This is a genomic window from Acinetobacter sp. YH12100 (assembly GCF_013419135.1).
In the GTDB taxonomy this organism is placed as follows: Bacteria; Pseudomonadota; Gammaproteobacteria; order Pseudomonadales; family Moraxellaceae; genus Acinetobacter; species Acinetobacter pseudolwoffii.
The window spans coordinates 115,343-173,013 of the sequence record NZ_VPAQ01000004.1 but is presented as its reverse complement, the minus strand read 5'-3'; the positions used below and the strand labels follow the sequence as shown (position 1 = coordinate 173,013).

The window sequence follows — 57,671 nt, the reverse complement described above, 5'->3', positions numbered from 1 at the left end:
GCAGGATTTCACCAAAGGAAAACGCTACATTAGCATCGCGGATGCCAATACCCATCAAGTGCTGAGAAAAATTGATTTCAGACCTGCACTCGATGCATTTGGTCGCAAGGATTTATCCAATTCAGTTCGCCCAATGGTATTTAGCAAGGATGAAACGAAACTTTATGCCCAGGTTTCATTTTTTAATGGTCTGATTGAGTACGATCTGAATCAGAACAAGATTAGCCGGATCGGACAGCTCCCTGATAGTGATAGTATCCCGAAAGACCGGACAAAATGGGTCAATGATTCGCGTCATCATGGTTTGTCAATCAGTGCTGATGGTGAAAAGCTCTGTGTTGCAGGAACCATGGATGATTATGCCACGATTGTAAATCGTAAGACGCTGACTGCCGGCAAACTGATTCCTGCCGGTAAACCCTATTGGGCAACTCGTAGTCCAGATGGTAAAAGCTGTGTGATTTCCGAAAGTGAAACCGATGTGGTGACCGTGATTGATTTTTCCACAGGGGATAAAGTGCTCAGTGTGCCAGTTGGGAATCATCCACAACGCGTCCGGATCGGCTATGTACCAATAGACTGGTCAACGCCGTAGTCGAGCAACGATACAGGCGGCGTTTTGATAAGAGCTGTCTTTATTGGGTTGAGGAGATCAAGATGAAAGATAAGACCGTTCTTTTATATCTCATCATCGGATTACTCTTGTTCGGCATTTTGGTGGCTATTGCTTACCAGATACGACAAGACATCTATCGGACTGATTTTGCCAATCAAGTCCAAGCCCATCGTGATCAGGTTGCCCGACTTGAAAAATCATCCAGCTATATGTCTCTGAGTTTTAAGAGCAATAGCCAAAATACACAGGCTGAACCAAATAATGTAGCTACAAAGCAAAGCCTATTGTTAAAGCAACAACAACAGTTATATCTAGACTTTGCTCAAATCATCAGTGCTTTAGGTCAGGGGCAACAACCAGATCCTAGACAGGTCAGTTTGCTGGTTAGTCTACAGCAGACGCTGGTAGAAGCTAAACTGGTGACTCGAGACGAGGCGAAAGCACAAATAGAGTTTCTGCTGAAAGTTCTGCCAGAAATGGATCATGAATTGCATCGGGCTTTGCGAACCTTAGAACAAACCCGAAGTTGACGAATTCAAGCCACGAATATCTTTTATTATTTTAGATGTGAAAATTGCTTTCATAAAAAAGCCCAAATGAGAATTCAGGCATTTAGATATAAGTATTGAAGACAGCGTACTTTTATAAACAATTTGCAGGCTTGGGTACGCCGGCCAAACGGCTTAAATGCCGCGCGACCAGACCCGTATTAAACTTTTCCTGAAGCATGGCATTGTTGATGTCAGCACTAACCGTTTTCATTAGGAATTTAATTAAGGGACGTGTGGCCGGTGAATGGCCAAACTGCTGATAGAACTGACGCACTGCTTGCAGAATTTCAAAATGCCACGGGGTTAAGTTCAGTTCCAGGTTATTGGCCAGGACTTGCGCGACTTCTTCATTCCAAATGGTGTAATCGATCAGATGACCATCTTGATCCAGTTCTAAATTCATATTTAACTCATTGATTATTTCATTGAAATACAGCGATTAAACCCGAGGCAAAGATCTGCAAAATCGGCAAAATCGAGAAGCTTGACCTGATCCGACAAAGGCTGTGTCAAAAGCTCTGCATCATTTTCCAGCATGTAAATTTGCGGCAAATTTTGTAGAAATGAATGCTCCAGCTGTAATACGGCTTCACCCATCAGTACGACTTGATCACCGAGGGTATAAATTTGAGCGAGTTGTTCCAGAGTCTGCGCCGTTGCCGCATAGTTCGATTGGATCAGATAAAGTGTGTGATTTGACATTTTATATATCCTTTATTCCTTACCAATACAGCACATGATCAAAGCCTTGAATAAACGCTGGGCTTAGCTCAATAAATTCAATCTCTTGTTCGCTCTGAGCCACAAAGGGCGAGTTCTGGTTTTTCTGTTCAATCAGAATTGGAGTCAGGTCATAAAACTCAAAACTGTCGACCATATTCGATGCCAGTTTAAAGGCATGTTGTAACTGATCAAATTGCAGTTCTGAGCGTAGAAGACTAAGGCCTGCACCTTGTAGCAGAACTTTCACTTCCGCACCAAATGTCGCCAAAACCATGGTCGCAGACAGGCTTTCATGCACTTGCAGGCTGGTCAGATTGGCTTGGGTTAATATAACAAGTACAGATTTCACACAAGATTCCTTGGAAAAGCAACACATTCTAAAAAATGGAACATCTAGAATTGAATCAGACGTTGTGAGGATTGAACAGCATCGGCAAGTTCACCTAAACCGACCAATTCAAAGGCATCCGCCAGATTATGCTGCTGAATATTGTGACGTTGAGCATTGTCCTGATCTGTAATCCCTCGCGCCAGTGCTGCACTTACACAGACCGGTAGGCGAATATTGAGTGCTTGCCAGGCATGTGTAAGATGACGTTGATCGTCGGGCACCCATTGCAGTGCATTTGCGACCGACACGCCGTCCTGATAAAAGAATACGCGGAATTCTTGGTTTTTGTTGTGTAATGCCTGCGCCAAACCAAGGGCATGCCAGGCATAAATAGAAGTTGGTGCGGAGGTAACAAGAATTAAGGTGCTCATCGAAATTCACTACAGGCTTGATCAATAGCAACAGCTTGATCTGGGCTTCATCAGAAAGTAGGTAGTATACAATGATTTTAGTGACGGGTGGATTAGGCTTTTTAGGCTCACATATTGCTTTAAGTCTGTTAGCACAAGGATTAGAGGTCATTGTGGTCGATAATTTGGCCAATGCCAACTTGCAGACGCTTGAGCGACTTGAATATATTTCCGGGATGTATGTGCCTTTTATCAAAATTGATATTCGCAATACGCCTGCATTAAACAAAGTATTTGAACAGCATTCGATTCAGGCTGTAGTACATGCTGCCAGTTTTAAGTCGCTAGAAGAATCAGTATTAAAACCCCTTGAATATTATAATGATAATGTCAGCTGTATTATGAGCTTAATGCGCGCCATGCAACGTACCGGCGTACGGCATCTGGTGCATTTATCCAGTCTGGCAGTCTATGGACAATCCGGTACGGATCTCAATGAAGATCTACCTTTTAACTATACTTATCCCAATCCCTATATTAAATCGCAACAGATGGTTGAGGAAATTATTCGGGATACTGTCAAAACAGATAACGAGTGGCGCATTGCTATCTTAAGACTATCTAATATTAGCGGCGCCTTCGAGCATGGTGTCCTAGGCGAGGCGGTGCCACCTTTACCGAAAAATATTGTGCCTTTGGCAATGCAGGTCGCTGCGCAGCAGCGCGAATATCTGGAATTACGCCGTCAGGCTTATACTGCGGATGGAACAGTAGAGCGGAGTTTTCTGCATGTGGCAGACAGTTGTGATGCGGTGATTAAATCCTTGCAGTGGCTATGGCAACAACAGGAATTAAAATGTGAAGCCTTCAATATTGCTGGAACGCTCATTTCGATACAGGATTTGTTGGATCAACTGGCAGAAGTGACCCAATCTGCAATTAGAACAGTCGATGCCTTGCCTTATCCTCATGCAGAGCTTGACCAGCTAGGCGCGAATATTGAAAAGGCACAGCAGATTTTGCATTGGCAACCGCAACGTTCACTGAAAAAGATGCTTGAGGATGAATGGCTATTTTATCAAAATATACTGAGAGGACAGTAAATGAGATAAGTAAAAAATATTTGATAATAATTATCATTTACATATTTAATATAATCGATTACTTTTAATCAATCTAGCAAAGTATCGTGATAGATGCTTTTAAAATCAGCGATATGTAAAAAATTGAGGTTGAACATGCAAACACGTATTGAACATGACACCATGGGCGAAGTGGCTGTACCGAGTGAGGCTTTATGGGGCGCTCAGACCCAGCGTAGCTTGCAAAACTTCAAGATCGGCAATGAACGCTTGCCACGGGCAATGATTGGTGCAATGGGACTGGTAAAAAAAGCTGCAGCCTTGACCAATGCTAAACTGGATCAGATTCCTCAAGAGCTGTCGGGCTATATTGTGGATGCAGCAGATGAGGTGATTAGCGGGCAGTGGGATAGCCAGTTTCCACTGGTGGTCTGGCAAACCGGTTCAGGCACGCAAAGTAATATGAACTGTAATGAGGTGATAGCCAATATTGCCAATCAAAAATTGGGCAATCATTTAGGTGCGCAAAAACCGGTTCATCCAAATGATCATGTCAACCGTGCCCAATCGACCAATGACTCTTTCCCGACTGCGATTCATGTCGCAGCGAGTTTGCAGATTAATCAACTTCTTATTCCAGCGCTTACCCGTCTACGTGATACCTTGCATGCAAAATCTTTAGCCTTTGCCGATATTGTCAAAATTGGCCGGACGCATTTACAGGATGCGACACCTTTAACCCTAGGTCAGGAATTTAGTGGTTATGTATCCCAACTTGATCATGGCTTGATTCGCTTACAGCAAGCTTTACTGGGTTTGTATGAATTGCCATTGGGCGGGACGGCTGTTGGTACAGGTCTAAATGCCCATCCTGATTATGCAGTTCAGGCCGCAGAAACACTGGAGAAGCTGACAGGTCTACCATTTGTCACTGCTCCGAATAAATTTGAAGCTTTGGCCGGCCGTGATGCTGCGGTATTTGCTTCAGGCGCATTAAAAACCCTTGCAGTCAGCCTAAATAAAATTGCCAACGATATTCGTTGGTTAGCCAGTGGGCCTCGTTGTGGATTTGGTGAACTGCGTATTCCTGAAAATGAGCCAGGTTCAAGCATTATGCCGGGTAAGGTCAATCCGACGCAAAGTGAAGCCATGACCATGGTGGTGGCGCAAGTGCTTGGAAATGACACCACGATTAATGTGGCAGGTGCATCGGGTAACTTTGAGCTGAATGTGTTTATGCCTGTGATTGCCTATAACTTACTGCAATCCATCCAGCTCTTGGGTGATGCCTGTAATAGTTTCAATGATCACTGCGCCGTAGGTATTGAGCCGAACCGTGACAAGATTGATCATTTCTTGCATGACTCATTAATGCTGGTCACTGCATTAAACCCGGTGATTGGTTACGAGAATGCAGCCAAGGTTGCCAAAACTGCCTATAAAGAAGCTAAAACCTTAAAGCAGGTGGCTGTTGAACTTGGTTTAGTCACAGCTGAACAGTTTGATGAGGTGGTGCGTCCTGAACAGATGGTCTCACCGAATACAAAATAAAGCGTTTAAGGCTTTTATTTTCAATCTTTCAGCCTGTTTTATCATGGAATCGTCAGCAGTGGTTTTTATCTCAGGCAGAGTTGCGTACAATAGAACTCGATGAGATTAACCACTGATGATTGTTTTATGCTTGATATTTATTTAACAGATGTTCAAAGAAAGGTGCAATTCAAGGATTATCCAGGTGAGCATCCTGTTAAATTTATTCTGAATTTTAAAAAGATTTTTCCAAGTGTCATGGAACTTCTTTTGCCGGTGCTTCCAGATGATGAAAATCTGGAAGAAATGTCTTGGGAGTCGACCAGCGGTGACTTTGAGACTTTCCAAATGTTGTTAACCGGTTGGGGCATTATTGAACTGCGTTTAAAGGCGATTAGCCAGTTTAAAGATAAAGCATTTGCGGATCGTTTGGTTAAACAAGCCCAGCAAAAGCGTAAGGACTATCAAAAGCAGCAGTCAAAACTAAGTACAGTTGAACTGGACTATCTGTTTATGCACGAAATGCATGCACTGATCGATGCAGAACTGGTTGAACTAGGTGAGAAATTCTATTTACCGACACTACGTGAGCTGTGGAAAAGTAAAGTATCAGCTCAAGTTTTGAATGCAAAATTTTAATTTAAGTTTATAGTTTTCATTGCTAAAAATTAGTCCTCCATTCTTGGGGGATTAATTTTATCTGTAGCCTAAGCTTTCCTTCATGATCGGAGATGCTTGGAAATAGCCTAAGCTATATTATTAGATTCTCTTTAACAGGGATCTTCAAAAAATAAACCTTATAAAAATAATGATTCCTAGAATTTCGCCCGAGAATAGAGCAAGATAGCCCACTATTTATCCTAAAGTATTTTCATTGGGCAGTAATTTTAACCTTTGTTTAAAAAATAGGTGAAAAGAATCAGTTTTAGCTAAAAAATATATAAAAATATCAAGCAAATAGCCTAGTAATTCTGTCTATTATTTTTTAAGGTATATAAGCTTTATTTTTAGATAAGCTAAAAGTTTAATTGATTAGCTATGCTTCACAAAAATAACTAAAGGTTCCAATTTTCCCGAAGATATATCCCAGGATTTTTAAAAATGTCGAATCAGTTTTTAGATTTAATTACTAAACGCCGTACTATTTATGCCATTGGCAAGAATATTGAACAATCTCCTGAACGTTTAACTGATTTAATTCAAACTGCAATTAAACAAAGTCCATCTGCTTTTAATTCTCAGTCTTCACGCGCCGTCATTTTATTCAACACAGAACATGAAAAGTTTTGGGGCATCGTTGCAGATAAATTAAAAAGTTATGCAAAAGATGAAGCAAGTGCAGCAAAAACCACTGCTAAAATGGCCAGCTTTGCTGCTGGTGTAGGTACGGTATTATTCTTTGAAGATCAAACAGTGGTACAAGCGTTGCAGGAGCAATTCCCGTCTTATGCGGATAACTTCCCTGTCTGGGCAGAGCATTCTACTGCGATTGCGCAATTTGCCACATGGACAGCATTACATACTGAAGGCCTAGGTGCATCTTTACAGCATTATAATCCGATCGTAGATGAGCAGGTGCATGCTGAGTGGAACATTCCAGCCAACTGGAAGCTTCGCGCACAGCTGGTCTTTGGTTCAATCGAAGGCGAAACACATGCCAAAGATTATCTTGCGGACGAAGAGCGTTTTAAAATTTTCAAATAAGCCTGAAATTCATATCTGCGCTTAAACAATTTTAAGCGCAGATATTTTAACATCTCGACGAAATCCTCATCAGCATTGCTAAAATTCAGTTAAAATAGCGTGCTAATGCAAATAAATGAGTAATATCGAATGTCGAAAAACACGCAAAATCTATCACCTTTACAAGAACTGATCGCAGAGCAAAAGTTACTTTGTGAAGAAGTAGGCTCAGCTTATGTTGAAGTCACGGGTGATGATGTTGTTGCTGTGGCCGTACATACCTTAAAGCAGGATCCGATAGTTGGTATTCGTAAAAAGCCTGAGACAGCGGAAAATATCAGCTGGTATATTTATGGCGGAGAACCTTCAAGTGAAGATGCTTTTGAAACGATGACCGTACGTGAATTACAGGACATCGCACCAGAAGTATTACCATATCTTGCTCTGGAAACAGGTTTTCGTTTCATGATTGATGCCGATGATTATGAAGATGTCTGGAAAGAAGAAATCTAAATGCTAAAAAAATCATCTTTCATTTGTGCAGGATTGTTATTCTTACTGAATAGCATGGTCTTTGCAGAACCACTTTCACAAAGTGCGTATGACCAGTTTATTTTAGAACAGACTAAAATCGTCAATGAAACCAAGCACATTTTAGATGAAGATGATCCAAAGGCCGATGCCAAAACCCAACGTCAGGCTTTCTGTAATCGACTGAAAGCCTATCAGGACATTCAAAAAGTTTCTGAAGAAAATAACAGTCTGGATATGGCGCCCATGATGGCTATGGTCGCCAAAAGTTTTCTTGATCGACAGGATCAGAGCCTGAGTAAATCAGGAATGACCACCACCGTATTCTGTAAAAATAGGGATGTTGAATAGGGCGAGTGGTACTTCTTCTAAGCACAGCTTTTCATCACGCATTAATGAAAATAAAGAGAATATTATTATTTTAATCTTGGCTGGATTTTGACCAAAAATATCATCTTAAATAAGATGCATCTATCTGTAGGGTTTTTTGTAAAGTTAAACTAAAGCATAGACATGATTGTTACTCATTATCCTGGGGATATATCTGGGAAATAAGAAAATTGATAACTATAATTTAATAATTAAACTTTAATATTTTTCTAAGCCTTGTCGAGAGATCTTTTAATACTGCATGCTTGATCTAGTCACACATAAGCATTATAGAAATGACTTCATAACGAATAGCATGAATTTTGTCCTCCTATATAAATGAATGGTATTCCAAGCAGGGTAGTGAAGTTATATCTTATATTTATGCTACAAAACTAATCCTGTTGTATTTATAAAATAGCCTAAGTATTTTATATATTTTAACGGTAAATATCCCTGTTAATTTATTACATACTCTAAAACGAAAAAAGGAGTGTATTTACAAATTTCTGTTCTGCAAAAGTAGTGTGATGGGGATCTATTTGTTCTAGTATCATTATCATTCTGAAATTAAAAATAAAATATGGGTGCGATTTCTCTTAATCCCAAGGCTATTTTAAAAATGTATTAGATCGTCTTTTATATTGATGGGGCATTTTTCTTTAATTCAAATTAATAATTAAGCTTTGAACACTTTTAATCTGATGATGAATTTAGCCTAAGAAAAATTGATCAACCTACTACAAATAGCCTAAGCAAATTTTTATTTTAAAAATTTGGCAATTGATTAATTTTCAATATCAACCCACTATTAACATTTAAATCAAGAAATCACGGAATTCTCAAATGATCCTTAACTATCAATTACACCATCATGAAACTTCAACAGTATCTCCAATGATCTTTATTCATGGTTTATTTGGTAGTTTGAGTAATTTAGGAGTATTGGCTCGACATTTTTCTGAACAGAGAACCGTGATCCAAATTGATGTGCGTAATCATGGTCTTTCTGGTCATAGCTCTGATATTAACTATCAGCTCATGGCAGAAGACGTGTTGGAAACTTTATCCAGTTTAAATGTTCATAAGTTTGTCGTTGTTGGACATTCCATGGGTGGGAAAATTGCTATGAAACTGGCAGATTTAGCTCGTGAACAGACTGAAAAACTCATCGTGCTTGATATTACACCGATCCAATATCATGAAAATCATCATGCTGAAATTTTTCAAGCCTTATTTGCAGTACAGCAAGCAAATGTTGCATCACGACTGGAAGCAGCAAAAATTATGCATAAATATATTCATGAAGAAATGGTGATTCAATTTTTATTAAAATCCTTTAATAAAGGGCAGTGGCTGTTTAATGTTCAGTCTTTGTTTGATCATTATCCAGATATTATGGCTTGGGAAAAGGTCGAAAAAATTAATCGGCCAGCCTTATTTCTGCGTGGTGGTGATTCTTTTTATATCTCAAAACCAGAACATTTTGCAGCAATTAATGAACAGTTTTCTCAGGCAAAAATTGAAGTTATTGAAAATACCGGTCATTGGCTACATGGTGAAAAACCAGATGAAGTCATTAAATACATGCAAGCCTTTCTTAATTAAGTAATATTTAAGGCTGTAATGTATGTACCTGTAATTGACCTTCATGGATCAGTTGATGTGCCATCTCAGCAGTTTTCTTTAAACCGGGCATACGATATTCAGTATGTCCGAAATCTTTAATGGATTTCCAGCGGCCGCCCCAGGTCAAACCTACCGATTCAGCGACCTGACCATATAACTCATAACCGCGCATGGCCCAGGGATCACGTTCTGTAATGACTACTTTGCCATGCCGTTTAAAGGCAATATCTGCAGCCAATCCAAATTGATGATAACTCTGAAAGCCTTTGGCCTTGGTAATATTACTATCGGTTGCCAACAAATTTTGCCGTTCCGGACTCCGATAACCTTCAAGTAAAACCAGCTCATAATCATGCTGTTCTTTCATGATTTTAAATACCATCAGTAAACGTTGTTTAAATCGTGGATTCATCTTATGCCATTTACGGTCTGCTGTACTGATATCTGAATGCGTATGCATTGCTGGTCTATAAATATCTTTAAGATTTGAATTAAAGCTTTGTGCTGAAATAGCCGGATGATCTGGAAAATGCTCTTGTTGAAGGGCTTCTATAATGAGGTGGTCAGCAACTTCAGGCGGAGCCGTCAACATTTGCCCATCCAAAAGAGCATAAATTTGTGGATCAACTTTCCTTAAATATTCAGATTCAAATTTTCTGGCAGTTAAGGGCTGGGTAAAAGCGAGTAGCAAAATACTGCCAAATAATATTAATCCGGTAATCAAAATCCACCACTGCTGCACATACCAATGAGAATGCAGATGTTCAGGCGAGGCCGCCCGATAAAATTTACGTGAAAAATGTATTGCTTGAGTCAATTGCTGTTTGCTTTGCGGAATAAATCTGAGAAAAACACCCTGTATCCTTCGTCTAAATTCATAGGACAGCAGGGCGAACATTACCAAGCTCATTAGGGTGAAGCTACTCAATATGATAAAAATCATAAGTGAAATACTTGATCTAGTTCAGATTCCAACCCAGTCTTTTCTTAAGCGATATAAATTGTACAACGGCGCAATTCTTTGCAAAGATTGCATTCAATTTTTCTGAAGTAAATACTTTTAAGTTTTTATTTTTATGAGCTTTCATGGTATTGATCTGAAAAATTTAATTAGGGTAAATGAATCGTAATATAAGCTTGCTCAGCAGGAGCGCTAATCAGATTCTGATATTGAGTAAAAATAGTTATTTGTTCTGTCGATAAAACATATTTAAAAGCGACAAAGCTGAATACTGCAAATAAAAACAGGAAAATTAGAATCCAGAAAAATGGTAATTCTCGATGAATTATATGTCTGATTTGATCGGGAAGCGCGGAAAAAGGAGAAAAGGTCGTTTTCTTGACTTTGAGATAATCAATCTGATCTCCGACTCGAGCCACCAAACTATTCAAATGTTCAATCGATTCAATCCGGTATTTTCCCTGAAAGCCTAATAATAGACAGTAATGATAAACCTCTAATACTGCCAGTCGATCCTTGTCTTTATGACGGATGTTTTCCAGATATTCAAAGAACTGATAGCCAGCCAGTTGTGAACCAAACAGACTTAATTGCAACGGGCTCAACATCCAGGAATTCTGCAAATCAAAAAAGCGCTCATCCTGTTGTGTGACAATCGTTTCGTCCAGTAAAGCACAATAGGCATATTTGGCATCTTGAATATCTTCAGCTAAAAATTGTACCTTACGTGCCTGGCTTTCAAATCGGCTGAGCATCTGCAAAACTTTCTCACGGAATAATTCTATATCAGCAGGTATGTATTTATTTTTTATAAGAAAAATGATATAAAAACCATCATGCAGTAAATCTAGCAAACTTGCCCCGTATGAGATATTGGTTTCGATAGATTGTCTTGCTATATCGCCGATTCCGTTCTGATCCTCTTCAAACAGTGAAGAAGGATTATTTGTGATTGTATTCATTTGAATATTCATCCATTCATAACCGCAATGAGTTCAATCGCAATATCCTGAAACCCATTCGGGATATAAACACAAATTGCTTCTGAATCCAGCATACGCTGATACAGTTCATTATTTGGTTCGATCTCAAAATAATGAACACCGGATCGCACCGGAATTGCCGTAGGAACCTGCATAAGATGCTGCAATGGCACAGCAGGCAAAGCTGCAATTACGCGTTGTTCAACATCGATGGTACTGCCGACCTTAAAACGGACCGGAACATGCGCAATCAGATTATGCGCTGGCATTACGCTACTCGATACAGCCAGATATAACCTGGTATTTCGGCTGATTTTGTCTGTTTCTAGACTCCCAATCCAATAGGATGGACGTGTTTCTTTTAAACTGATACTGATATAGCGATTCGAGATAATCGTATCGAGTAAATCTCTGAGAATAATATCCAGCTGATTAAAGCTGTCGTAAAGTTGATGGTGTTGATACTGTGGCAGTTGATCAATCTCATAAGCAGTCGAGAAGGTGAGTAAAGATCCAGTAAGTCGTAGCAGTTCCGCATATAGTCGCTCCGGATGAATTTGCGGATACTGCAAAATATGGTTCAAGCTTGCATGGGCTGTATTTAAGGCATTTACCAGCCAGAAAGAGACAATATCTCCCGAGCGAAATTCAATCAATTTCTGTTCATTTTCACGGTTATTGGATTGAATCGTCTTAATTTTGGCTCGAATGATATTTAAGCTTCGCTTTAAATTGTCTAGCAGATACTCACATGCCTGGATATGTAGAATGGGAGGAATAAACTTATGATTGAGAATAAAATTTCCTGAACTTTGTCTCTTGATTTGAGCAACCGGGATATATAAATAGCCATCCAGATGCTGTTGAGGTATTTGTCCGAGTTCAAATAGCTTAAATTCAGCACGACGGCGTAACAGGGTGATTTCTGCAGTCGTTGCATCGGTAAATAAGTCGTGGGTTGAAATTAACTGCGAGTGATAGCGGCCAGCCTGAGTACTTTCGGCATGACTTACATTTTGTTTATTCGGTTGTAGCATCGGTAAAGCCAAATAAACCTGCATCTCTCCATGCAGGTTTAAAGCATCCAGTTGCACGGGTTCCGGTAATAAATCCTGTGCTGGTGCCTGATAAATTTCACCATCCTGCCAAATCATTTCAATTTTACTTAATGCCAGTATGTGCATATTGAACTGTGCTTCATCAAATTGGATGGACTGAATTCCATGAGCAAAAGGAAATGTCGCACGAATCATATGACTCAAACGTTGCTCATGATAAGCATCTTGTAATTGAAAATGTTGCGGTCTTAAAAATAGACCTTCGCCCCAAAGTACTTTTTCTGCTCTGAACATTTTAATATTTACCATTCATTCTTTGATTCATTATTGGTATGTACACCCAGTAATTCATGGACATGCTCTACAGGATTCTCATTTTTAATGACTTGAGCCAGCCATTCATGTAAGGGCAGCTGACTCCATTTAATTGTTTTTTGTAGCATATAGCTCACTGGGCTATGTGGTTCATTGATCTGAAAATACTGAGCAATCTCTTGTAATAACTGCATTGCCTGTTGACGATTGGCCAAATGGTTTTGGGCGTGGGGCTGAAATTTTTGCAGATTTGAATTTACATGTGAGATATTCATCACAACTGCTTCCGAAGTATGAGGTTGTGGTGAGTTCACCTGATCTAATATTATTTTGGAAGGTTGCGCAAATGTTTCGATTTTATAGATTCGCTTGATACTGGTGAATATTGCTTCGAGCTGAGAGTCTGTGGCTGCAAAACTTGGTGCATCCAGACCCAACAGTTGATCCAAAGTGGTTTTAAGTTTCTGCCACTCTGTCTGAATCTCCAAAAGATATTGATTATTTCGGCTCAGTATAGATTTGTCAGTATTTAGCAATAGTTGCTCAAAATATTCCAAGTCCTGAACAGGATCATTTTCAGAAGAATAATCCTGTTGTTTTAGTTGCATATTGCGCTGATGTAAAAGTGCTTCATATGTACTTAAACTATAAAAAGGTGCGGAGCTGACCAAAGGAATCTGTTTCATTAGTATGGGGAATTGTGCAATCAAACCTTGCAACAAACCCAAACGCTGATCAAGATTATCCTCTTCAATAACAGGATGTATCTCTAACCAGTAGCGCCCCAGACTTTTTTGGCTTAGTTCTAGTCCTCGAGCAATACCTTCAAAACCATATAGATGACTCCATGCCTGAATGAGCCAAGTATATAAACGAATATCCTTGGTTTTTTCGCACAATAATTCAATTATTTTGTCATTCACAAATTGCCAATCTGCTTGTTTGGGTTCAGCGATCCAGTCACCTTGATCCAATAGGGGATCATCCCAAGTTTTGGCTTTTTTAATCGCATGAAAATCATTTGAAAATGAACAATCCACGCCACAGGACTGTTCAATAGAAATTTCTTGCAATAAATATTCAAATTTCAGTGTCATTTCTATACCCATTCTTATATTTATTTGTTTTTATTATTTATTTAATCCGATTATGCAACATCAGCTTTATTGCTTTTAGAACGAGATTTTTTAACTGTTTTAATTTTTGGATCTACACTGTAAAGGATTTCATCTTGCTGGACATCAATATGAATTAATTTAGGCAGCTTTTCTTCACTCATGGCCATGAGTATTTCTGTAGCCAAAGCAGGCAATATGGAAGCATTTAAAATATGATCAATATTACGTGCACCGCTATCAACTTCAGTACAGCGGCTGAGTAGTAGTTCAAGCACGTCTTCATTATAAGTAACTTGCATGGCATATTGCTGCTGGATGCGTTGGATAATCTTTGCCAGTTTATGCTGAATAATCTGGATTAACAGTTCATCGTGCAAAGGATAATAAGGCACGATCTGCATACGTCCTAGAAAGGCCGGTTTAAATTGCTGATATAAGCTTGGTTTTAATTGATCTATCAAAGTATTGGCATCCGGCCAGTTTTCCCTAGGTTGATTTAAACAAGCCTGCATCATGGCACTGGAACCCACATTCGACGTCAGCAGAATCGTAGTGTTTTTAAAATCGATTAGTCGGCCTTCGCCATCTTCCAGCATTCCTTTGTCAAAGACCTGATAAAATAACTCCTGCACATCAGTATGCGCTTTTTCGATTTCATCCAGTAAAACTACGCTATATGGATTACGGCGCACAGCTTCCGTCAATACGCCTCCTTGACCGTAGCCGACATAACCTGGAGGCGCACCCTTTAAGGAAGATACAGTATGAGCTTCCTGATATTCCGACATATTCACCGTAATCAGATGTGACTCACCACCATATAATTCCTGCGCCAAGGCGAGGGCAGTTTCAGTTTTCCCTACACCACTTGGGCCAACTAACAAAAACACAGCTTGCGGTTTGTTCGGATCATCCAGTTGAGCTTTAGACGTTTTAATGCCTTGTACCAGCTGTTGTAATGCATCATCCTGGCCCATGACACGTTGTGATAATTTATCTTGGAGCGTTAATACTTGCTGGATCTCATTATTCATCATTTTTCCTACCGGAATTCCAGTCCAGTCTGAAATGATTTGGTTAATGATAAGCGTGTTCACACCTTCAAAGACCAATGGATCTTGATCCTGAATCTGGGCTAAATGCCGGCGTAATGTTTTTATTTGATTCTGCTTCTCACTCTGTTCAGATTGAGCCTGTAAGGATTTGATTTGCTGAATTAGCTCCAGTTCTTGCTGCCATTGGCATCTCAGCTGTGAAATTTCCTGTTCTAAGTTGGAAATTTTTTCTGATAATTTAATTAAACGCTCTTGATGCATCAGGGAGTCTTGATGCTCTTTGTGTAAAAGGCCATATTCCAGTTGAGAATTATGTAATTGTGCCTGTAACTGGTCTAACTTGACCGGTTGCGAATTTTGGCTCAAAGCCACCCGTGCTGCTGCCGTATCCAAAACACTAATGGCTTTATCTGGTAATTGCCGTCCACTGATATAACGATGCGAATTACGTACCGCAGCAATAATGGCTTCATCATCAATGTGCAGCTGAAAATGCTGAGTCATGACCGGAATCATGGCCCGTAACATGTCGATAGCCACTTCTTCAGTCGGTTCTTCTACTTTCACGACCTGGAAACGCCGACTAAGCGCAGCATCTTTTTCAAAATATTGTTTGTACTCAGCCCAAGTCGTCGCTGCAATGGTGCGTAGTTCACCACGTGCCAAAGCCGGCTTTAACAGATTGGCTGCATCATTCTGACCCGCTTGACCTCCAGCACCAATCAGGGTATGGGCTTCATCAATAAATAAGATAATAGGATAACGACAAGACTGAACTTCCTGAATGATTTGTTTGAGTCGATTTTCAAATTCACCTTTGACACTGGCACCCGCTTGTAATAATCCAAGATCCAACATATGCAGCTCTACATTTTTAAGTGGATCAGGCACTTGATGGGTGGTAATTTTAAGTGCCAGTCCTTCTACAACGGCAGTCTTTCCTACTCCTGGCTCGCCAGTAAGAATAGGATTGTTTTGGCGACGGCGCATCAGGATATCTAGCATCAAGCGGATTTCGAATTCACGACCAATCACTGGATCAATCTGGCCTAGGCGCGCTTTTTCAGTTAAATTTATTGTGTATTGATCGAGTGCTGGAGTTTTATTAAATTCTGGCTGTTGAACGGGTGAATTTTCTTGTATGTTGCTGCAATGAATATGATCTGGGCTTTCAATACTTTGCTTACAGTGCTCTAAAAATTGGTGCTTCATGCTATCAATTGGAAATAGCTCAAATAATGCAGAGGCACGAATCGCAACTTGATATAGATCCGGTGCAGTAAGCAAAGCAACCAGTAAATGTCCACTCCGGATCATCGGATTTTTTTCTGCTGAAGCCAAAAGCCAGGCTTGTTCTAATACACGAATAATTGATTTAGCAAAGATAGGAGTGCGAGAATTCCCTTTATTCAGTTGTTGAATACTCAGACGAAGCTCATTAATCAGATTATCTTCATCAATTTTATATTTTTTCAGCAAGAACTTTATATCATTTAATTCATGTTGTTGTAGCAATTCTAAGAAAAAATGCTCAATTTCGATTTCATAATTTTGATTTTTAATGCAGGAGTTCGCCGATTTTTCAAGGTAGAGGCGCGCATGTTCGGATAATTTTGTAATCAAAATTTTTAAATTACTCATATTTTTCTCTTTTCAATATATAGCCTGATATTTTGGAATTTATAGCTATATGATTCTTATTATTAAGTTTAATTTTTATTTGTTTAAGTTTATCTATAGGCTGTCAAAATATTTTGATGCACTATTTTTGGCATATTCTACTCAAATCCAATAAAAAGTCTGCATTCATTGATCGGAATTTAGCAATTTTAGCAAATTACATAAAATTTTTAACTAAAACTCATTTTCGTATTGACTTTTTGTGATCATTTTTTGTTAAATCCACATCACGATTTTAAAATTATAAGAATAGAAAAATCATTTTTTAATATTCAAAAATAAAAAACAACAAAAAATGAGGCTCACTTTGAAAAACAATTTAAGTTTTATCGTATTGCTCATCTCAGGAATGGCACAGCTATGTTTTGCTCAAACCCACGCTGCAGAATTAAATCGATCATGTATCAAGGCCTATCCACAGGCAAAGGATGCTACTGATTTAGCACTGATCGGTTTATATCAGCAGCTGTGCGACAAATCGGCGAAGAAAAATATTCCGCTACAGCATCAACTCAATACCCAAATCGCCAAGCGCTATGTCGAACTAGGATATAACCTCAAAGCATTGAATTTAATCGAGAAATTACATCAGCAGAATTACCATCATCAGGATTTGACTGATCTTGGTTTTTTGGCCGGTATTGGAATCTCTGCCGGAAGTTTAGAGCAGATGCGTAGTACAGAAGTTCGTGCTTTAAACGAATTTACCTATCCGCAAGCCAAATCACTGACTGAACATATTTATCTGGCACAACCCGCACCGAAATTTTCTGAATCTTCATCCCATACAGCGTTGAATTCGAAATCAAAACAGATAAAAACCAAGGCAAATACTACGCTAAAACAAAATGTTAATCTAAAGAAAAATAAAACATCGAGTAATAATACGAAAGTGAATACAGCAGCCATGAACAATAAGAAACCAGAAAATATAAGCACTCAAACCCATGGCCTCATTACCAATCCATTTGGATCATTAAAAAATAATTAACAAGGAAAATCATGATGGCTAAGCGTGAAAGTGTACAAAAAAAATTACAACGCATTCGGCCACCGCGTGTGCAATTGACCTACGATGTTGAAGTCGGGGATGGCCGTGAAGTCAAAGAATTGCCATTTGTGGTCGGAGTATTGGGAGACTTTTCAGCAGCCTCTGAACTGAAAAGCAGCAAGCTTAAAGATAAAAAATTTATCAATGTAGACCTCGAAAATATTGATGAGGTAATGCAGTCCTTAGTACCCCGTGCCAGTTTTCAGGTGGACAATAGTTTGACCGAAGAGGGCGGCAAAATTTCGGTAGATCTGATGTTCCATGCTATGGATGATTTCCTGCCGGAACAGGTAGTACAACAGGTTGAACCTTTGCGAAAACTGGTTGAAGCAAGAGAACGTTTAACTGATTTGCGCAATAAGATTTCCAATAATGAACGCCTGGAAGATTTGCTGGATGAAGTTTTAAAAAATACCGACCAAATTCAGAAAATGAGTGTGGAGGCAGACAGTGAATCATTCTAATGCTGCAATTGTCCCAGATGTATCTATTCAGGAATACTCGGTTCTGGATTCTATCGTTGAACGTAGTCGAATTGCCCGTACAGAAGAGGAACATGAACGTGCTAAAAGCCTGATTGGTGAATTGGCCAAGGAGGTTATGGCCGGTACGATTATAGTCTCTGAAAATATGACACTGGCTTTAGATAAACGTATTGCAGAAATTGATGCCTTAATTTCGACTCAGCTCAGTAAGGTTATGCATCACGAACAGTTTCAAAAAATCGAATCTACTTGGCGTGGACTATACTATTTTTGTCAGGAAACGCCATCACATTCTTTAATCAAGATTCGCATGCTGAATACCACTAAAAAAGAACTGGTTAAAGATTTTCAGAGTGCAACTGACTTTGATCAAAGTACATTATTTAAAAAAATATATGAAGAAGAATATGGTTCTTTTGGTGGAGCGCCTTATGCCACTTTAATTGGCGATTTTGAATTTGATCGCACACCGTCAGACCTGTATCTGCTAGAGCAGATTTCACATGTGGCAGCCGCCGCACATGCACCATTTATCTCTGCGGCAAGTCCTTCAATGTTTGGACTGGAAGCTTTTACCGACATCGATCGTCCACGCGATGTGTCCAAAATCTTTGAAACAGCTGAATATGTACAATGGCGTTCATTCAGAGAAAGTGACGATGCCCGTTATATGGCATTGACCATTCCGCGAGTATTAGGCCGTTTACCTTATCATCCGAAAGAAGGTACTGCGACAGCAGGCTTTAACTACGTGGAAGATGTTTCCGGTAAAAATCACAATGAATACCTCTGGATGAATGCTGCTTATGCTCTGGGTACACGGTTAACCAATGCCTTTGACATGCATGGCTGGTGTGCGGCAATTCGTGGTGTTGAAGGTGGCGGTCTGGTCGAAGGTCTGCCAGTACATACATTTAAAACCAATGATGGGGAAGTCATTTTTAAATGTCCGACGGAAATTGCCATTACAGATCGTCGTGAAAAAGAACTCAGTGATCTTGGATTTATTCCGTTGGTACATTGTAAAAATACGGATTATGCTGCCTTTTTCGGCGCTCAATCTACACAAAAACCAAAGAAATATGCAAATGACCTGGCCAATGCCAATTCTGCATTATCAAGTCAAATTCAATATATTATGGCAGTTTCACGTATCGCCCATTATTTAAAAGCCATGATGCGTGACAAGGTGGGAAGCTTTGCATCAGCAGGAAATGTCGAAGCATTTCTAAATGATTGGCTGTCTCAATATGTACTCTTGGATGACGGCGCTTCACAGGAAGCCAAAGCACAGTATCCACTACGTGAGGCTTCTATCAAAGTTGTAGAAAATCCGGCAAAACCTGGACACTACAAGTCTGTGGTCTTTTTGAGACCACACTTTCAGCTAGACGAGTTGTCTGTCTCTTTGCGACTGGTCACTGAGCTGCCGCAGTCAAGCAATTAAAGCTGTTGGCAAAATTATAATAACGTTTATAACAATAGGAAAATTATTAAAAATGAAAGATATTTACGTCCAATTTCGAGGCAAATATAAAGTCGATGGTGAATCTCGTGATTCAGAACATAAAAGCTGGTTAGAAGTGAACTCTTGGTCTCACAATATTCGCCAGCCAAAATCGGCAACCTCTTCCAGTGTAGGTGGTCATACTGCAGAACGGGTTGAACATTCTGACATGATTTTTATGAAAGATCTGGATGCAACCAGCCCAAAACTTTGGGAAGCATGTTCAGCAGGTTATACCTTTGATGAAGTACAAATCGATTTTTATCGAGCGAATGGCGATAAACGCATTAAATATCTACAAATTAAATTAAAACATGTGTTGGTTTCACAAGTGACTCCAGTAGTGAATCAAGAAGGTGTTCCAACAGAAGCTTTTGGTCTGAAATATGCAGCAGTTGAATGGACTTATAATCAACAGGATATTAATGGCACGCAAAAAGGTGCAGTGACCAAGAAATGGTCATTGGCAAATAACACTGCATCTTATGCAGCATAATTTGCTCCTTTAGAGGCTGATCCTGATCAGCCTCTCTCAGAATATTTAAAATAATAAATAAAATTAGAAAATAACAATATGAATTTGGATCAGCTCCATCCTTACGGATTTAGAACAACATTATTTGACCGTCTCTTGCCTCAGAACCTAATGAGTGTACAAGGGCTTTCTTTGCAGGCCTTAAGAGAATCAGTCGCTACTGATCTGGAAGATCTATTAAATAGCCGCATGGCTAATCTGGAGGGCAGGGTTGATCGCTATGATCAGGTCAAAGGTTCCATTCTTCAATTTGGCATTATAGATTTTGTCGGTCTTTCAACGGCGAATCCACTGGATCGGGACAAAATCTGCCGTTCTATTGAGCAGTCTATTCATGTTCATGAACTACGTTTAAAACAAGTTAATGTAGAGATGCTGGTCGATGAGCAGAATATGGGGAGCTTGTGTTTGAGTATCCAAGCTTATTTAAATATTTATCCACTCTATGAGCCGGTGATTTTTGATGCTTTTCTCAACCCCACAACACAACAATACGTGATTTTGCCTAGAACATCAGCAGGTGTGCTGTGATTGAAGAATTATTACCGTATTATGAAAAACAATTACAGGAATTTGGACAACAATCACGAGAATTTGCCAAAAAATATCCGAAAATTGCTCAACGTCTTGCTCTCAATCAGGAGCAAATTGATGACCCGCATATTGAACGATTGATTCAGGCATTTTCACTCATTTCCGCCCGCATTGATAAAAAGTTACATGACAGCTACGAGGTATTCACTCGCTCTATTTTTGAGGTGATGTTTCCGCAGTATCTGAAACCTTTTCCAGCATGTTCAGTGGTCAGTTTTGAGGATTGCAATAAAATCCGACAGCTTAAAAGTAGCCAGCAGATTCCTAAAAAAACTGTACTAAAATCAAAAAGTACCCGTGGAGTACAATGCGAATATCGTACGGTAAAACAGGTTGAACTATTACCCATCGGATTAAAATCGCTCAGTTTTAAAACACATGCTTCGGCACATATTCATTTAAATCAGAACGCAACTCTAATCTTTGGTTTCGAGATTTTTAACCAGCAGCAACGACTGCTAGACCAACAAAAACTGCCGATTTATCTTGATGCAATTTCCAATCTCCCCTTGCAAGTACTGGATTGTATTTTTAAACCCGAGACCTGTTTTTCTATAAACACACAGACCCAAAAGATTGATATTGAAAATCCATTTGAGTTGCAGGGTTTTACTGAGACAGAAAGTGTATTACCAATCGATCAGCATACTCACCATGCTTATCGTTTATTAATTGAGTATTTTTGCTTTCCAGAGAAATTTAATTTTCTTGATTTGAATCTGAATTTTCTAAAAAACCTGAATATAGAAACTACAGAATTTGAATTAAAGATTCACTTTAAAATGAATCTGAATGATCAGGCAATGATCCGAAACTATTCAGAATTAAATAGCGCCAATTTCAAATTATTTGCAACTCCCATAGTGAATTTGTTCCCTAAACAGGCTGAACCACAGAAAATTGATCATCAACGCCTTGAATATTCACTCATAAGTGATATCCATCATCCTGAATATTTTCAGGTCTATGCAATCACTGAGATGAATATATTACGAGAAAAAAATGAAAAAAATCAGATGATTTTTTCAGTCTTACCTTTTTTTGCTATGAGTCATTATCATCAGGCAGATGGGCAGTTTTATTATCATCTACTCCCTGAGGACAATAATAACCGTACAGGACTAAAATATTCCATTATTTCAAAATCTTTAGAACCGCATCAAATTTCATCAGACTTTGTCAGTATCCAGTTACTATGCTGTAATCGGGATCTGCCTTATGAAAGTTACCATAAAGATCAAAACACCTTATCTTTAAATGACAGTAGCTTGATGCGGAAGGCGACCTTAGTCAAAAGACCTAATTTACCCTATTATTTTGATCAAAAACTGCAGGAACAGTGGCGGATTATTTCGCACTTATCATTAAATAATCTATCTTTAATGCAAGGGGATGCGGTCAGCTATATTAAAGAATTACTTGAACTTTATAACTTGCCACAATCCAAAGAAAATCGCCTCATTATTAACTCAATTCAGACTGTACAATTTTCCCTGACGCAGAAACTGCGTGAGCATAAACCGTTTCCACTATTTGTACGTGGTGTCAAAGTTGAAATTCAGATTGATACCGAAATATTTCGGGGAGCTAGTCTCTATATATTTGTGCAGGTTTTAAATCATCTCTTTAATTTAAAGGTTCAGATGAATAGTTATGTAGACATGCACGTTATTGATTCAAAATCAAAACAGGAGTTATACCAATGCGTACAGCAGATTGGTGGCAAAAGGCTTCTGTAGTTGACCGGCTTTATCAACAACCGACCAGCTTTGAATTTATTCAAGCCACGCGATTATTAAGGCATGCGCCTGAACAGAAAAACGAGCAGGAATGGAGTAAAGCCTTTCAATTTATCAGTTCACTGAATCTTAATTTTCCAGTCTCTGAAATTGAATCACTACAAACTCAAGATAAGAAAGTGCAGATGACCAATTTAATTGTTGGGCTAACTGGTATCTTGGGAGAATTGCCTTATATCTATACGGATAAAATTAAACAGGGCACACGGGCACAACGAGAAGAAAGCTTGCATTTTCTGGGATTATTCAATCATAAGCTTACTGCACAATATGTCGATGCCTCTCTGAATTATCACTTAGCCTTACGTTATGAAATTGAGCAGGAAAATCATTATCTGAACCTGCTACATGCTTTGAGTGGCTATATGAGTCAGCAGCATGAACAGCAGAATATAGATGATTATTTTGCTGAATTTTCAGGTTTGATGCAGGGTCAAAATAATACACATTATGCCTTAAACAGCATCCTGTCCTGTATTTTTAAGTTTAACTTTCAGATCAATGAGTTCATTCCAGAAACCTTTCAGCTTAATGAACAGCAAAGAAGCTGTTTGGGAGAATCACGACCGGTTCGGCTGGGAATCAATAGTTTTTGTGGCGAAAGCCTTCAGCAAATTGATGAAAAAATTGAAATTGAAATCGGCCCATTAAAACGTGAAGACTATCTGAATTTTTTATCTGAAGGGATCCATAGTGTCAAATTAAAAAAGATTCTTCAAATCTGGTGTAGCCCAACCTTATTGGTAGATCTTCGGCTGATTCTAGAAAAAGATGAATTATGTTCAGTCCAGCTCGGACAAGCGAATCCTATGGGTTTGGCAAAAGGGGCGGTATTGCTGGCCAATCAGGCCACACATAATACGCAAACTTGTTATAGCCTGATAGGAAGCCTGTCATGATCAAGCCTGTCATTCAGACTTTTGTAGGCTTATTTGTGCTTACGAGTGGTCTTGTCATTTATTACTGGAGAGACATTCAGTACGATCCATCCAATATAGAGTTGACATTGTATTTCGGTATTTTACCTTTACTACTTTGCCTGCTGTTATTTACACCTTATTTGATCTATAAAGCGCTAAAAAAGTATCAGCAAAGAAAACAAAAGCAGCAGGATCAAGCAAATTCATTGGCTCAAATACGCCAGCAAGATTCTGAAAATACAAAAGAACCCTTAAAGCCGATTGAAGATTACCCCCTTAATCTTTTTTCAGCTGCAGCCTGGCACAGTTTTGGTAAAAATGCAGAAATTTTAGAGAAAATGATGCAGTTTAGTAGTCCAGAATTAGACTCCAAATTGCTGAATTATTTTGGTCTGCCGCTATTGGCATATCGTATTCATGCCATAGATTCATTGCTCGAAAAAGACCAGACTGAGCAAGGAATAATGACAAGCTTAAGTGGACGGCGGATTCAACACCTCATTCAAGATCAACTGGAGCAGCATCAGGAAAGCCTGAGCTTAATATCAAGACAGTTAAAACATTCTGCATTATTTTATAATCAGGAGCTGGCTTATCAATATCGAATACATCCGGGATGGACACAGGAAAATTACCAAGAAGATGAGAGTCATATTACACCTCTTACTACCGCACCAGTCGTTCGCTTAAATCGATTGAATCTTCATATTTTGTTAGCCGATCATTTGATTGATGATTGGAATGAAATATATCAGAAACAACTCTTAAGCCAGATTGAGCAGCAATATTCAATAATTCCTGTTCAGATTCATCTCCAGTTGCATTTCTTGCCAGCTGATCGTGCTTATTCCAACTGGTTGAATTTAATACAAGAAAGCGCAGGGCAATCCCATGAGGCCAGTCTTATTATCGTGGCAGATTCTGAAATTGATCAGGACTATCTCAATGATCAACTTTGGCAAAATGAACACTATATTGCGTCAGAATATGCTGCCAGCTGGTGTCTAGCTGCGCCTGAGTTAGAAATTGAAGGAATGATCCCGTTGCAAAGCCTGCAAGTAGCTAAGCATGTCACGCATTTGCAGGAATATCTGGCTCAGCATCAAGTTGATCTCTCTACTCAGCTAGAATGGCCTCAACCTTTTTTAGTTTTATTGGATGAAGTCACGCATTCCAAAAAAATGAAGAAAATACAAAAAAGTTTCGAAAATATTGACTTCGAACCAGATCATGTTGTTTATCCTAAAATTTATTTGGGGCATACGCAGCATTTAGCCACCGTTTTTGCTGCGATGTTGTCAGCACATCTAGTAGACAATGTCATTACAATAACCTATGGCCTACAACAAGAATCTACCTATTTATATTTTACCAATACAAAAAATGATCAACTCAATCAAAGCACATTAGTCGCTTAATTATTTATAAAAATTAAAATAAGAGATAACCGTGAATACACTATTTTATACCGTCTTGGGCTATGTCTGGCAGTACATTGGTAATCCTAAAGCGATGATGGCCTTATCTTTTTTAGTGGTCATTATTTCCATGAAGAATACGGTCGCTGATCGAGTCTTCTGGATTTTACTGTTGGTCTATGCTGCTATTTTAATAGGTTGGGGGATTTATGCATTTATCCAGCGTTATCGGTCTGCTAAACAGGACGAAAAAATTGCAACGGCCTTAGCTCAAAATACCGAGGCTGAAAGCAAGAATAATAAAGCAGAACTTCAGTTAATCAGTCAACAGGTCAAAGAGTCCATCCAGCTGATTCGTAAATCTAAACTGGGCGATTGCAAGGCTAATGCTGCACTCTATGAACTGCCTTGGTATATGGTGATTGGTCATCCTGAAGCAGGGAAAAGTTCTGCCATTTATCACTCAGGTCTACGCTTTCCATTTGAAGCAACCCATCAGAAAATGCGATCTGCCAGGCTCAATGGAACTCGAAACTGTAACTGGTTTTTTTCAACACAGGGTGTGTTGCTGGATACCGCTGGGCGGTATTCGGTCTATCCTGAAGACCATCCGGAATGGCTGGGATTTTTGAATATTCTCAAGAAAAATCGTGCTAAAGCCCCAGTGAATGGATTGATTGTGATGGTCAGTGTGGCCGAACTGGTCAACCAAAGTCCGGAGAAGTCTATGCAACTGGCCAAAAGTCTGCGGGCGCGTATACAGGATCTGACTGAACGTCTAGAGGTATTTGCTCCGGTTTATCTGGTATTTTCCAAGATGGATCTGATTGCCGGATTCACGGAGTTTTTTGATTGTTATCATGAGCAGGAATTTGATCAGGTTTGGGGTGCCACCTTGGCCTATGAACCAGCTTCCAGTGAAAATGCTGTTCAGTTGTTTGAAAAGCATTTCAGTATTTTATATGACGGACTCAAAAATGTAAGTACGACCCACTTAACCCGTCGTCATTCGCAGCAGATATCACCCAGCGTGATGACCTTTCCTTTGGAATTTAAGAGTCTTAAACCAGTATTCAAGACCTTTATTGCAACCTTGTTTCAGGAAAATCCTTACCAATTTAAACCGGTTTTTCGTGGCTTTTATTTTACCAGTGCCTTACAGGAAGGCCAGATTGAAAGTCCAATGACAAAACAGATTGCTAAGGATTTTCATCTGATTCGCAGTGATGATGAAATTGCGCTATCCACTCCATCAACATCCCAGCATCAAGGTTATTTCCTGAAAAGCCTATTTTCTGAGGTCATCCTTAAAGATAAGCATCTGGTAAAGCAGCATATTAATCCGGCACGAAAACGTCAGCGCTTTATGGCTTTTACCGGGGCTTTACTCACAGTATCAATTGTACTGAGTATGTGGATATGGTCTTATCGGAATAACCAGCAGTTAATGGCTGAGGTTCAGGCTGACCTGAATAAGGTGGTGCTGATGCAGCAACAGTCAGGAACTGAACTGGCCACACAAACGGATGCATTATTAATCCTGCAAGCGCATTTACAACAGTTGGATCAATTTGATCAAAGGCTTCCATTCAAGTATCGTTTTGGTCTGTATCAAGGGCATCAGATCCGGGAAAAACTGCAAGCTGAATATTTGAAAGGAATTGAGCAATTAATCTTGCAGCCTACCCAGCAGAGTATTGCGGAATATCTACAACGGATAAAACAGCATTCGGCGACTTTAAAAGAAAATCATATCAATGTACAAGTTCAGCCGGTTGCACAAGTTCAACAACTGGCTTTAGCGCCATCAGACCAAAATCCACAAGATGCCTATAATGCGCTTAAGACTTATTTGATGTTGAGCAACCGCCAATATATAGATTCAAGTCATTTGAGTGACCAGCTGACACGGTTCTGGCAAAACTGGCTTGATCAGCATCAGGGGCAACAGCCACGTACCGAAATGTTGCAAAAGGCCGAACAATTACTCAGCTATGCCATGACTTTGACAGGTTCAAGTTCATTTCCTCTGCTTAATCCTGATACTGTTCTGGTGGAACAGACCCGTCAGGTTTTGTCAGCACTGACGACAGGCGTATCCGCACGTGACCGTGTGTATAACGAAATTAAAATGCGGGCTTCGGTACGTTTTCCAGCCTTAACCATCAAGCAGATGGTAGGGGAAAGTGCTCAAACAATAATGTTGGGAAGTTATGCCTTACCCGGTTTTTATAGCTATCAAGCCTGGAATGATTATGTACAACATGCCATAGATACGGCAGCTCAAAGCTCAACCGAAAGCAAAGACTGGGTATTGAATACCATCCAATCAGATGACCTGAGTTTCAGTGGGAGTCCGGAACAAATTCGACGCCAGCTGACTGAAATGTATAAAAAAGAATATATCAGTGAATGGCGTAAATTTTTAAATGCAATTCATTATGCCAAGACAACCGATTTTAATCAGCATACCCGTCAGATTGATATTCTGAGTGAGCCAGAAAACTCACCCATCCGCAAGGTCATTCAACGTGTAGCCCAAGAAACCAGCTGGGATAATCCTGTGGTGCAAGCTGAATTGGCAGTTCCACAAAAAGGTTTTATTGCCTGGTTTAAACGTAAAGTATTGCAACGTGATGATGTGAAACAGGCACAGAATTCTGCATCACATTTATCTCATGGCGTGATTTCTAAAGATTTTCAGTTGTTTTATCAGATTGTACGCTCGCGAGACGATCTGCAGAACCGGTCGCTGCTAGATGAGTATATGCAGTCGATGGCCAAGGTTCGAAGCCGTTTCAATGATTTAAAAAGTTCTGGCGATATTGGTCCTGCCAGCATGATCTTAGTCAAACAAACCATTGATGAGCAGAACTCTATCTTCAATATCACACAGAAATTTGTCGATGAAAAAATGTCGGTGGGAAGCAATGAGCTGGATCAACAGCTGATTAAAAAATTATTGAGTGTGCCGCTGACACGTTCCTTTGAAAGCCTGATGATTCCGGCCCAGGCTGAAATGAATAAATTATGGCAGATACAGGCCTATCAACCATTTAGTGGAAATTTGGCACAAAAATATCCGTTTAGCAGTCAGGCCAGTTTGCAGGCAAGCTCTCAGGAAATTAATCAGATTTTTGGTGAAAATGGCAGTATTGCACGTTTTGTCAAAGAGCATCTGGATCCTCTGGTGATCCGTCGCGGCTATAGTCTGACTTCAAAAACCTGGCAAGATTTAGGCATTAGTCTAAATCCTGCCTTTATTGCAAGTTTTCAGAATTATGTCGCACCGGTACATGGTCTGGCGACTGGAGAGTTAAACCATACCAATTCAAAAACCGTGAACCTCAATCAATCTAATTTTCAGTTTTATCCCTTAGAACAGTCTCACTTACTAGCGTATACCATTGATATTGATGGACAAAGAATGCTATTTGAAAATGGTGTTCAACAATGGGTGAATTTTATCTGGCCAAATCCTGGCACCATTCCGGGCGCGCGAATCACAGTAATTGATCTGGAAGGGAAGACCCATACCATATTTGATGAACCAGGTGAATATGGCATCAACCGCATGATTGATAATGCACAACGTACTCAAAAAGGCAATATTTTTGAAATGGTGTGGCGCAGCAAAGATTATCCTGAACTATTTGTGAAGACCCATTTCCGACTGGTGAGTGGTAATAATTCAAGTTCTATCGGAGGTCAGCCAAATTATAGCAATTTGCAACTGGTAGATCAGATCGTCTCGAATAAATCGGTACGTGTGGTCGCTGCACAGCGTACTGCGGTGTCTGGACAAATAAATCAAACATCTATGCTTCCGGTAGGAAAAACAGGAGCGACGACGCCATGATCTTTTTAATCCAAAATAAATAAATAAATAAATAAATGAATGTCAGATGAGCTTAACTCACGATATTAAACTATAAAAAACACATGGGGTAGAAACCTGAAATGAAAATAAAAAAAACCTGCTTAAAATTGAATTATATAAATAAAATCATAATTTTATTATCTATATGTTTAGGCGGCGGCGTACAGGCCCAATCCATTATTGTTGAAGGTGTTGTACCGAATGACAGCACACAACAGGAAATTTTGAATAAACTCTATGCAACTTATGGCCAGAAAAGTGTGATAAATCGCATTCAGATCCGTCAAGTGACAGCACCAATTGGATGGTCGAATGCGGTAAATAATGTGATTAATGATGATCTTAAAAAGGTAAAACAAGGTAAATTAACGGTCAAAGGGTCTAATATTCAGTTGATTGGTAAGGTTTTGAATCTTCATGAAATGGATATCACTACTAAAAAGTTTCAAGGTTTAATACCAGCAAATTATCATTTAAATGCACAGCTCACTGTAAATCAGGCAGAACAGCAGATTATTGATGCGGTATTAAAGAATCGCATTGTTGAGTTTGAATCTGGTAGTGCGGTACTGGCAGCGTCCGGTGCAAAGATTCTGGATGAAATGGTCATAGCTTTAAATAAGGTGAGCGGAAAGAAGGTACGGATTATTGGACATACTGATAGTTCCGGTGATGCCAACAAAAATATAGTACTGAGTCAACAGCGCGCAGAAGCCGTAAAGAATTATTTAATCAGTAAAAATATAGCAGCTGAAAATTTAAGTGTTGATGGTTTAGGATCAACTCAACCTATAGCTAATAATTTAACAGCTGAAGGTCGTAAGAAAAATCGCAGGATTGAATTTGAAGTGCTTTAAAGCCTAGGTTGCTTGAGCATCATATCTATTTGTGGCTTACACCTGGTGTTATTCACCAATTAAAATGTCTATGCGATAAACCATTTAAAATGTCCTGTTTTTAACCACAAGAGTCAAGCACAGGATTTAAATTTCTTTGTCCAATAACAGCTTTCTGAGCTTTACGGCTCGGCATACTTTTCTTGGCACGGGAACGTTTATTCTGTTTCTCCAATTCTTCATGTTGTTGCTGGATATGCGCCAGGACTGAACCTAACCGTTTATTCTCAACAATCTCATTTTGCTGCAGCCCAGCCAATTTATTGAAGATGCTGTAGTTGAGCTTTCGTCCTTCATGCATGAGGGCCACAGTGCCATCCGGATACTCCAGAAATGAAATGTATTGCCCAGCAAGCTTATGATTCAGCTCTGTCGGTTCAAGCAGATAAATACATTTGTCATAGGTAATCGTCAGGTTCTTGGTGACCTTACGCGGTTCCTGCCAGGTAAAAATATCATCTAATTCCTCAGCTGTTTCGGTGGCAGAGCGGTGTAAGTTCTTAGGATTAAAGGCCATCTTTGCAAACTTGAGATTGAACTGCTCAATAAAGCAGGGCAACCAGGCATTTGCTTCTGCAATCGAACAGATGCCTTCCAGGCGCATCTCCTTGATCAAACGGTCCTGAAGGGTTCTATTCGCTCGCTCTACGCGACCTTTGGCCTGGGGTGAATTGGCGAAGATAATATCAATGTTTAACTCATTCAGAATCCGCCCAAATTGCGTGATCTGGCTGTCTTGCCTGGATTTCTGGTTGACTCTAAATACCGAGTGTTTATCGCTATAAAAGGCCAAGGGCTTGCCGTATTGCTCAATGTAGGCTCGGGTTGAAAGCATATAGTCAAAGGTCGTTTCAGCCTCACAAAAGCGTAGATGCAACAGCTTGCCGGTAGCATCATCGATATAAACCAGCAAACAGCACTTAGCAGCGCGTCCTTCAAACCAGTCATGATATGAGCCATCAATCTGGATCAGCTCACCGAAGCAATCACGGTTATAGCGTGGCTGGTATGGGCGTTTTAGACGTTTGGATCGCGGAATCCAAAGGTCATTTGCAGTCATCCAGCGCCGAACCGTTTCTACCGGGATATTCAGGTCAAACATGCTGCTGAGCTTCTCATGCGCCAAGGTAGGTCCAAAGCCCAGCAGATGTTCAGAAATAATGGAAAGACATTGCGATTTTAATAAATCGTCATGGCGATGATGGCCCGGTTGACCACGACTGGCATGCGTCATGCCTGAAACACCATCTTGATTGAGCTTCTGCAATAACCGGGTAATTTGACGGGTGGAAAGATTCAGGATTTCAGCAGCACGGACTTGGGTAATACGATGATCTCGAACGTCTTGCAGAACTGCAAGACGTTGAATTTCTTTGTCAGACATAGTGATCAGCATCTATATTTTATATCCAGTCCATGGTGATAAAAACCATCATAAACCAGACATTTTTATTGGTGAGAATATAGACACTTTAAATGGGTTCTAACAGACTGATTTCGTATAATGTATATTATGTTAAATAGAATATCCAAGACTGTGGCCTACGCAACCTCAGTTGTTGCCACAGCTCAGCATCGTGAATCTGCAAAATTATATTCACGATGCTGAGTATCCTAATGAACATATTTTCTGTCATAGCTAATTTGATTTTGAGAATCTGCGGATAACTTTTTATTATCAGAAGACATAATCAATTACCCCAAACAACGTGTTAAATGAAAAGAGATATAGTTTGCAATATTGCTGCTTTTTAAGCTTTGCAATATCTAAAGCATTTTTTTGCTATTTGTTAATTAGATAATTTCACAAAAGTTTTATCTACTTGCTCTTTAGATAAATTTTAATGAATATAATAATTACTAATTTATTCAATAATTTCAGATGTTTGATTAAATATAAAGCTATATCCTAAAAGGACATAAAAGCTATGATAGAAATGGTTACTCAAAATGTGATAGATAGAATGCTGTAAACCATAGGCGGTATTCTGTTCTATTAAGATTTAGACAATGGCGGTATCTAGTTTTACTTAAAATCATGTCAATCACAGCTCTATGAATAATTGATAAATCTCGAATGCATTCTGTTATTAAATGTTGAGACCGAATGCATAAAGCTAGAAAGCCTCTAAGATATTTCTAAACTTTGTACAGAAAAAGGGAAAACATGAATAACTATCCTGAAACCCCTGCTTCAACTGAAACTCAAGATCATCAACCTGGTGTGCAAACCAAAATGGATCCTGCACCGGAAGTCATCAAACCGAATTATAAAGGTAGCGATAAACTTAAAAGTAAAATCGCCCTGATCACAGGTGGCGATAGCGGTATAGGTCGGTCAGTCTCGGTCTTGTTTGCCCGTGAAGGTGCTGATATTGTGATTTGTTATCTGGATGAAGATCAGGATGCTCAAGATACCAGAAAGATGGTAGAGGATGCAGGACGGCGTTGTTTACTGATCAAGTGTGATTTACAAGATCAAGATGAAATCAAGAAAATGGTTGAGCAGACGCTTCAGGAATTTAAAACCATTAATATTCTGGTCAATAATGCCGGGGTTCAATATCCGCAAAAAAGTATTAGCGATATTTCTCCTGAGCAACTTTTTAAGACCTTTAATGTGAATATTCTGTCGATGTTTCACTTGACTCAGGCTGTGATTCCGCACATGCAAGAAGGTGACAGCATTATTAATACCACCAGTATTACCAGTTATCATGGACATGATGAACTGATTGATTACTCAAGTACCAAAGGTGCCATCACCACATTTACCCGCAGTCTTTCCACCAGTTTGTTAAAAAATAAAACCGGGATCCGGGTCAACGGCGTAGCACCCGGCCCCATCTGGACTCCCCTCATTCCAAGCAGTTTTGATGAAGAACAGCTCAAAGAGTTCGGTAAACAGACACCCATGGGTCGGATGGGCCAGCCTAGTGAAGTCGCACCAGCGTATTTATTTCTAGCGAGTGAAGAAGCCAGTTATATTTCCGGTCAAGTCATTCATGTTAATGGAGGCAGTATCATTAACGGTTAATTAGAATTTGAAGATAACAGTCAGTGAGAACCGTTATCTTCATTCATTTATTCTTCAGGTTTTCTATCACTTAAAAGATGCTGGTTTTATAAAATAATTTCAACAAATACATGACAGATATTTACCGCCATAGAAACAGGTCATTGTTATAGTAATTTCAGCCAACCTTGATGAGGACAGCAATATGCCTAGAGGTGACAAATCAGCCTATACCGATAAACAAAAACGGCAGGCCGAACATATTGAAGAAAGCGAAAAAGAACGCGGTCATTCTGAGGAGGAAGCCGAACGTATTGTCTGGTCTACTGTCAACAAGCAAGATGGCGGTGGCAAGAAAAGGAAAAAATCCCATTAATAATAGTAAGTTAGGGTAAAATCCTATGTTGAAAGCTCGGCGAAAAACCCTCTCATTACTGCGTATGAGAGGGTTTTTAATCTGAATCTTTAATATGTATTTTCTACGCGCTGTTGAGTCCAAACCGGCCAGAGTTTTTCCAGCGTTTTTTCAAATTTCGAATTATCGGTTTGCCATTGTGGATTTTTATCTTTATCAATAATCAGTGCACGTACACCTTCAATAAAGTCGCCTTGCTCCAACCAGACATCCTGTAGATCTCGCTCCAGTTGCATACATTTTTCCAGCGATAAGTTTTGTCCGGCCTGCTGTAACTTCAGACTCGTTTGCTTGGCCATGACTGGACGTTGCTGCAAGATGACCAGCATTTTATTGGCCCACTCCTGATCGGTGGCGCTACTTGCATGTGCCAAACTCTGTTCGATCTCATCGAGGTTTGGATGGCCAAAATGCTGACTAATCAGATCTGCACGTTTTTGCAACTCGCTTTCTACCGGATGGGTAATGTACGCACTGATGATTTTTTGGATTTCAATCTGATTTAATACCGGTGCAGCAATCAATGCGGTTTCCAGTTCAGCAAAATTTTCACTCGGTACATGATAATCGACCAGATCCAGATATAGCGCATCACTGCTGCTGATCTGCTCCCCTGTCAACGCCATATAAATGCCTACATCATCCAGTCGGGAGAGAAAGTGGGTGGCTCCCACATCCGGGAAAAATCCAATCGCGGTTTCTGGCATGGCAAAGCGTGATTTTTCACTGCTCACTTTAATATGACAGGCTTGAGCCAGACCAAAGCCGCCGCCCAGAACATAACCATCCATCATCACGATGACAGCCTTTGGAAAATTGCGCAGTGTGCTCAGCATGCTATATTCAGTGGCAAAAAAATCCTGATATTGGGTATTGCCTGCCTGATAGCTGTCATACAGATAACGGATGTCTCCTCCGGCACAGAATGCCTTGGGACTGTTAGAATTGATCAGAATCGCTTGCACCGCTGGATCATGGCGCCACTGATCTAGTTGTGACTGAATCCCTTGAATCATCCGCAGGGTTAAGGCATTTAAATGACTGGTGCGGTCCAGGCTGATAATGCCTAAACGTCCTTGTACCCGAATCGCTAAATTATTTTCATCACTCATTTTATTTTCCTATTTTTGTTTTATTGATGGGTGAATTTGGCTGGGCGTTTTTCGACAAAAGCCTGCATGCCTTCCTTTTGATCAGCACCGGCAAAAATGGAATGGAATACCCGTCGTTCAAAGCGTAGACCTTCGGCCAGACTGACTTCAAAAGCCCGATTAATTGATTCTTTAATCATCATCACGGCCGTAAGCGACTTTTCAGCAATTTTTTCGGCAGCTTGCAGGGTTTGTTCTAGCAACTCTTCTTTGGCAAAGACACGTGCCACTAACCCACTTTGCTCGGCTTCTTGCGCGCCCATGTGACGTGCAGTCAGGCACATTTCCATGGCTTTGGCTTTACCTATCGCCAAGGTTAAACGTTGGGTTCCGCCAATGCCGGGCAATACCCCTAAGGTGACTTCAGGCAAACCGAATTTTGCATTATCAGCGCAGTAAATAAAATCGCACATTAAGGCCAATTCACAACCACCGCCCAAGGCATAGCCACTCACCGCAGCAATTAAGGGCTTACGGCGCTGGGCGATCCGGTCGGCCAGACTGAAAAAATCATCCAGATAAATTTGCGGAAAGTTTAAATCTGCCATTTCTTTGATATCTGCACCTGCAGCAAAGGCTTTTTCCGAACCAGTGATGACAATACAGCCAATCTGCGGGTCTTTTTCCAGCTGATCCAGCGCCTGATTCACCTCAACGATCAATTGATTATTCAAGGCATTTAAGGCTTGTGGACGATTTAAAGTAATCAGCCCGACCCCGTTACGCTGTTCGAGTAAAATAGTTTGCCATTGCATGATAAAAATCCCTTTAAAATTATAAACTACGTGCAATTACCAGACGCTGAATATCGCTGGTGCCTTCATAAATCTGACAAATACGCGCATCGCGATAAATGCGTTCAATCGGAAAGTCTTTCAGATAACCGTAACCGCCAAAAATCTGCAGCGCTTTGGAACAGACACGTTCTGCCATTTCCGAAGCAAAGAGTTTGGCCATAGAGGCTTCGGTTAAACAGTTTTCACCTGCTTCCTTTTTACGTGCAGCAAAATGGACCAGTTGTCGCGCCGCTTCAATTTCGGTGGCCATGCTGGCCAGCCTGAACGAAATCGCCTGCTGTTCAAAAATCGGTTTGCCAAAGGCCACGCGATCATGTGCATAAACAGTCGCTTCTTCCAATGCAGCGCGGGCCAGACCCACTGCTTGTGCGGCAATACCAATCCGTCCACCTTCCAGATTGGCCAAGGCAATTTTTAAGCCTTCACCTTCTGCACCGAGTCTTAAACTTTCATGAACGCGGACATCGGTTAAAGCAATCTGACAGGTATCCGAAGCATGCAGACCGAGTTTTTCTTCGACCCGAATCACTTCATAACCGGGCGTGTCGCGCGGCACTAAAAATGCACTCATGCCTTTTTTTCCCGCAGTTGGATCGGTCACGGCAAAGACAATAATCATCCCGGCATTATGACCCGAGGTAATAAACTGTTTGGCGCCATTGATAATGTAGTGATCGCCATCTTTCACGGCCCGGGTTTTAATCGCTGCAGCATCCGATCCGGTATGCGGTTCGGTCAGGGCGAAGGCACCAATCATTTGCCCTTGAGCCAAAGGTTTTAGAAACTGCTGCTTTTGCTGTTCCGTTCCAAACTTGAGAATCGGCACACAACCCACCGAGTTGTGTACGCTCATGATGGCGGACGTTGCACCATCTGCCGCTGCCACTTCTTCGAGGGCCAGTACATAAGCCAGCGTGCCTGTACCTGAACCGCCCCACTCTTCTGGAATCAGCATGCCTAAAAAACCTAGCTCACCCATTTGAGACAAGGTCTGTTTAGGAAATATGCCTTTTTGATCCCACTCGCCGGCAAAAGGTTTAATCTGTTCCTGAGCGAAGCTTTTGGCCATATCCTGAATCAGTTGTTGCTCTTCCGTAAATTGCATGGATGCTTCCTTCAATCTCTTTATTTAATATTTTTATTCAATCTGCTGGCTTTGGCTAGTTATGCGGTCTTTACCTGCTGCTTGTTGATTTCCTGATTACGCAGTAAGAAACGCTGAATCTTGCCACTCGGGGTTTTTGGCAATTCTGTGACGAATTCAATCAGGCGCGGATAGGCATGCGCAGACAAACGCTTTTTCACAAACTGGCCTAGTTCTTCTTCCAGATGAGATGAAGCTGCAAAGTTATTCGCCAGAATCACAAAGGCTTTAATCACTTCGGTACGTTCAGGATCAGGCACGCCAATGACGGCGGCTTCGATCACCGCATCATGTTCTAGCAAGGCACTTTCCACATCAAATGGGCCAACCCGATAGCCTGAGGTGGTAATGACATCATCACTACGTCCAACAAAGCTCATACTGCCATCAGCATGAATTTCCGCGGTATCACCGGTTAAATAGTAATGTCCAACAAAGGGCGATTTACGGCTTTCTTCATAACCCGAGAACCACATCATTGGGGATTGACTGATATCCACTGCCAGGACGCCCGGAACGTCAGCCGTTAATTCATGACCTTGTTCATCGACGACTGCAATCCGGTAACCCGGGCTGGCAAAGCCTGCCGAACCTGAACGGACCGGATGTTGTAGCGCATGATGATTACACACCACCATCCCGACTTCAGTCTGGCCATAATGGTCATAAATTGGCACATCCAGCACCTCTTTAAACCAGCGGATCACTTCCGGGTTTAAAGGTTCTCCAGCACTGCTGACCACGCGCAACTTGCCCCGTAGCTGTGCCATCTGTTCAGCATCTGCTGCCATCATCATGCGGTAAGCGGTCGGCGCACCGGCCAGATTGGTAATACCATATTGCTTGACAATGTCGCAGACACTTTCGGCATTGAAACCACCCTCATAAAACAGGGTCGAGTGTCCGAGCAATAACGGGCCGGTAATCCCATAGTACAAGCCATAAGCCCAGCCCGGATCAGCAATATTCCAGAAAGCATCATTTTCGGTTAGACCGATGGCATTGTGCATATAGCCGGCAAAAGCAATCAGGGCTTTAAGTGGAACTTTTAAGGGCTTGGCCGGTCCAGTGGTTCCAGAGGTAAACATCAATAAAAATGGCTCATCGATACTGAGCATTTCCAGTTCACAACCTTCAGCCTGGCGATTTAACACAGTCCAAAAACTGAGGTCCTGTGGATAACGCTCTGCCTCGGTTTCAACATGTACAGTGACGATCGTGGGACAAGCGCTAAGATCGGATAGTTTCTCCCGATTCGCCAGATCAGTCACTACCAGCTTGCTTTGCGCCAGCTGAATGCGATGTTCAATGGCTTTGGGACCAAAGGCAGTAAATAAAGGTTGATACACTGCACCAATCCGCCAGGTCGCTAAAATGGTAATGATCAGCTCTGGAGTCCGCGGTAATAATCCGGAAACGCGGTCGCCTTTGCCAATGCCTTGAGATTTTAAAAAGTTGGCAAACTGGCTGGAATATTTCTTGAGTTCGCGAAAACTATACTGTTCTTTGCGGCCATCTTTACCGTACCAGTGTAAAGCAATTGCATCGGAGTCAGCATGGCGGTCGCAACATTCATAACAGGCGTTCAGCGCCTGCATCGAACCGGACAGATACTGCTTTGCCACTGCATCTAAATCAAAATTTTCAATTGTTTTTTGATAATCTAACATGTTAAACCTCAGCCTGAATTTATCGTTATTACTGACAAGGTATTGTTGATGAAGCGAATCCTTGCTCCATCTGGATATTTTAAGTTTTAAGCAGGTGGCGTGGTGTATTGATGCATGATGCTGGAAAAATCCAGATGCGCATCCCCTTCCTGACAAAGCTGTTGATAGAGTTTCTGCACCATGCTACCCAGAACCACCGGTTGGTCCACCTGTTGCGCTGCATCGACAGCCAGGCCCAAATCTTTAAGCATCAGCTGTGCTGCAAAACCATCGGTATAACCCCGTGATGACGGTGCATTGGCACAGATATCCGGCCAGGGATTATAGATTTCAGAACTCCAGCAACGTCCGGTGGAACTATTGATTACCCCGGCTAGTGCTTGCGGATCAATTCCCAGTTTGGCCCCAAGTGCCATGCCTTCTGCAACAGCAGTCATGGAAATCCCCAGAATCAGGTTATTACAGATTTTTGCAACCTGTCCTGTTCCCACCGCACCACAATGCACCAGATTTTTGCCCATACAGCCAAGGACCGGTTTTACGGCCTCAAAGGTGGCATCGTCTGCACCCACCATAAAGGTCAAGGTACCGTCTTTGGCGCCCAAAGTCCCGCCAGAGACTGGCGCATCGCAGACGCGAATCTGTCTGGCCTGCGCTGCTGCAGCAACTTCCTGAATGGTTTGCGGGTCAATGGTACTGCTGTCGACACACAAACTGCCCGCCTGAAGCACGTTCAGAATACCGTGCTCACCGAGATAAACTTCACGTACATGCTTGGCTGCAGGTAACATGCTGACCACAAAATCTGCCTGTTTTGCGGCCGTTTGTGGACTGTCACAAACGATACCACCCGCTTCGGCAAAATGCTGTAAAGCGACTTCACTCAAGTCATAACCAAAAACCTGATGTCCTGCCTTGAGCAGGTTCTGCGCCATCGAGCCACCCATGTTGCCCAAACCAATAAATGCAATCTTCATGCTGATGCTCCTTAGCGCAGGCTAATCGTGGTATTGACGCCTGTGGTTTCCTGATCATCTTCAAACCAGCGGCTGGTAATGGTTTTGGTCTGGGTATAGAACTGCACTGCCTGCTTGCCATAAGGACCTAAATCCCCCAGTTTTGAACCACGCGAACCGGTAAAGCTGAAGAACGGCACAGGTACAGGAATTGGAATGTTAATACCGACCTGACCGATATCAATCTGGTGCTGGAATGTGCGTGCAGTATTGCCATTTTGAGTAAAGAGTCCAACGCCGTTACCGAATGGATTGGCATTAATCAGCTCAATCGCTTGTTCTAAAGTATCAACATGTATGATCGCCAGTACCGGACCGAAGACTTCTTCCTGATAAATGCGCATATCGGTCGTGACCTGATTAAAAATCGTTGGTCCGACAAAATTGCCTTTTTCATAACCCTGAACATTCACATCACGACCATCCAGCAGCAGTTCAGCGCCTTGTTCAACGCCACTGTTAATTAAGTCGATGACACGCGCTTTGGCACGGGTCGAAATCACTGGCCCAACATCAGTATTCGGTTCATGGCCTGCATTAACTTTCAAAGTTTTGGTTTTATTAACCAGTTCATCGACCCAGTGCTTGGTGTCCCCGACCATCACGGCCACCGAAAGCGCCATACAACGCTGACCGGCTGCACCAAATGCTGCACCGACCAACGCATTTAAGGTCTGTTCTTTATTGGCATCCGGCATCACCACGACATGGTTTTTCGCGCCCATCATCGACTGTACACGTTTACCGTGCTGGCCGGCCAGATTGTAGACATGCGTACCCACAGCGGTTGAACCGACAAAGGAAATGGCTTTGATGTCACGATGGGTACACAGCAGATCCACCACTTCTTTACCGCCATGCACTACATTCAGCACACCAGCAGGTACGCCTGCCTCAATTGCCAGTTCCACCAGCATCATGGTCGATAGCGGATCCTGTTCCGAGGGCTTTAAGACAAAGGTATTACCGCAGACAATCGCCATCGGGAACATCCACAGTGGAATCATCGCCGGAAAGTTAAACGGCGTAATTCCCGCACAAACACCGAGTGGTTGCTGCAAGGTATAGGTATCGACCCCACGTGCCACACCTTCAACATATTCACCCATTTGTAGTGAACCAATAGAACAGGCATGCTCCACCACTTCTAAGCCACGCTGAATGTCACCTTCGGCATCAGCCAGGGTTTTGCCCTGTTCCGCCGTTAATACTTGGGCAATACTTTTTAAGTTAGTACGAATCAGATCCTGCAGCTTCAACATAATCCGCATACGTGCCTGAATCGGGGTTTGGCGCCAGCTGGCAAAGGCATTTTGTGCGGCAGCAATCGCGGCATTGACTTCTTCTGCAGTTGCAAATGGTACCTGACCCAAAACTTCTTGAGTGGCAGGGTTGATAATATCTTGCCAATGACTGGTTTTTGATTCGACAAATTCACCATTAATGAGGAGTTTTGCGGTGGTGAATCCGGTACTTTGCTGTGGATGATGAATGGCGTTCATGGTCGCTCCGTGCTGGTTTGTTATTGTCGTTGTGTCTGCCTTTACTGGCTGTTTTAAACGTATTATTTTTACGCTGTTTCAGTAGACTAACAAAGAACACTTTGACCACCAATAGAAATTGATGCACGATAGATGTGCAAATATGCACAGGGATTTAACAGGATGTTAAATAGAAGATGAAAGTAGATTGGGATCATTTACGTTTCTTTTTGGTTTTGGCACGTGCTAAAACACTCACCAATGCAGCACGCTTGATTGGGGTGGAACACAGTACCGTGGCACGGCGGATTCAGGCGCTGGAAAATACCCTCGGCACGCAACTGTTTAAACGCGAAGCGACAGGGTATGAGCTGACCTCGGAAGGTCTGGCATTGGTGCCGCGTGTGGAACTGATGGAACAATCCTTTATCCAGATTGACAAACGCAACGATCCCTTGCAAGGCCGGGTGCGGATTGGTGCACCAGAAGGTTTTGGTACGGCATTTTTAGCGCGCTTACTGGCCGAGTTCTCCCAGCACTACCCTTTGCTGACCATTGACCTGATTCCGGTGCCGAAAGCGATCAAACTTTCGCATCGTGAAGCCGATATTGTAATTGCGATTGACCGGCCCAAATCGGGCCCCTATATCATTACCCGTCTGTCGAATTACTGTCTAAAACTGTATGGCAGTCAGCATTATTTACAGAAAAATCCGCAAATTAAAAAACTGGAAGACCTCAAGCAGCACCGTTTTGTCGATTATATTGATGATCTGGTCTATAGCTCGGCCCTGTATTCGCTGGAACGTTTACCGCTGCAATTGACTGCCTGTTTTCGCAGTAACAGTATTCTGGCCCAGCAAATTGCGGTCAGTGCCGGTGCCGGGCTAGCTATTTTACCGAAATTTTTGGCCCATGATAAAAGCGAACTGCAACAGGTTCTGGGCGATCAGGTCAGTTTTACCCACACTTTCTGGATGCTGACGCTGGTCGATCTGCAACACGAACCGAAAATTAAACTGGTCTGGGATTTTCTGCGTAAACAGGCGGACCTTCAGCAAGACCTGTTAATGGGCAGATAATTGCGCTTAAAAAACTGTTCGCTTCATAGATGCAGCCTTAAGTTAATTCAACTCAAACACAAACGTATCGATACAGCAAATGAACGTATCACAACATTCCTGATGCCCGCGACTTGTTAAATTAACAAGCAGCCATTCGCAATATTTAATGAGATACAGGAAAATAACATGAAAATTCTGATCGTTCTGACTTCACATGACACGCTTGGCGATACCGGAAAGAAAACCGGATTTTGGCTGGAAGAGCTGGCTGCACCTTACTATAGCTTTGTTGATGCAGGTGCAGAGCTAATTCTGGCTTCTCCTGCGGGTGGCCAGCCGCCTTTAGACCCAAAAAGTAATGAACCGGATGCACAGACTGAAACCACCAAACGTTTTGAAGCAGATGAAGTGGCCATGCAGCAGCTTGCCAATACACATAAATTAAGTGAAGTCTTAAATCAGGATTTTGATGCCGTGTTCTATCCCGGTGGTCATGGTCCATTATGGGATCTAGCCGAAGACCAGAACTCTATTTCCTTGATTGAGCAGACTTTACAGGCCAATAAACCTGTGGCATTGGTTTGTCATGCGCCGGGCGTACTTCGTGATGTTCAAGATGCTGAAGGTCGCTCGATTGTCGAAGGTAAATCGGTCACCGGTTTCAGTAATAGCGAAGAAGACGGCGTGGGCCTGACCGATATTGTACCATTTTTAGTTGAAGACATGCTCAAAGAAAAAGGTGGCCAATATTCCAAAGCTGAGGATTGGCAGGTTTATGTCCAAGAAGATGGTCTGCTCATTACCGGACAAAATCCTGCCTCTTCGGCTGCGACAGCTGAAGCTTTATTGAAGTTATTAAAATAACGCGATAAATCAATTTAAGGTTTGGCTTCCCATTTCAATCTATAGCAAAAACTCCTGAATATATTTCAGGAGTTTATCTTTAACGATCAATTGGCTGAGGCAAGATGACTGGCCAGCAGTTCACGAAGTTTAAACTTCTGGATTTTTCCAGACGGCGTCATTGGAATATCTTCCCAAATCTCCAAACGCTCTGGAATATATTGCATCGCGAGATTATGGGTTTTTAAAAAGTTGACGATATCATTCAGTTCTAATGGCTGACTTGGATCTTTAAGCTTGATAATCGCGCAGGCTCTTTCACCGAGTCGTTCATCGGCATAAGCCACCAGCGCGACGGTGGCGATATTCGGATGCTTATACAGCAGAGATTCAATTTCTGCGACCGGAATATTTTCTCCACCGCGAATGATTACATCTTTTTTACGTCCCCATATCCGGATATAGCCTTGCTCATCCTGATAGGCAATATCTCCGGTATCAAACCAGTCATCTGCATCGGTATCATTTAAATGTGCACGTTTTAAATAACCGCCAAAACTTGAACAGGCACGAATCATTAAACGTCCCGGCTCATTCAGCGGTTTAGTCTCGCCTGCTTTATTGACGATTTTGATCTCTACACCGGGCAAAGCAATCCCGTCCGTATTAAAGGAACGTTCATCCTCATCTTCAGGTCGTGTGGTGGTAATTGCGCCGCACTCGGTCATGCCCCAAGCAGAAATCACTTTGACACCTAAGGTTTCCCGTGCTTTTTGTACCAATGAACCTGGAATCGGTGCACCTGCACACAAGAAGGTTTTCAGGCTGCTGACCTGATCCTGCTGCTCCGCAACGGTGGTGGACAGGTCATTCAGGAATGGTGTGGACGCCATGGTGAAACTGACCTGATGCTGGTGAATTAAGTCCACTGCCTGTGACACATCCCAGACATCTTGCAACACCACTTTGGCATTCAGTTCAATCGGCATCATCAGGCCATACATAAAGCCGGTTTGATGCGCCATCGGTGAGGCCATGAGTACCACATCATCTTCATTTAAATCTAGCCGTTTTGCATAGGGAGCAATATTGGAAAATAAAGTGTTGGCGGTATGCATCACCCCTTTCGGCTCACCGGTGGTGCCTGAGGTAAAAATCAGCTGGGTAATATCATCGGGACGAGCTTCAAGCTGATCTAGGTTTGTAACGGCGGAAGAATCTTGCTCAAGACCATGATTGACCAATATCTGGTCAAAATTATTCTCTTCAAGACCATTGACCACCACCACATGTTGCAAGGTCTCAATTTTAGTCTTTAAGTGATTTGCCAACTGTTCATGATCAAAATTACGGAAGCTTTTTGGTACGATAAATACTTTGGCTTCACCATGTTTCAGCATGAATTCCAGTTCCCGTTCCCGGAAAATCGGCATCAATGGATTCAGTACGGCGCCGATGCGGCTACAGGCCAGATACAGCAAGGTAAATTCCCACCAGTTCGGCAACTGACACGAGACCACATCATTTTTAGCCACACCCAATTGCTTTAAACCTAAAGCAATTTTATTGGTCATGTTCCAGAGATCCTGATAGCTAAACACTTGCTCCGTTTGATCTTCCACTTTAAAACTGACCAGTGCGGTTTTATCTGGATTCTTGTCGATGGTCTGACGCAGAGAATCAATAATGGTTTTATTTAACCAGTAGCCTTCTTTCAGCATTTTTTCTTTTCTGGAAGCTATAAGAACTGCATCGAATTCCATTCGGTTACTCCTGATTTTAATTATATCGGCCAGGGCTGAGCTCAATATGAGCTAAGCCGGTACCGCTTTGCGTCCTGCTTTTTTACGCGCAATAATGGTTTTCATGATCTGAGCTGTTCCGTCACCAATCTGGAAGCCGAGTACATCGCGCATGCGCTGTTCCATGACACCACGGTCATAGCCGGCATGACCAAAGGTCAATAAGCATTGATGAATCACGTCATAGGCCAGCTTCGGTCCCCACCATTTACACATTCCAGCCTCGGAGGTGTGTGGCAGATGATTGTCTTTGAGCCATAAGGTTTGCAGACAGAGTAAACGCGCGGCCTCTACCTGGGTTTCATACTCGGCCAATGGATGCGACACGCCTTGAAATGCTGTTAAGGGCTGACCAAAGGCTTCACGTTGCGCCGCATATTCCCAGGCTTCATCCAGACTGATACGTGCAACAGCCAGAACCTGTAAACCAATCAAGGCACGTGAAAAGTCAAAGCCTTGCATGACCTGCACAAAACCTTTGTTTTCATCACCTAAGCGATGATTGACCGGAACGCGAACATTATCAAAGAAGATTGAACCGCGACCAATGGCACGTTGCCCATGACAGTCAAAACGCGTGGTGCTAATGCCAGATAAATTCATGGGAACCAGGAGTGCTGTCACGCCATGCGCACCATCTTCATTGGCGCCAGTACGGCCAAACACCACCGAAGCATCGGCCTGATCGGCAGCCGAAATCGAAGTCTTTTCGCCATTAATGATATATTCATCGCCGTCACGTTCGATTTTTAAACGCAGGTTGGCAGCATCTGAACCGCCACGCGGCTCGGTCAAGGCAATCGAAAAAATTGCTTCACCGGCGGTCAGTTTCTTCAGCCACGGTTCAACCACTTCGGGTTGACCATGTTCCGCCAGAATCTGGCCATTTAGCGAAGCGAGCAGATTGATATAGGAAAAACTTAAATCCGCTTTGGCTACCGCTTCATGAATAATGCCTGCTGCCAGACGTCCCATGCCTTGGCCGCCATATTGTTCCGGAAGTTCCGGTGCAATAAAGCCCATCTCTCCCATTTTTTTGACCAGATCACGATCAAACACCCGACTTTGATCGCGTTCTAAAAAACCGGGGGCAATATATTTTTGCGCAAACTTTTCAGCAGTTTCTGCTAAAAACTCTAAGTCTTCCGTAATATAAGGATTTTTAGTCATGCTGTATCTTCCTTATTTATAAAATTTACGAAATTCAGGCTGGCGCTTTTCTTTGAGTGCATTGACGCCTTCACGCGATTCTTCCGTGTCGTAATACAGTTTTAGTGCATACATGCCCATGCCGGCAATCCCCGCCTGATGTGCGGTATCCATATTGAAGCTACGTTTGGCAATGGCGATGGCTGTCGGACTACGCTGACAGATTTCTTCGGCCCAAGCCTGTACTTCAGCATCAAGTTGATCGGCAGGTACACATTTATTGGCAAGACCCATTGCAACCGCTTCTTGGCCCGTATAGCGACGGCACATATACCAGATTTCACGGGCTTTTTTCTCACCGACTACACGTGCTAAATATGCTGTGCCATAACCCGGATCGACTGAACCCATTTTCGGGCCCACCTGACCAAAAATGGCATTCTCTGAACAAATGGTCAGATCGCAAATGGTGGCTAATACGTTTCCACCACCTATCGCATAACCTTGTACACGAGCGATCACCGGTTTAGGCACATCACGCATTGCCGTATGTAATTCTTCCATTGGCAAACCAATGGTGCCACGGCCATCATAGTTTCCATCATGCGCGGATTGATCCCCGCCGGTACAGAAAGCACGATCACCGCCGCCAGTCAGTACAATCGCACCGACTTCACGGTCATAGCCGGCCTTGTTTAAGGCTTTGATTAATTCATCACAGGTCGTACCACGAAAGGCATTCATTTTTTCTGGACGGTTAATCGTAATCCATGCCACACCGTTTTTTACTTCGTATAAGATATCTTCAAAAATCATTGTTATTACTTCCTGTATTTCTCTGTCTGACTTTATTTTCCATATTTTCTAGCAGTTTTTGCTTAACCACTCATGGTTAAACCACCCGAAACACTGAGTACTTGTCCAGTAATAAAACTGGCATCATCACTTAAAAAGAAGGCAATCGAAGAGGCTAAATCTTCAGGTTGACCTAAACGACCGAGTGGAATAGCACGAGTGAAAGCCTCACGTAATTTTTCTGGATTCGATGCACCTTCGGTGACACCTGCCAGTAAGGCTGTATCGGTTGGTCCCGGACAAATCACATTAATTTTAATGTTATGACGAGAATGTTCACGGGCCAGTGTTTTTGAGAATGAAAGCAGTCCGCCCTTACATGCAGCATAAACCGCTTCACCTGAAGAACCGACTCGGGCAGCATCAGAGGCAATGTTGACAATACTGCCAGAATTGCGCTCGACCATACCTTTCAGAACGGCAAAGTGCATATTCAGCATACCGACCAGATTGATCTGAATCAGTTTTTCCCATTCTTGCGGATTCGTTTTGATAAAAGGTTTGAAAATATCCCAACCGGCATTATTGACCAGTCCATCAATCGGCCCAAGCTCGGCTTCTACTTGCTGTACAGCCTGCTCCACAACAGTATTTTGAGTAATGTCACACTGCACAGCCAGGGCCTGGCCATTCTGCTGGTTAATTTCTGCGGCCAGTTTTTCTGCTGCTGCAATATTCATGTCAAAGATCGCAACTTTCGCACCTTCTTCCGCCAGACGGCGGCAGGTTGCTGAACCGATGCCACCTGCGCCACCGGTCACAATTACGACTTTATCCTTCAACCCTTTCATTTAACTCTCCCTGGTATATTTTTATCTGATTCTGATTAACTATTGTTCATATATCGCCTGTTATCACTAAAATAGAATTAGAATATTTTTATGTCAATATATTTACATAAAATAAGTTTATATATTTATTTTATAACTTATTATCAATAACTTATAATTTTAACAAATTAAAGACATTGACACATATCAGCTTTACTCTTAGATTTGCACTATCAATCACAGGCTCATTTTCAGAATAATGCAACCTGAATCGAAAAAACTTTTTATGTTGCTTCATTCAATCAAGCTGACTGAATAAAGAGAAAAAAATCATGATTTCTCAAGTTAATATGGTGCCAGTGTACTTGGGTTCTACATGCGCGCTGCAATCTGGAATTCGATTTATGCGAGTGAGCTCTAAGCTATACTCTTTTTTATTTAAACGTGTTGAGCTGGGTGGCTTATCAAATGAGTGATACTGTGTCAAAAAAATATGATCAATCCTTATACTCTTCCCACAATAGACTTTTTTTCAGGCTGTTTCAGGTGGGGAATACGCTGGATCGCAAATGCTCGAATGAACTGGGAATTTCTCCAGTGCATTGGGCTGTACTGGGAGCCTTGTCTCGGCCGCGGGTAAAATCAGGGATGTCATTTTCTGATTTGACCGAATACCTCGGTGTAAGCCGGCAAAATCTGGACGCAGTTTTAAAACGTCTGGAACGTGATGGTCTGGTTGAACGGATTATCAGTGAGCAAGACAGACGTGCTAAAAATGTCGCGCTGACCAGCGAAGGCTTTAAAACCTGGGATAGTTTGCAGAATGATTTTTTTGATTTTTATGGACAGGCTTTGAACAAGCTGACTTTTGATGATGCCATTACTCTGATTCACCTTCTTAATAAAGTCAATGACGGCCTGAAAAATATTCATTTGCCAAAAGAAATGAATGCAGAATAAAAAATGAGAAGCACGATGCTTCACTTTGATTCATATAAAAATGAGCCCGAGCAGGCTCATTTTTACAGACTTTATGAATAGTTATGCTTTTTGCGGATCATATTGACGGTCCTTGATAAAGATCCCGGATACAGCACCACATAAGAAATATGCACCGCCCATAATCAGGAAGCCCAAACCGATAGAGCCACCACTTGCAGCCGCCCCGATAATTGCAGGTGCAAACATGGCGCCAATACGCCCGGCATTATAAGCACCACCAACCGCAGTACCACGAATCGAGGTTGCAAAGCTTTCGGTCATGTAGGTGGCATTAATCGCATAAGGAATACCGTACAGGAAACCAAAGAAAATCAGCAGATAGGCAATATTGTCAGGGCTATTAAACAGTACAATCACCGGCAGGAAGATCGCTGTGCCAATAGCACCAAAGGCAAAGACAAAACGGCGTCCTAAACGGTCTGCTGCAAAGCCAGCCAGAACCTTGCCGAAAATCATGGCGACATAAGTCCCAATCATATAACCTGCCATCGATTTAAAATCCATATGTAATTCAGATTCTAGATAGGCCGGCATCCAGTTGTTGACGCCGTAATAACCAAACTGTAAAAAGCCAGCGGTTAAAATCCACAGGATAAACATTCTGCGGTTTCTAGGATCGGCAAAAATTTCCTTGGTGGTACTTTTTTTAACAGGTCGATTTGCCGTTACATCTGCAGGCGCATATAAACGTTGCAGTCTGGCCCGCTGCCAAGACTCTGGTTCTGGCACCAGTTTCTGAATAAAAAATGCCATGGCGGCTGGAATAATCGCGACAAAGAACAGCATCCGCCAGCCGTAGTCTGGAATAATCCAGCCAGCAAGCAAGGTCGCCACAATATAACCGACTGTCCAGCCTGCCTGTAAGGTTCCCAAGACTGTTGTCCGATATTCAGTAGGTACATATTCTGCCATCAATGTATTGGCTGCAATATATAAAGCGCCAATTCCGAATGCAGACAGAAAGCGTAATAGCGCGAACTGTTCAAAATTCTGGGTAAAACCCAGTGCCGCAGTCAATGTAGAAAAAATCAGGATGGAAATGACCACGGTGCGTACCCGGCCTAAATGGTCACAGGCCCAACCGCCCATAAATCCGCCAATGGCCATCCCGGCCAAAGTGAAACTTCCCAGTGCTCCTGCCTGTAAATTGCTTAAGCCAAACTCAGCTTTGAGACTGTTCAAGCTAAATGACAGCAATAACATGTCTGCGCCATCGACCAGTAAGGCCAGAAAAGCAAATATAAAGGCAATTTGCTGGGTTCTTTTGGTCGTGGGCTTGATTTTTCCTAATTCTGTTGCGAGATCCGTCATTGTAAATATCCTTGTTATTGCTTATTTCGTATTGATGTTTTAATTGCCATCTTGCACATAGACGGGTTGCTACAAATGCAATCCTGACAATTTTTAGCTCCTGTTTTTCTTGGTTTCTCTGAGAGATTTTCAGATCTCCTTTTATTTTTGCTGTTCCTGTCGAGCCCAATCAAGGTAATTAAGATAAGTTGAATTTTCAACAATATTTGATATTAAGTTTTGTTATACGAAATTAGTTATCGCTAATTTGATTATTAAATCATTTTAAGATATTTTGATATGAGGATTAGAAATTAGATGATATTGAATACAATAAAACAGGGAGTGTAAGGATGGGTGCTTTAACAGGCTTTCGCGTACTGGATTTAAGCCGTATTTTAGCCGGCCCGTGGTGCAGTCAAATTTTGGCCGATTTAGGCGCCGAAGTGATTAAAATTGAAAAACCTAATCACGGGGATGACACGCGAATCTGGGGCCCGCCCTGGCTAAAAAATGACAAGCAGGAAGATACGCATGAATCGGCATATTATCTTTCTGCCAACCGCGGTAAACATTCAGTTGCCGTGGATCTGTCTACGCCTGAAGGTCAAGAGATCATTAAAAAAATTGCCCAGCAAAGTGATGTGGTCATCGAGAATTATAAAGCGGGTTCTCTAAAAAAATATGGTCTGGATTATGAAAGTCTGAGTCAGTTAAATCCGCGTCTGGTGTACTGTTCAATTACCGGCTTTGGTCAGAACGGCCCACGTGCACACGAACCAGGTTATGATTTTATTATTCAGGGCATGGGTGGCATGATGAGCGTCACCGGTGAACGCGATGACTTGCCGGGAGGCGGCCCGCAAAAAGCCGGTCTGGCTTTTGCTGACCTGACCACCGGTTTATATTCTGCAATTGCCATTCAGGCGGCATTATTGTCGCGGGAAAAAACCGGTGAAGGCCAGCATATCGATATGGCACTGCTGGATACCCAGGTGGCTTCCCTCTCCGTTCTGGCAATGAATTATCTGACTTCAGACAAAGTGCCGGGCCGCTTTGGAAATGCGCATGCCAATATTGTGCCTTATCAGGTGTTTAAGGCACAGCAAGGTGAGTTTATTATCGCCTGTGGCAATGACCTGCAATTCAAGGCCTTGTGTCAGGCAGTGGGCTTGGCTGAGGTCGCCGAAGATCCTCGTTTCCTAAAAAATTCAGGACGGGTGATGCATCGTGAAGAGCTGACCACAGTGCTACAGGCACATTTCTATAAGCAACCCGCACAAACCTGGGTGGATCTGATTCATGCAGTCAAAGTTCCAGTTGGTATGATTAATAACCTGAAGCAGACTCTGAAAGAAGAACAGGTATTGGCACGTGAGATGGTCATCCAGATGCCACACACTTTACGTGAAGATTACACCTCGATTGGCTCACCGATTAAACTTTCCAAGACCCCGGTAGAGTATAAAAAAGCGCCACCCTGTTTAGGTGAAGATACCGATGTAGTCTTAAGCCAGTTTTTAAGCCCGGATGAAATAGATGAGCTGAAAAGCAAAAAAGTCATCCAGCAGCGATAAGCTAGCAAGCAATAAAAAAGGAATCTTTAGATTCCTTTTTTACTTTAAATCTAATGAATTAGATTATTCTTTAGCAGACTTTGGCACTCGACTGAACAGTACGAGGCAGTTCACGACGCAGAATTTTGCCTACTGTAGACTTTGGCAATCCAGCCACAAACTCAATGTATTTTGGCAGTTTATAACTGGTCAGTTGCTGTTTCAGGAAAGCCATGACCTCATCTTGAGTCAGGTTGGCATCCTGTTTCACAATAAATGCCTTGGGTACCTGCCCGGATTTTTCATCCTCAATCCCGATCACGGCACATTCCAGTATTTTGGGATGCTTGGACAGTACGCCTTCCAGCTCATTCGGATAGACATTAAAACCAGACACCAGAATCATGTCCTTTTTACGATCGAGAATGGTGATATAACCCTGCTCATCCATACAGCCGATATCGCCTGTCAGAAAGAAGCCGTCTTTCGTAAATGCCTGAGCCGTTGCTTCCGGTTGCTGCCAGTAACCTTTCATCACCTGAGGTCCGCGAATGGCAATTTCTCCAGCCTGATGAAACTCAACCGGCTTGGCCTCATCGTTTAAAATCAGGATTTCAGTCCCTGCCAGTGGCAAACCAATGGTTCCGCTAAAACGTCGGCTCAGCGGTGGATTAAAGGTCGCGGTGGGTGATGTTTCAGAAAGTCCATAACCTTCATAAATCTGGCAGCCTGTGACTTCATACCATAACTCAGCAGTGCTTTTTAAAATAGACGATCCACCACCTGTGGTAGTTTTAAGATGTGAATGATCCAGCTCACGAAATCGAGGATGATGTCCCAGCGCGTTAAACATGGTATTCACGCCCGGAAAAACAGTCGGTGGATGTTTCTGATATTGGTCTAGCAAAGCATCCAGATCTCTCGGATTTGGAATCAGGACATTGGCGAAACCGCGACTCAGACCATAACTGAACAGGCAGATAGTAAATCCATAAATGTGATACAGCGGCAAGGCACAGAATACATATTCATTTTCAGTGGCATAGCGGTCACCAAAATGGCTGATAAATACGGTACTGTTTTGGGCAATATTAAATAGAATATTACGGTGACTCAGTTCAGCACCTTTAGAAACACCTGTGGTTCCTCCCGTGTATTGCAGAATGACCGTATCTTCCTGATGCTGTACAGGCGGTTCAAACTCAATAATCTCTACCTGATTTATTGCCTGTTTAAAGTCAGAAAACTGTTTATCTGGATATTGTGCTGCCTGACTATAAATAGCACTTGGCTGCTCTTGAATAAAATCCAGCGGATGCGTCGAAATGACATATTTGAGTTCAGGACATTCATCTAGTGCTGTTAATTGCTCTAAAGTCTGTCCCAGGATAATCAAGGCTTCTGCACCTGAATCCTGTAGTTGATGATAGAGCTCGCGCTGGGTGTACATGGGATTGACATTGACCAGCACATAACCCGCACGAATAATGGCAAAAGTAGCAATTGGATATTGAATAATATTAGGCAGCATCACCGCAATACGGCTGCCAGCAGTCAGCCCAAGGCTCTGTAAATAGCTTGCCAGTTTCTGGCTATACACATCGATATCGTGATAGCTGAATTTACGATCCAGATAGATAAATGCGGTTTTATCCTGAAATTTTACCAAATTCTCAGCAATTGTCGTGCTCAGGGTTTTCTCAGGATCTGGCCGGGTAAACTCCGGATTGATATTCCACTTTTTATATTCTTCCATCCATGGCTGACTGCTCATGACTATACTCCTATCCTGGATTTACATTTATTTTGTATCATTTAAACCATAAGATTTTGATTTTAATTAAATATTTTAAACCACTTTCTGCTGTCTCGATTCAACATACTGGTAGTGATAACCGCTACGAATAAAATGCTGATTTTTATCCCTAAATGAATGAGCATAATCCGGCCAGACCAAAGTCAGCTTGCGACTGACCGGGTCCAGATACCAGCTTTTACAGCTTTCCGATAACCAGACACTACCTTGGGAAAGCTGCTGTAGCTCCTGCATATAGCTATTTTCAGCATTCTGATCCGCTTCAAAGACCTGAATCTGTTCCTGCTCAAAAAACTGCAAGGCATCTAGAATCAAATCAAACTGGGTTTCCAGAAAATAAAGCGCTGAATTATGCCCACTTCCGGTGTTGGGACCATTCAGGATAAACAAGTTTGGAAAGTTGTGTACGGTCGTTGACTGATAACCCTGCATACCGCTGGACCATTGCTGTTCCAGACTTAAACCCTGTTTACCGACTACCTTTGCGGCATAGGGTGGACGCGCCGCTTCAAATCCGGTGGCAAATACGATGATATCTGCAAAAAATCTATTTCCATCCTGACTTAATACCCCGTCTTTCGTAACTTCTGCCAATGCTGAGTCTTCAAGTGTGACATTTGGTTTTAGAAAAGTCGGATAATAATCATTAGAAAGCAATAAGCGCTTACAACCAGGTTCATAATCCGGCGTAAGTTTGCGCTGTAATTCAGGATCTGAAATCTGATGTTTTAAGAATTGCAGGCAGTTTTTCTTGACCCGCTCAATCTGGCTTTTCAGATTACGGCGCTGGGCAAAATTGTATTCATTACCCCAAAACAAGGAATGTCTTAAGGTTGACATACTGTCCGGATCTTTGCGGAAAAGCTGTTTTTCTGACTCAGAATAAGGTCGGTCTGGTCGCGGCAAAATATACGGTGCACTGCGTTGCAAAACTGTCAGATTTTTTGCTATTTTGGCAATTTCCGGTACAAGCTGGATAGCAGAAGCGCCTGAACCTACGACAACCACGCGCTGATTATCCAGATTAACTTCGTGATTCCAACGTGCAGAATGCATCACCTGACCTTGAAATTCTTCCAGTCCTGGAATTTGCGGAAGATGTTCATCTGCCAGATGCCCGGTTGCTGTAATTAAAAATTCCGCTTCATAAACACCTTTAGAGGTCTGAATATTCCAGCTACGTTTTTCGGTATTCCAGCTAGCTTTTTCCAGTTGAGTCTGAAAATCGATATGTGGCCGAATATTTTCCTGATCGCAGCATTGAATCAAATAACGCTGAATTTCTGCCCCTTGCGGAAAGACACGAGACCAGTTGGGATTTTTAATGAAAGAGAAAGAATATAAATGTGACGGTACATCACAGGCGACGCCGGGATAGGTATTATCACGCCAAGTTCCGCCCACTTCTGCGGCACGTTCAATGATTTTAAAATCGTGAATGCCCTGCTGTTTAAGACGGATCGCCATTCCTAGGCCACCAAAACCGCTGCCTACAATTAAAATCTTGCTGCGCTGTCCTTGAGCTTGCATTATTTTTCTCCTTTTTAAGGCATCATGGGCTGGATTTTTTGATTCGCTGGATACTGTTCTGGATGCTGGCTAAACTGGTTGATCAATTGCACCACTTCCGCTGGTGCTTCAATATGAATTGCATGTCCTGAAGAAATTTCGATATAGCGGCTGTTCTGAATCGAAGCAAAGAGTAATTTTGCTTGGGCTAAAGGCACCATACGGTCTTCACGGCAAGCCACAATCAAAGTCTCCGCAGAAATATCCGGCAGGATGGCAGTGATATCAATGCGATAATTCAGTTCACGCTGTTTGGCTGCATCTTGGGAAAGCTTTACAAAGCGTGCCAGATCGAGCACCTGTTTTTCAGAACGGGCTGACAGATAGTCATCGCTATACAGGCAATAATTCACAAAATGTGGCAATGCCGCAGATTGATCATTAAATAACTGTTGCCAGATCGTGGTCCGTAGTTGTTGCACCGAACTGGTTTTTGCCCAACCGGCCAACAGGATTAAACGTGCTACACGCTGTTTGAGACTCGCGGCTACTTGTGCAGCAATTACGGCACCGAGTGAATAACCCACCACAGTAATCGCTTCATCAGCTGCTACTGCATGCTGGATCAGTGCTTCAACTTGCTGACTAAAATCAGTCACTGCCAGATCGGTTTTATCTGGAGTATGTAAATCAATTGATAAAACCCGCTGATGAATACCGAGCATGGGGAAAATATAGCTGAAATGCTTGTCGGTATTTCCACCCGTACCATGAATCAGAATAATGGTGGGATATAAGGATTTCTGTCCAACTTCATGATAAGGCAGTTGTAGATCACCATAAGGACATTGTCGAGTAATCGTGTCTAAATCCATATAGACTCCTGATCTTGTTGTTTTATGGCCGATGCAATACTGAAAAGTACCCATCGATATTGAATATTGTGCAGGATAAAAAAGTAGAAATTTAAAAAGACCCACGATCGAGAGATTGATCGTGGGTAAAAGGATTAATCGAATTTAAACTCTTCTGGTGCAAGCAAGAACAGGCTCTCACCACCCGCCTGAATATTGGCAAAGTGGGTTGAAGTTCTTGGCAAAATACGTGCAAAGAAGAATTGTGCCGTTTTGATCTTGGCTGCATAGAACGGATCAGTATTGCCTTCTTCAATTTTCTGCTGCGCAGTAATTGCCATTTTCAGCCACAGATAAGCGGACACGACATAACCAGAGAAATATAGGTAGTCAACTGATGCTGCCCCAATTTCATTGGCAGACTGTTGAGCTTGCTCCTGAATGGTTCTGGTTAATTCCAGCCATTGTTCAGTCAACTGGCTGACTTGTGCAACTTGCTGGCTGAACTGGACATGTTGTTGGTGCTCTTTCACATAAGCTTGGATTTCATCGGTTAATGCGGTCAGCAGACCCAGTTTTGAACCTAGAACTTTACGCGCCAGTAAATCGATAGACTGAATTTCAGTGGTTCCTTCATAGAGGCTGGCAATACGTGCATCACGGGCAATCTGTTCCATGCCATGTTCAGCTATATAACCGTGACCACCGAAAATCTGCATACCATGTTTAGCCGCTTCTATGCCAGTTTCAGTCATTAATGCTTTGGCAATTGGGGTTAATAATGCCAGACGGTCTTCAGCTGCTTTCTTTTCTTCCGGGCTGTCAGTGGCTTCAGCAATATCGGCATAGGTCGCCAGATAATAGGCCAGCGCACGTGAACCTTCTGCAAATACCTTTTGAGTCAGCAGCATGTTACGTACAGCCGGATGCACAATAATTGGATCTGCTGGCTGGTTGGGCGCCTTGGCACCTTCCAAAGAACGCATGGCCAGACGGTCTTTGGCATAAGCCAATGCGCCCTGATAAGAAGATTCTGCTGCTGCCAGACCCTGAATCGCTGTACCAATACGCGCCGAGTTCATAAAGGTAAACATGCAGTTCAGGCCGCGGTTTTCAGGCCCGATCAGAAAACCTTTGGCATTGTCAAAATTCAGTACACAAGTCGCATTCCCGTGAATCCCCATTTTGTGTTCAAGCGCGCTGCAGACCACGCCATTACGCGAAGCCACATTGCCCGCTTCATCCAAATTGTATTTCGGCACGATAAACAGCGAAATACCTTTGGTACCGGCAGGCGCATCGGGTAAACGTGCCAGTACGATATGCACAATATTTTCAGCCAGGTCATGTTCACCGGCAGATATAAAGATTTTCTCACCGCTGATGCTATAACTGCCATCTTCATTTGGCACTGCTTTGGTACGGATTAATCCCAGATCTGAACCAGCATGCGATTCGGTTAAACACATGGTTCCAGTCCAGCGGCCGGCAATTAAAGGCACCAGAAATTTCTGTTTTTGCTCATCGCTTCCGTGGTGTTCCAGAGTGCGCATAGCACCGTGTGATAGGCCCGGATACATGCCCCAAGACCAGTTGGTCGCGGTAATAATTTCTGAAATCGCGATACGGTATAAAGTCGGGAAGCCTTGGCCGCCATATTTTTCATCACCAGTTAATGAGGTAAAGCCAAGTTCTACATATTTGTCATAAGCAGCTTTAAAACCATCCGGTGTAGTTACGACGCCATCTTGCAAACGGCAGCCCTGCTGGTCGCCTGTGGCATTAATTGGTAGAAGTTCGTTTTGGCAAAAGTCCGCAGCGACTTCCAGATATTGTTCCATAATATCCATAGAAACTTTGTCTGCGAACTTTGCATAGCCTTCGTATTTCTGTTCAACATTGAGCAGATCTTTTAGGACAAACTTCATGTCTTTTAATGGCGCAATATAATTTCTCATCGTAATTCCCTTGTATGAGTTCTAATTTGTGTATTTATGACAATTAATTTCATAATACGAAATTATGTTTTAGGTCAAATATAATATAAGTTCATGGATAAAATCTAGTCATGACATAAAAAATCACATTTAAAAAATTAAAACTTTGGTATAAAAAAGCCATTCGGTAATGAATGGCTTTTTATTAAATGATCAAAATAAATCGATCTAGCGCGGGAAAAACTGAGCCAAACGTTGCTGAACTATCTGTTCTGCTTCTTGCATGATATTGTCAATCAGCGTTTGACAGGTTGGAATGTCATGGATCAACCCCATCACTTGACCTGCAGTCAGTACACCAGCATCTATATCACCATTTTCCAAAGCCAGCTTGCCTTTTAAGCCACTGACATAAGGGCGAATCTGCTCAAATTCCAGATTTGGATTTTCACTCATTTTAACGACGAGATCAGATACGGTATTCTTCGCAACACGGGCCGTATTCCTGAACTGACGATAAAGCAGATGCGTTGCCCGTTCATCATTATCGACATAAAACTGCTTAATGTTTGGATGGATCGGCGCTTCCTGAGTAGCACAAAAGCGTGTCCCCATATTGATGCCTTCAGCACCTAAAGCAAGTGCTGCCACCAGACCGCGTCCATCAGCAAAACCGCCACTGGCCACAATCGGTACAGTAAGTTGATCAGCGGCTGCAGGAATCAGGATTAACCCAGGAATATCATCTTCACCCGGATGACCAGCACATTCAAAACCATCAATCGAGATCACATCCGCACCGATTCTTTGTGCTGAAAGTGCAT

The 57,671-nt window shown here is 42.0% G+C and carries 51 protein-coding genes (2 of these 51 running past the window's edge); 25 read left to right on the top strand and 26 right to left on the bottom strand.

Annotated elements, in window-relative coordinates; genetic code table 11:
* Positions 1-595, top strand: the 3' end of a protein-coding gene (locus FTU40_RS04755; protein ID WP_180039998.1) for a YncE family protein. The gene continues 659 nt to the left of window position 1, outside the view; the window shows 595 of its 1,254 coding nt (coding positions 660-1,254); the start codon falls outside the window, past its left edge; its stop codon occupies positions 593-595.
* Between the two features lie 62 nt (positions 596-657).
* Complete coding sequence (locus tag FTU40_RS04750) at positions 658-1,146, top strand: hypothetical protein (protein WP_180039996.1); 489 nt, start codon at positions 658-660, stop codon at positions 1,144-1,146.
* 112 nt (positions 1,147-1,258) lie between these two features.
* Here FTU40_RS04750 and FTU40_RS04745 read toward each other — a convergent pair whose 3' ends face one another.
* From FTU40_RS04745 to tusD, 4 genes are read right to left on the bottom strand one after another with little or no spacing between them, the layout of a single operon-like run.
* Entirely contained in the window at positions 1,259-1,570 is a 312-nt protein-coding gene (locus FTU40_RS04745; protein WP_005096835.1) for a TusE/DsrC/DsvC family sulfur relay protein, read from the bottom strand.
* Positions 1,571-1,584: 14 nt separating this feature from the next.
* Complete coding sequence (locus FTU40_RS04740; RefSeq protein WP_180039994.1) at positions 1,585-1,869, bottom strand: DsrH/TusB family sulfur metabolism protein; 285 nt, start codon at positions 1,867-1,869, stop codon at positions 1,585-1,587.
* Positions 1,870-1,888: 19 nt separating this feature from the next.
* A complete protein-coding gene (locus FTU40_RS04735; protein WP_005096837.1) occupies positions 1,889-2,239 on the bottom strand; it encodes a hypothetical protein in 351 nt (116 codons plus the stop codon).
* A gap of 44 nt (positions 2,240-2,283) precedes the next feature.
* Complete coding sequence (tusD, locus tag FTU40_RS04730; protein WP_005096839.1) at positions 2,284-2,652, bottom strand: sulfurtransferase complex subunit TusD; 369 nt, start codon at positions 2,650-2,652, stop codon at positions 2,284-2,286.
* Positions 2,653-2,723: 71 nt separating this feature from the next.
* Here tusD and FTU40_RS04725 point away from each other — a divergent pair, with 71 nt between their 5' ends.
* The 7 genes from FTU40_RS04725 to FTU40_RS04695 all read left to right on the top strand — a co-directional run bounded on the left by FTU40_RS04725 (position 2,724) and on the right by FTU40_RS04695 (position 9,434).
* Positions 2,724-3,734, top strand: coding sequence for an NAD-dependent epimerase/dehydratase family protein (locus FTU40_RS04725; protein WP_074382815.1), 1,011 nt, complete (start codon positions 2,724-2,726; stop codon positions 3,732-3,734).
* Positions 3,735-3,869: 135 nt separating this feature from the next.
* On the top strand, positions 3,870-5,264 hold the full coding sequence (gene fumC, locus FTU40_RS04720) for a class II fumarate hydratase (protein ID WP_100357163.1): 1,395 nt from the start codon (positions 3,870-3,872) through the stop codon (positions 5,262-5,264).
* A gap of 126 nt (positions 5,265-5,390) precedes the next feature.
* Positions 5,391-5,882, top strand: coding sequence for a hypothetical protein (locus FTU40_RS04715; RefSeq protein ID WP_100355114.1), 492 nt, complete (start codon positions 5,391-5,393; stop codon positions 5,880-5,882).
* A gap of 462 nt (positions 5,883-6,344) precedes the next feature.
* A complete protein-coding gene (locus FTU40_RS04710) occupies positions 6,345-6,947 on the top strand; it encodes a nitroreductase family protein (protein WP_180039992.1) in 603 nt (200 codons plus the stop codon).
* 129 nt (positions 6,948-7,076) lie between these two features.
* Positions 7,077-7,439, top strand: coding sequence for a hypothetical protein (locus tag FTU40_RS04705; RefSeq protein WP_005171032.1), 363 nt, complete (start codon positions 7,077-7,079; stop codon positions 7,437-7,439).
* Positions 7,440-7,808, top strand: coding sequence for a hypothetical protein (locus tag FTU40_RS04700; RefSeq protein WP_005171030.1), 369 nt, complete (start codon positions 7,440-7,442; stop codon positions 7,806-7,808). It abuts the gene before it with no gap.
* 864 nt (positions 7,809-8,672) lie between these two features.
* The gene (locus FTU40_RS04695) at positions 8,673-9,434 is read left to right on the top strand and encodes an alpha/beta fold hydrolase (protein ID WP_180039991.1); all 762 of its coding nucleotides are present in this window, start codon (positions 8,673-8,675) and stop codon (positions 9,432-9,434) included.
* Between the two features lie 7 nt (positions 9,435-9,441).
* Here the strand turns inward: FTU40_RS04695 and FTU40_RS04690 are convergent, their stop codons facing one another.
* The 5 genes from FTU40_RS04690 to tssH form a co-directional block, all read right to left on the bottom strand.
* A complete protein-coding gene (locus FTU40_RS04690; RefSeq protein ID WP_180039989.1) occupies positions 9,442-10,398 on the bottom strand; it encodes a M15 family metallopeptidase in 957 nt (318 codons plus the stop codon).
* Positions 10,399-10,565: 167 nt separating this feature from the next.
* Complete coding sequence (gene icmH / locus FTU40_RS04685) at positions 10,566-11,378, bottom strand: type IVB secretion system protein IcmH/DotU (RefSeq protein ID WP_074383165.1); 813 nt, start codon at positions 11,376-11,378, stop codon at positions 10,566-10,568.
* A gap of 8 nt (positions 11,379-11,386) precedes the next feature.
* The gene (tssK, locus tag FTU40_RS04680; RefSeq protein WP_180039987.1) at positions 11,387-12,751 is read right to left on the bottom strand and encodes a type VI secretion system baseplate subunit TssK; all 1,365 of its coding nucleotides are present in this window, start codon (positions 12,749-12,751) and stop codon (positions 11,387-11,389) included.
* A gap of 8 nt (positions 12,752-12,759) precedes the next feature.
* Positions 12,760-13,869: a type VI secretion system protein TssA gene (gene tssA, locus FTU40_RS04675; RefSeq protein WP_180039985.1), complete on the bottom strand. Its 1,110-nt coding sequence runs from the start codon at positions 13,867-13,869 to the stop codon at positions 12,760-12,762.
* Positions 13,870-13,919: 50 nt separating this feature from the next.
* Positions 13,920-16,586, bottom strand: a complete 2,667-nt coding sequence (gene tssH, locus FTU40_RS04670; protein ID WP_180039983.1) for a type VI secretion system ATPase TssH — start codon at positions 16,584-16,586, stop codon at positions 13,920-13,922.
* Positions 16,587-16,932: 346 nt separating this feature from the next.
* Here tssH and FTU40_RS04665 point away from each other — a divergent pair, with 346 nt between their 5' ends.
* The 10 genes from FTU40_RS04665 (at position 16,933) to FTU40_RS04620 (ending at position 29,671) form a co-directional block, all read left to right on the top strand.
* The gene (locus FTU40_RS04665) at positions 16,933-17,616 is read left to right on the top strand and encodes a hypothetical protein (RefSeq protein ID WP_180039981.1); all 684 of its coding nucleotides are present in this window, start codon (positions 16,933-16,935) and stop codon (positions 17,614-17,616) included.
* A gap of 14 nt (positions 17,617-17,630) precedes the next feature.
* The gene (gene tssB / locus FTU40_RS04660) at positions 17,631-18,140 is read left to right on the top strand and encodes a type VI secretion system contractile sheath small subunit (protein WP_180039979.1); all 510 of its coding nucleotides are present in this window, start codon (positions 17,631-17,633) and stop codon (positions 18,138-18,140) included.
* Positions 18,127-19,608: a type VI secretion system contractile sheath large subunit gene (gene tssC / locus FTU40_RS04655; RefSeq protein ID WP_005096859.1), complete on the top strand. Its 1,482-nt coding sequence runs from the start codon at positions 18,127-18,129 to the stop codon at positions 19,606-19,608. The genes tssB and tssC overlap by 14 nt, the downstream gene beginning before the upstream one ends.
* 52 nt (positions 19,609-19,660) lie before the next feature.
* Complete coding sequence (locus tag FTU40_RS04650) at positions 19,661-20,164, top strand: type VI secretion system tube protein Hcp (protein WP_005096861.1); 504 nt, start codon at positions 19,661-19,663, stop codon at positions 20,162-20,164.
* A gap of 78 nt (positions 20,165-20,242) precedes the next feature.
* Entirely contained in the window at positions 20,243-20,734 is a 492-nt protein-coding gene (gene tssE / locus FTU40_RS04645; protein WP_005096862.1) for a type VI secretion system baseplate subunit TssE, read from the top strand.
* Complete coding sequence (gene tssF, locus FTU40_RS04640; protein WP_180039977.1) at positions 20,731-22,536, top strand: type VI secretion system baseplate subunit TssF; 1,806 nt, start codon at positions 20,731-20,733, stop codon at positions 22,534-22,536. The genes tssE and tssF overlap by 4 nt, the downstream gene beginning before the upstream one ends.
* Positions 22,500-23,495, top strand: coding sequence for a type VI secretion system baseplate subunit TssG (tssG, locus tag FTU40_RS04635; protein WP_180039975.1), 996 nt, complete (start codon positions 22,500-22,502; stop codon positions 23,493-23,495). The genes tssF and tssG overlap by 37 nt, the downstream gene beginning before the upstream one ends.
* On the top strand, positions 23,492-24,934 hold the full coding sequence (locus FTU40_RS04630) for a hypothetical protein (protein ID WP_180039973.1): 1,443 nt from the start codon (positions 23,492-23,494) through the stop codon (positions 24,932-24,934). The genes tssG and FTU40_RS04630 overlap by 4 nt, the downstream gene beginning before the upstream one ends.
* Positions 24,935-24,965: 31 nt before the next feature.
* Positions 24,966-28,793: a type VI secretion system membrane subunit TssM gene (gene tssM, locus FTU40_RS04625; protein WP_180039971.1), complete on the top strand. Its 3,828-nt coding sequence runs from the start codon at positions 24,966-24,968 to the stop codon at positions 28,791-28,793.
* A 101-nt stretch (positions 28,794-28,894) separates the two neighbouring features.
* Positions 28,895-29,671, top strand: coding sequence for an OmpA family protein (locus tag FTU40_RS04620; RefSeq protein ID WP_180039969.1), 777 nt, complete (start codon positions 28,895-28,897; stop codon positions 29,669-29,671).
* 100 nt (positions 29,672-29,771) lie between these two features.
* On the opposite strand, the gene FTU40_RS04615 is transcribed toward FTU40_RS04620, so the two are convergent.
* The gene (locus FTU40_RS04615) at positions 29,772-31,106 is read right to left on the bottom strand and encodes an ISNCY family transposase (RefSeq protein ID WP_180039967.1); all 1,335 of its coding nucleotides are present in this window, start codon (positions 31,104-31,106) and stop codon (positions 29,772-29,774) included.
* Positions 31,107-31,877: 771 nt separating this feature from the next.
* Here FTU40_RS04615 and FTU40_RS04610 point away from each other — a divergent pair.
* Both FTU40_RS04610 and FTU40_RS04605 read left to right on the top strand, forming a co-directional pair.
* Positions 31,878-32,747, top strand: coding sequence for an SDR family oxidoreductase (locus tag FTU40_RS04610; protein ID WP_074382801.1), 870 nt, complete (start codon positions 31,878-31,880; stop codon positions 32,745-32,747).
* A gap of 184 nt (positions 32,748-32,931) precedes the next feature.
* Positions 32,932-33,102, top strand: a complete 171-nt coding sequence (locus tag FTU40_RS04605; protein ID WP_171304258.1) for a hypothetical protein — start codon at positions 32,932-32,934, stop codon at positions 33,100-33,102.
* Positions 33,103-33,191: 89 nt separating this feature from the next.
* On the opposite strand, the gene FTU40_RS04600 is transcribed toward FTU40_RS04605, so the two are convergent.
* From FTU40_RS04600 to FTU40_RS04575, 6 genes are all read right to left on the bottom strand, one after another.
* Entirely contained in the window at positions 33,192-34,253 is a 1,062-nt protein-coding gene (locus FTU40_RS04600; protein WP_005096872.1) for an enoyl-CoA hydratase/isomerase family protein, read from the bottom strand.
* A 20-nt stretch (positions 34,254-34,273) separates the two neighbouring features.
* A complete protein-coding gene (locus FTU40_RS04595) occupies positions 34,274-35,047 on the bottom strand; it encodes an enoyl-CoA hydratase (protein WP_180039965.1) in 774 nt (257 codons plus the stop codon).
* Between the two features lie 19 nt (positions 35,048-35,066).
* A complete protein-coding gene (locus FTU40_RS04590) occupies positions 35,067-36,194 on the bottom strand; it encodes an acyl-CoA dehydrogenase family protein (protein WP_100354840.1) in 1,128 nt (375 codons plus the stop codon).
* Between the two features lie 59 nt (positions 36,195-36,253).
* Positions 36,254-37,903: an AMP-binding protein gene (locus tag FTU40_RS04585; RefSeq protein WP_180001365.1), complete on the bottom strand. Its 1,650-nt coding sequence runs from the start codon at positions 37,901-37,903 to the stop codon at positions 36,254-36,256.
* Positions 37,904-37,989: 86 nt separating this feature from the next.
* The gene (mmsB, locus tag FTU40_RS04580) at positions 37,990-38,880 is read right to left on the bottom strand and encodes a 3-hydroxyisobutyrate dehydrogenase (protein ID WP_180039963.1); all 891 of its coding nucleotides are present in this window, start codon (positions 38,878-38,880) and stop codon (positions 37,990-37,992) included.
* 11 nt (positions 38,881-38,891) lie between these two features.
* Positions 38,892-40,421, bottom strand: coding sequence for a CoA-acylating methylmalonate-semialdehyde dehydrogenase (locus FTU40_RS04575; protein WP_180001366.1), 1,530 nt, complete (start codon positions 40,419-40,421; stop codon positions 38,892-38,894).
* A gap of 176 nt (positions 40,422-40,597) precedes the next feature.
* On the opposite strand from FTU40_RS04575, the gene FTU40_RS04570 reads away from it, so the two are divergent.
* The gene (locus FTU40_RS04570) at positions 40,598-41,482 is read left to right on the top strand and encodes a LysR family transcriptional regulator (protein WP_005096883.1); all 885 of its coding nucleotides are present in this window, start codon (positions 40,598-40,600) and stop codon (positions 41,480-41,482) included.
* A 168-nt stretch (positions 41,483-41,650) separates the two neighbouring features.
* Positions 41,651-42,328 carry a type 1 glutamine amidotransferase domain-containing protein gene (locus FTU40_RS04565; RefSeq protein WP_074382795.1) on the top strand — a complete coding sequence of 226 codons (678 nt, stop codon included), beginning with the start codon at positions 41,651-41,653 and terminating at the stop codon, positions 42,326-42,328.
* Between the two features lie 86 nt (positions 42,329-42,414).
* On the opposite strand, the gene aliA is transcribed toward FTU40_RS04565, so the two are convergent.
* The 4 genes from aliA to badH form a co-directional block, all read right to left on the bottom strand.
* Positions 42,415-44,070, bottom strand: coding sequence for a cyclohexanecarboxylate-CoA ligase (aliA, locus tag FTU40_RS04560; protein WP_180039961.1), 1,656 nt, complete (start codon positions 44,068-44,070; stop codon positions 42,415-42,417).
* Positions 44,071-44,121: 51 nt separating this feature from the next.
* Entirely contained in the window at positions 44,122-45,279 is a 1,158-nt protein-coding gene (aliB, locus tag FTU40_RS04555; RefSeq protein ID WP_180039959.1) for a cyclohexanecarboxyl-CoA dehydrogenase, read from the bottom strand.
* Between the two features lie 12 nt (positions 45,280-45,291).
* Positions 45,292-46,074, bottom strand: coding sequence for a 2-ketocyclohexanecarboxyl-CoA hydrolase (gene badI / locus FTU40_RS04550; protein WP_180039957.1), 783 nt, complete (start codon positions 46,072-46,074; stop codon positions 45,292-45,294).
* A 62-nt stretch (positions 46,075-46,136) separates the two neighbouring features.
* Positions 46,137-46,904 (bottom strand): 2-hydroxycyclohexanecarboxyl-CoA dehydrogenase, encoded by a 768-nt coding sequence (gene badH, locus FTU40_RS04545; RefSeq protein WP_005096889.1) that lies wholly within the window; start codon positions 46,902-46,904, stop codon positions 46,137-46,139.
* A gap of 447 nt (positions 46,905-47,351) precedes the next feature.
* Between badH and FTU40_RS04540 the strand changes: the two genes are divergently transcribed.
* A complete protein-coding gene (locus FTU40_RS04540; protein ID WP_180039955.1) occupies positions 47,352-47,843 on the top strand; it encodes a MarR family winged helix-turn-helix transcriptional regulator in 492 nt (163 codons plus the stop codon).
* 81 nt (positions 47,844-47,924) lie between these two features.
* Here the strand turns inward: FTU40_RS04540 and FTU40_RS04535 are convergent, their stop codons facing one another.
* Positions 47,925-49,196 (bottom strand): MFS transporter, encoded by a 1,272-nt coding sequence (locus FTU40_RS04535; protein ID WP_074382789.1) that lies wholly within the window; start codon positions 49,194-49,196, stop codon positions 47,925-47,927.
* A 332-nt stretch (positions 49,197-49,528) separates the two neighbouring features.
* Between FTU40_RS04535 and FTU40_RS04530 the strand changes: the two genes are divergently transcribed.
* Complete coding sequence (locus tag FTU40_RS04530; protein WP_005096893.1) at positions 49,529-50,752, top strand: CaiB/BaiF CoA-transferase family protein; 1,224 nt, start codon at positions 49,529-49,531, stop codon at positions 50,750-50,752.
* Between the two features lie 70 nt (positions 50,753-50,822).
* Here FTU40_RS04530 and FTU40_RS04525 read toward each other — a convergent pair whose 3' ends face one another.
* The 5 genes from FTU40_RS04525 to FTU40_RS04505 form a co-directional block, all read right to left on the bottom strand.
* The gene (locus FTU40_RS04525) at positions 50,823-52,505 is read right to left on the bottom strand and encodes an AMP-binding protein (protein ID WP_180039953.1); all 1,683 of its coding nucleotides are present in this window, start codon (positions 52,503-52,505) and stop codon (positions 50,823-50,825) included.
* 75 nt (positions 52,506-52,580) lie between these two features.
* The gene (locus tag FTU40_RS04520; protein WP_180039951.1) at positions 52,581-54,077 is read right to left on the bottom strand and encodes an NAD(P)/FAD-dependent oxidoreductase; all 1,497 of its coding nucleotides are present in this window, start codon (positions 54,075-54,077) and stop codon (positions 52,581-52,583) included.
* Positions 54,078-54,091: 14 nt separating this feature from the next.
* Positions 54,092-54,931, bottom strand: a complete 840-nt coding sequence (locus FTU40_RS04515; RefSeq protein WP_180039949.1) for an alpha/beta fold hydrolase — start codon at positions 54,929-54,931, stop codon at positions 54,092-54,094.
* Between the two features lie 134 nt (positions 54,932-55,065).
* Positions 55,066-56,868 (bottom strand): acyl-CoA dehydrogenase C-terminal domain-containing protein, encoded by a 1,803-nt coding sequence (locus FTU40_RS04510; protein WP_180039947.1) that lies wholly within the window; start codon positions 56,866-56,868, stop codon positions 55,066-55,068.
* Between the two features lie 207 nt (positions 56,869-57,075).
* Positions 57,076-57,671 carry the 3' portion of a nitronate monooxygenase family protein gene (locus FTU40_RS04505; RefSeq protein ID WP_180039945.1) on the bottom strand. The gene runs 385 nt beyond the window's last position, so 596 of the gene's 981 nt are visible here — the last part of the coding sequence; its start codon lies beyond the right edge, outside the window — the gene reads right to left on this strand; it ends in the stop codon at positions 57,076-57,078.

Excerpts from the sequence above, each read along its gene's own strand:
- FTU40_RS04750 (WP_180039996.1), top strand. The coding sequence starts at position 658 with ATGAAAGATAAGACCGTTCTTTTATATCTCATCATCGGATTACTCTTG.
- FTU40_RS04745 (WP_005096835.1), bottom strand. The coding sequence starts at position 1,570 with ATGAATTTAGAACTGGATCAAGATGGTCATCTGATCGATTACACCATT.
- FTU40_RS04740 (WP_180039994.1), bottom strand. The coding sequence starts at position 1,869 with ATGTCAAATCACACACTTTATCTGATCCAATCGAACTATGCGGCAACG.
- tusD (WP_005096839.1), bottom strand. The coding sequence starts at position 2,652 with ATGAGCACCTTAATTCTTGTTACCTCCGCACCAACTTCTATTTATGCC.
- FTU40_RS04725 (WP_074382815.1), top strand. The coding sequence starts at position 2,724 with ATGATTTTAGTGACGGGTGGATTAGGCTTTTTAGGCTCACATATTGCT.
- fumC (WP_100357163.1), top strand. The coding sequence starts at position 3,870 with ATGCAAACACGTATTGAACATGACACCATGGGCGAAGTGGCTGTACCG.
- FTU40_RS04715 (WP_100355114.1), top strand. The coding sequence starts at position 5,391 with ATGCTTGATATTTATTTAACAGATGTTCAAAGAAAGGTGCAATTCAAG.
- FTU40_RS04710 (WP_180039992.1), top strand. The coding sequence starts at position 6,345 with ATGTCGAATCAGTTTTTAGATTTAATTACTAAACGCCGTACTATTTAT.
- FTU40_RS04705 (WP_005171032.1), top strand. The coding sequence starts at position 7,077 with ATGTCGAAAAACACGCAAAATCTATCACCTTTACAAGAACTGATCGCA.
- FTU40_RS04700 (WP_005171030.1), top strand. The coding sequence starts at position 7,440 with ATGCTAAAAAAATCATCTTTCATTTGTGCAGGATTGTTATTCTTACTG.
- FTU40_RS04695 (WP_180039991.1), top strand. The coding sequence starts at position 8,673 with ATGATCCTTAACTATCAATTACACCATCATGAAACTTCAACAGTATCT.
- FTU40_RS04690 (WP_180039989.1), bottom strand. The coding sequence starts at position 10,398 with ATGATTTTTATCATATTGAGTAGCTTCACCCTAATGAGCTTGGTAATG.
- icmH (WP_074383165.1), bottom strand. The coding sequence starts at position 11,378 with ATGAATACAATCACAAATAATCCTTCTTCACTGTTTGAAGAGGATCAG.
- tssK (WP_180039987.1), bottom strand. The coding sequence starts at position 12,751 with ATGTTCAGAGCAGAAAAAGTACTTTGGGGCGAAGGTCTATTTTTAAGA.
- tssA (WP_180039985.1), bottom strand. The coding sequence starts at position 13,869 with ATGACACTGAAATTTGAATATTTATTGCAAGAAATTTCTATTGAACAG.
- tssH (WP_180039983.1), bottom strand. The coding sequence starts at position 16,586 with ATGAGTAATTTAAAAATTTTGATTACAAAATTATCCGAACATGCGCGC.
- tssB (WP_180039979.1), top strand. The coding sequence starts at position 17,631 with ATGGCTAAGCGTGAAAGTGTACAAAAAAAATTACAACGCATTCGGCCA.
- FTU40_RS04650 (WP_005096861.1), top strand. The coding sequence starts at position 19,661 with ATGAAAGATATTTACGTCCAATTTCGAGGCAAATATAAAGTCGATGGT.
- tssE (WP_005096862.1), top strand. The coding sequence starts at position 20,243 with ATGAATTTGGATCAGCTCCATCCTTACGGATTTAGAACAACATTATTT.
- tssG (WP_180039975.1), top strand. The coding sequence starts at position 22,500 with ATGCGTACAGCAGATTGGTGGCAAAAGGCTTCTGTAGTTGACCGGCTT.
- FTU40_RS04630 (WP_180039973.1), top strand. The coding sequence starts at position 23,492 with ATGATCAAGCCTGTCATTCAGACTTTTGTAGGCTTATTTGTGCTTACG.
- FTU40_RS04620 (WP_180039969.1), top strand. The coding sequence starts at position 28,895 with ATGAAAATAAAAAAAACCTGCTTAAAATTGAATTATATAAATAAAATC.
- FTU40_RS04615 (WP_180039967.1), bottom strand. The coding sequence starts at position 31,106 with ATGCTGATCACTATGTCTGACAAAGAAATTCAACGTCTTGCAGTTCTG.
- FTU40_RS04610 (WP_074382801.1), top strand. The coding sequence starts at position 31,878 with ATGAATAACTATCCTGAAACCCCTGCTTCAACTGAAACTCAAGATCAT.
- FTU40_RS04605 (WP_171304258.1), top strand. The coding sequence starts at position 32,932 with ATGCCTAGAGGTGACAAATCAGCCTATACCGATAAACAAAAACGGCAG.
- FTU40_RS04600 (WP_005096872.1), bottom strand. The coding sequence starts at position 34,253 with ATGAGTGATGAAAATAATTTAGCGATTCGGGTACAAGGACGTTTAGGC.
- FTU40_RS04595 (WP_180039965.1), bottom strand. The coding sequence starts at position 35,047 with ATGCAATGGCAAACTATTTTACTCGAACAGCGTAACGGGGTCGGGCTG.
- FTU40_RS04590 (WP_100354840.1), bottom strand. The coding sequence starts at position 36,194 with ATGCAATTTACGGAAGAGCAACAACTGATTCAGGATATGGCCAAAAGC.
- FTU40_RS04585 (WP_180001365.1), bottom strand. The coding sequence starts at position 37,903 with ATGTTAGATTATCAAAAAACAATTGAAAATTTTGATTTAGATGCAGTG.
- mmsB (WP_180039963.1), bottom strand. The coding sequence starts at position 38,880 with ATGAAGATTGCATTTATTGGTTTGGGCAACATGGGTGGCTCGATGGCG.
- FTU40_RS04575 (WP_180001366.1), bottom strand. The coding sequence starts at position 40,421 with ATGAACGCCATTCATCATCCACAGCAAAGTACCGGATTCACCACCGCA.
- FTU40_RS04570 (WP_005096883.1), top strand. The coding sequence starts at position 40,598 with ATGAAAGTAGATTGGGATCATTTACGTTTCTTTTTGGTTTTGGCACGT.
- FTU40_RS04565 (WP_074382795.1), top strand. The coding sequence starts at position 41,651 with ATGAAAATTCTGATCGTTCTGACTTCACATGACACGCTTGGCGATACC.
- aliA (WP_180039961.1), bottom strand. The coding sequence starts at position 44,070 with ATGGAATTCGATGCAGTTCTTATAGCTTCCAGAAAAGAAAAAATGCTG.
- aliB (WP_180039959.1), bottom strand. The coding sequence starts at position 45,279 with ATGACTAAAAATCCTTATATTACGGAAGACTTAGAGTTTTTAGCAGAA.
- badI (WP_180039957.1), bottom strand. The coding sequence starts at position 46,074 with ATGATTTTTGAAGATATCTTATACGAAGTAAAAAACGGTGTGGCATGG.
- badH (WP_005096889.1), bottom strand. The coding sequence starts at position 46,904 with ATGAAAGGGTTGAAGGATAAAGTCGTAATTGTGACCGGTGGCGCAGGT.
- FTU40_RS04540 (WP_180039955.1), top strand. The coding sequence starts at position 47,352 with ATGAGTGATACTGTGTCAAAAAAATATGATCAATCCTTATACTCTTCC.
- FTU40_RS04535 (WP_074382789.1), bottom strand. The coding sequence starts at position 49,196 with ATGACGGATCTCGCAACAGAATTAGGAAAAATCAAGCCCACGACCAAA.
- FTU40_RS04530 (WP_005096893.1), top strand. The coding sequence starts at position 49,529 with ATGGGTGCTTTAACAGGCTTTCGCGTACTGGATTTAAGCCGTATTTTA.
- FTU40_RS04525 (WP_180039953.1), bottom strand. The coding sequence starts at position 52,505 with ATGAGCAGTCAGCCATGGATGGAAGAATATAAAAAGTGGAATATCAAT.
- FTU40_RS04520 (WP_180039951.1), bottom strand. The coding sequence starts at position 54,077 with ATGCAAGCTCAAGGACAGCGCAGCAAGATTTTAATTGTAGGCAGCGGT.
- FTU40_RS04515 (WP_180039949.1), bottom strand. The coding sequence starts at position 54,931 with ATGGATTTAGACACGATTACTCGACAATGTCCTTATGGTGATCTACAA.
- FTU40_RS04510 (WP_180039947.1), bottom strand. The coding sequence starts at position 56,868 with ATGAGAAATTATATTGCGCCATTAAAAGACATGAAGTTTGTCCTAAAA.